Origin of the sequence: Pseudomonas sp. dw_358, from assembly GCF_018449655.1 — a bacterium.
Lineage (GTDB): Bacteria > Pseudomonadota > Gammaproteobacteria > Pseudomonadales > Pseudomonadaceae > Aquipseudomonas.
Genome location: NZ_JAAVUX010000001.1, coordinates 682,680 through 738,478, shown reverse-complemented (window position 1 = coordinate 738,478; position 55,799 = coordinate 682,680). Strand labels below are relative to the sequence as shown.

Annotated in this window: 53 protein-coding genes (1 of these 53 only partly in view); 28 read left to right on the top strand and 25 right to left on the bottom strand. The window is 61.9% G+C overall.

The annotated features are described in order from the left end of the window. Nucleotides 1-20: 20 nt before the first annotated feature. From hisA to HB675_RS03355, 3 genes are all read left to right on the top strand, one after another. Complete coding sequence (gene hisA / locus HB675_RS03365; RefSeq protein WP_213875666.1) at nt 21-758, top strand: 1-(5-phosphoribosyl)-5-[(5-phosphoribosylamino)methylideneamino]imidazole-4-carboxamide isomerase; 738 nt, start codon at nt 21-23, stop codon at nt 756-758. A gap of 10 nt (nt 759-768) precedes the next feature. Next, complete coding sequence (gene hisF, locus HB675_RS03360; RefSeq protein WP_213875665.1) at nt 769-1,539, top strand: imidazole glycerol phosphate synthase subunit HisF; 771 nt, start codon at nt 769-771, stop codon at nt 1,537-1,539. A 106-nt stretch (nt 1,540-1,645) separates the two neighbouring features. Beyond that, nucleotides 1,646-2,407, top strand: a complete 762-nt coding sequence (locus tag HB675_RS03355; RefSeq protein WP_213875664.1) for an ABC transporter substrate-binding protein — start codon at nt 1,646-1,648, stop codon at nt 2,405-2,407. A 48-nt stretch (nt 2,408-2,455) separates the two neighbouring features. On the opposite strand, the gene HB675_RS03350 is transcribed toward HB675_RS03355, so the two are convergent. From HB675_RS03350 to gpmI, 4 genes are all read right to left on the bottom strand, one after another. Then, nucleotides 2,456-3,229, bottom strand: a complete 774-nt coding sequence (locus HB675_RS03350; protein ID WP_213875663.1) for a divergent polysaccharide deacetylase family protein — start codon at nt 3,227-3,229, stop codon at nt 2,456-2,458. 1 nt (nt 3,230) lies between these two features. Beyond that, a complete protein-coding gene (locus HB675_RS03345; protein ID WP_213875662.1) occupies nt 3,231-4,604 on the bottom strand; it encodes a S41 family peptidase in 1,374 nt (457 codons plus the stop codon). Between the two features lie 96 nt (nt 4,605-4,700). Beyond that, nucleotides 4,701-6,014, bottom strand: coding sequence for a murein hydrolase activator EnvC (locus HB675_RS03340; protein WP_213875661.1), 1,314 nt, complete (start codon nt 6,012-6,014; stop codon nt 4,701-4,703). Between the two features lie 121 nt (nt 6,015-6,135). After that, nucleotides 6,136-7,671, bottom strand: a complete 1,536-nt coding sequence (gpmI, locus tag HB675_RS03335) for a 2,3-bisphosphoglycerate-independent phosphoglycerate mutase (RefSeq protein WP_213875660.1) — start codon at nt 7,669-7,671, stop codon at nt 6,136-6,138. 229 nt (nt 7,672-7,900) lie between these two features. Between gpmI and HB675_RS03330 the strand changes: the two genes are divergently transcribed. From HB675_RS03330 to secB, 3 genes are read left to right on the top strand one after another with little or no spacing between them, the layout of a single operon-like run. Next, complete coding sequence (locus HB675_RS03330) at nt 7,901-8,314, top strand: rhodanese-like domain-containing protein (protein WP_213875659.1); 414 nt, start codon at nt 7,901-7,903, stop codon at nt 8,312-8,314. Nucleotide 8,315: 1 nt separating this feature from the next. Continuing rightward, on the top strand, nt 8,316-8,570 hold the full coding sequence (gene grxC / locus HB675_RS03325) for a glutaredoxin 3 (RefSeq protein WP_213875658.1): 255 nt from the start codon (nt 8,316-8,318) through the stop codon (nt 8,568-8,570). A gap of 35 nt (nt 8,571-8,605) precedes the next feature. Continuing rightward, nucleotides 8,606-9,085 carry a protein-export chaperone SecB gene (gene secB, locus HB675_RS03320; protein WP_213875657.1) on the top strand — a complete coding sequence of 160 codons (480 nt, stop codon included), beginning with the start codon at nt 8,606-8,608 and terminating at the stop codon, nt 9,083-9,085. Nucleotides 9,086-9,191: 106 nt separating this feature from the next. Here secB and HB675_RS03315 read toward each other — a convergent pair whose 3' ends face one another. Beyond that, nucleotides 9,192-9,647: a tRNA (cytidine(34)-2'-O)-methyltransferase gene (locus HB675_RS03315; RefSeq protein ID WP_213875656.1), complete on the bottom strand. Its 456-nt coding sequence runs from the start codon at nt 9,645-9,647 to the stop codon at nt 9,192-9,194. Here HB675_RS03315 and HB675_RS03310 point away from each other — a divergent pair. After that, nucleotides 9,646-10,086, top strand: coding sequence for a hypothetical protein (locus HB675_RS03310; RefSeq protein ID WP_213875655.1), 441 nt, complete (start codon nt 9,646-9,648; stop codon nt 10,084-10,086). The two genes, HB675_RS03315 and HB675_RS03310, sit on opposite strands and share 2 nt — an antisense overlap. Before the next feature lie 671 nt (nt 10,087-10,757). Here the strand turns inward: HB675_RS03310 and ntrC are convergent. The 5 genes from ntrC to glnA all read right to left on the bottom strand — a co-directional run bounded on the left by ntrC (nt 10,758) and on the right by glnA (nt 16,271). After that, nucleotides 10,758-12,194, bottom strand: coding sequence for a nitrogen regulation protein NR(I) (gene ntrC / locus HB675_RS03305; protein ID WP_213875654.1), 1,437 nt, complete (start codon nt 12,192-12,194; stop codon nt 10,758-10,760). Continuing rightward, on the bottom strand, nt 12,191-13,276 hold the full coding sequence (gene glnL / locus HB675_RS03300; RefSeq protein WP_213875653.1) for a nitrogen regulation protein NR(II): 1,086 nt from the start codon (nt 13,274-13,276) through the stop codon (nt 12,191-12,193). The genes ntrC and glnL overlap by 4 nt, the downstream gene beginning before the upstream one ends. 254 nt (nt 13,277-13,530) lie before the next feature. After that, on the bottom strand, nt 13,531-14,139 hold the full coding sequence (locus HB675_RS03295) for a DUF4124 domain-containing protein (RefSeq protein ID WP_345945744.1): 609 nt from the start codon (nt 14,137-14,139) through the stop codon (nt 13,531-13,533). Further along, a complete protein-coding gene (locus tag HB675_RS03290; RefSeq protein ID WP_213875652.1) occupies nt 14,136-14,696 on the bottom strand; it encodes a DUF4124 domain-containing protein in 561 nt (186 codons plus the stop codon). Before HB675_RS03290 ends, HB675_RS03295 begins: the two co-directional genes overlap by 4 nt. Nucleotides 14,697-14,864: 168 nt before the next feature. Further along, nucleotides 14,865-16,271 (bottom strand): glutamate--ammonia ligase, encoded by a 1,407-nt coding sequence (gene glnA / locus HB675_RS03285; RefSeq protein WP_213875651.1) that lies wholly within the window; start codon nt 16,269-16,271, stop codon nt 14,865-14,867. Between the two features lie 340 nt (nt 16,272-16,611). Here glnA and thiI point away from each other — a divergent pair, with 340 nt between their 5' ends. Continuing rightward, the gene (gene thiI / locus HB675_RS03280; protein ID WP_213875650.1) at nt 16,612-18,066 is read left to right on the top strand and encodes a tRNA uracil 4-sulfurtransferase ThiI; all 1,455 of its coding nucleotides are present in this window, start codon (nt 16,612-16,614) and stop codon (nt 18,064-18,066) included. Between the two features lie 142 nt (nt 18,067-18,208). Continuing rightward, nucleotides 18,209-20,029, top strand: coding sequence for a translational GTPase TypA (typA, locus tag HB675_RS03275; protein WP_213875649.1), 1,821 nt, complete (start codon nt 18,209-18,211; stop codon nt 20,027-20,029). 200 nt (nt 20,030-20,229) lie between these two features. Here the strand turns inward: typA and HB675_RS03270 are convergent, their stop codons facing one another. After that, nucleotides 20,230-20,640, bottom strand: a complete 411-nt coding sequence (locus HB675_RS03270; RefSeq protein WP_213875648.1) for a YkgJ family cysteine cluster protein — start codon at nt 20,638-20,640, stop codon at nt 20,230-20,232. Nucleotides 20,641-20,873: 233 nt separating this feature from the next. Between HB675_RS03270 and HB675_RS03265 the strand changes: the two genes are divergently transcribed. The 4 genes from HB675_RS03265 (at nt 20,874) to HB675_RS03250 (ending at nt 26,743) form a co-directional block, all read left to right on the top strand. Next, nucleotides 20,874-23,321: a glycogen/starch/alpha-glucan phosphorylase gene (locus HB675_RS03265; protein ID WP_213875647.1), complete on the top strand. Its 2,448-nt coding sequence runs from the start codon at nt 20,874-20,876 to the stop codon at nt 23,319-23,321. Nucleotides 23,322-23,414: 93 nt separating this feature from the next. Then, a complete protein-coding gene (locus tag HB675_RS03260; protein WP_213875646.1) occupies nt 23,415-24,788 on the top strand; it encodes a DUF3999 family protein in 1,374 nt (457 codons plus the stop codon). A gap of 172 nt (nt 24,789-24,960) precedes the next feature. Beyond that, the gene (locus HB675_RS03255; RefSeq protein WP_213875645.1) at nt 24,961-25,968 is read left to right on the top strand and encodes a class 1 fructose-bisphosphatase; all 1,008 of its coding nucleotides are present in this window, start codon (nt 24,961-24,963) and stop codon (nt 25,966-25,968) included. Between the two features lie 193 nt (nt 25,969-26,161). Continuing rightward, a complete protein-coding gene (locus HB675_RS03250) occupies nt 26,162-26,743 on the top strand; it encodes a lipocalin family protein (protein WP_213875644.1) in 582 nt (193 codons plus the stop codon). Nucleotides 26,744-26,855: 112 nt separating this feature from the next. On the opposite strand, the gene HB675_RS03245 is transcribed toward HB675_RS03250, so the two are convergent. Further along, on the bottom strand, nt 26,856-28,217 hold the full coding sequence (locus tag HB675_RS03245) for a formimidoylglutamate deiminase (protein WP_213875643.1): 1,362 nt from the start codon (nt 28,215-28,217) through the stop codon (nt 26,856-26,858). Between the two features lie 156 nt (nt 28,218-28,373). Here HB675_RS03245 and hutC point away from each other — a divergent pair, with 156 nt between their 5' ends. The 12 genes from hutC (at nt 28,374) to mdoH (ending at nt 42,992) form a co-directional block, all read left to right on the top strand. After that, on the top strand, nt 28,374-29,084 hold the full coding sequence (hutC, locus tag HB675_RS03240; protein ID WP_213875708.1) for a histidine utilization repressor: 711 nt from the start codon (nt 28,374-28,376) through the stop codon (nt 29,082-29,084). Next, entirely contained in the window at nt 29,081-29,662 is a 582-nt protein-coding gene (locus tag HB675_RS03235) for a HutD family protein (RefSeq protein ID WP_213875642.1), read from the top strand. The genes hutC and HB675_RS03235 overlap by 4 nt, the downstream gene beginning before the upstream one ends. A gap of 188 nt (nt 29,663-29,850) precedes the next feature. Then, nucleotides 29,851-31,515 (top strand): urocanate hydratase, encoded by a 1,665-nt coding sequence (hutU, locus tag HB675_RS03230; protein ID WP_213875641.1) that lies wholly within the window; start codon nt 29,851-29,853, stop codon nt 31,513-31,515. A 119-nt stretch (nt 31,516-31,634) separates the two neighbouring features. Further along, the gene (locus HB675_RS03225; RefSeq protein ID WP_213875640.1) at nt 31,635-32,489 is read left to right on the top strand and encodes a proline/glycine betaine ABC transporter permease; all 855 of its coding nucleotides are present in this window, start codon (nt 31,635-31,637) and stop codon (nt 32,487-32,489) included. After that, nucleotides 32,486-33,301, top strand: coding sequence for a glycine betaine/L-proline ABC transporter ATP-binding protein (locus tag HB675_RS03220; RefSeq protein ID WP_213875639.1), 816 nt, complete (start codon nt 32,486-32,488; stop codon nt 33,299-33,301). Before HB675_RS03225 ends, HB675_RS03220 begins: the two co-directional genes overlap by 4 nt. A gap of 22 nt (nt 33,302-33,323) precedes the next feature. Then, nucleotides 33,324-34,847, top strand: coding sequence for a histidine ammonia-lyase (hutH, locus tag HB675_RS03215; RefSeq protein WP_213875638.1), 1,524 nt, complete (start codon nt 33,324-33,326; stop codon nt 34,845-34,847). 17 nt (nt 34,848-34,864) lie between these two features. Beyond that, complete coding sequence (gene hutI, locus HB675_RS03210) at nt 34,865-36,067, top strand: imidazolonepropionase (protein ID WP_213875637.1); 1,203 nt, start codon at nt 34,865-34,867, stop codon at nt 36,065-36,067. Nucleotides 36,068-36,080: 13 nt separating this feature from the next. Then, nucleotides 36,081-36,881 carry an N-formylglutamate deformylase gene (hutG, locus tag HB675_RS03205; RefSeq protein ID WP_213875636.1) on the top strand — a complete coding sequence of 267 codons (801 nt, stop codon included), beginning with the start codon at nt 36,081-36,083 and terminating at the stop codon, nt 36,879-36,881. Nucleotides 36,882-37,001: 120 nt separating this feature from the next. After that, nucleotides 37,002-37,973 (top strand): prolyl aminopeptidase, encoded by a 972-nt coding sequence (gene pip / locus HB675_RS03200; RefSeq protein ID WP_213875635.1) that lies wholly within the window; start codon nt 37,002-37,004, stop codon nt 37,971-37,973. After that, entirely contained in the window at nt 37,970-38,407 is a 438-nt protein-coding gene (gene dtd / locus HB675_RS03195) for a D-aminoacyl-tRNA deacylase (RefSeq protein WP_213875634.1), read from the top strand. The genes pip and dtd overlap by 4 nt, the downstream gene beginning before the upstream one ends. Nucleotides 38,408-38,674: 267 nt before the next feature. Further along, nucleotides 38,675-40,405 carry a glucan biosynthesis protein gene (locus tag HB675_RS03190; RefSeq protein WP_213875633.1) on the top strand — a complete coding sequence of 577 codons (1,731 nt, stop codon included), beginning with the start codon at nt 38,675-38,677 and terminating at the stop codon, nt 40,403-40,405. After that, the gene (gene mdoH, locus HB675_RS03185; protein ID WP_213875632.1) at nt 40,398-42,992 is read left to right on the top strand and encodes a glucans biosynthesis glucosyltransferase MdoH; all 2,595 of its coding nucleotides are present in this window, start codon (nt 40,398-40,400) and stop codon (nt 42,990-42,992) included. Before HB675_RS03190 ends, mdoH begins: the two co-directional genes overlap by 8 nt. 53 nt (nt 42,993-43,045) lie before the next feature. Here the strand turns inward: mdoH and HB675_RS03180 are convergent, their stop codons facing one another. From HB675_RS03180 to ubiE, 10 genes are all read right to left on the bottom strand, one after another. Next, nucleotides 43,046-44,575 carry a methyl-accepting chemotaxis protein gene (locus HB675_RS03180; RefSeq protein ID WP_213875631.1) on the bottom strand — a complete coding sequence of 510 codons (1,530 nt, stop codon included), beginning with the start codon at nt 44,573-44,575 and terminating at the stop codon, nt 43,046-43,048. Between the two features lie 80 nt (nt 44,576-44,655). Further along, the gene (locus tag HB675_RS03175) at nt 44,656-45,366 is read right to left on the bottom strand and encodes a 16S rRNA (uracil(1498)-N(3))-methyltransferase (protein ID WP_213875630.1); all 711 of its coding nucleotides are present in this window, start codon (nt 45,364-45,366) and stop codon (nt 44,656-44,658) included. Beyond that, the gene (tatC, locus tag HB675_RS03170) at nt 45,363-46,151 is read right to left on the bottom strand and encodes a twin-arginine translocase subunit TatC (RefSeq protein WP_213875629.1); all 789 of its coding nucleotides are present in this window, start codon (nt 46,149-46,151) and stop codon (nt 45,363-45,365) included. Before tatC ends, HB675_RS03175 begins: the two co-directional genes overlap by 4 nt. Next, nucleotides 46,148-46,609, bottom strand: coding sequence for a Sec-independent protein translocase protein TatB (gene tatB, locus HB675_RS03165; protein WP_213875628.1), 462 nt, complete (start codon nt 46,607-46,609; stop codon nt 46,148-46,150). Before tatB ends, tatC begins: the two co-directional genes overlap by 4 nt. 3 nt (nt 46,610-46,612) lie before the next feature. Next, nucleotides 46,613-46,888: a twin-arginine translocase TatA/TatE family subunit gene (locus HB675_RS03160; protein WP_213875627.1), complete on the bottom strand. Its 276-nt coding sequence runs from the start codon at nt 46,886-46,888 to the stop codon at nt 46,613-46,615. Between the two features lie 25 nt (nt 46,889-46,913). Then, nucleotides 46,914-47,249 (bottom strand): phosphoribosyl-ATP diphosphatase, encoded by a 336-nt coding sequence (locus HB675_RS03155; RefSeq protein ID WP_213875626.1) that lies wholly within the window; start codon nt 47,247-47,249, stop codon nt 46,914-46,916. Beyond that, entirely contained in the window at nt 47,242-47,643 is a 402-nt protein-coding gene (gene hisI / locus HB675_RS03150) for a phosphoribosyl-AMP cyclohydrolase (RefSeq protein ID WP_213875625.1), read from the bottom strand. The genes HB675_RS03155 and hisI overlap by 8 nt, the downstream gene beginning before the upstream one ends. Nucleotides 47,644-47,694: 51 nt before the next feature. After that, on the bottom strand, nt 47,695-49,302 hold the full coding sequence (gene ubiB / locus HB675_RS03145) for a ubiquinone biosynthesis regulatory protein kinase UbiB (protein ID WP_213875624.1): 1,608 nt from the start codon (nt 49,300-49,302) through the stop codon (nt 47,695-47,697). After that, complete coding sequence (locus HB675_RS03140; RefSeq protein WP_213875623.1) at nt 49,299-49,922, bottom strand: SCP2 sterol-binding domain-containing protein; 624 nt, start codon at nt 49,920-49,922, stop codon at nt 49,299-49,301. Before HB675_RS03140 ends, ubiB begins: the two co-directional genes overlap by 4 nt. Further along, the gene (gene ubiE / locus HB675_RS03135; protein ID WP_213875622.1) at nt 49,922-50,692 is read right to left on the bottom strand and encodes a bifunctional demethylmenaquinone methyltransferase/2-methoxy-6-polyprenyl-1,4-benzoquinol methylase UbiE; all 771 of its coding nucleotides are present in this window, start codon (nt 50,690-50,692) and stop codon (nt 49,922-49,924) included. The genes HB675_RS03140 and ubiE overlap by 1 nt, the downstream gene beginning before the upstream one ends. A gap of 130 nt (nt 50,693-50,822) precedes the next feature. Between ubiE and HB675_RS03130 the strand changes: the two genes are divergently transcribed. Further along, nucleotides 50,823-51,098: a polyhydroxyalkanoic acid system family protein gene (locus HB675_RS03130; protein WP_213875621.1), complete on the top strand. Its 276-nt coding sequence runs from the start codon at nt 50,823-50,825 to the stop codon at nt 51,096-51,098. A gap of 46 nt (nt 51,099-51,144) precedes the next feature. Here HB675_RS03130 and cptA read toward each other — a convergent pair whose 3' ends face one another. Further along, nucleotides 51,145-52,848 carry a phosphoethanolamine transferase CptA gene (gene cptA / locus HB675_RS03125; RefSeq protein WP_213875620.1) on the bottom strand — a complete coding sequence of 568 codons (1,704 nt, stop codon included), beginning with the start codon at nt 52,846-52,848 and terminating at the stop codon, nt 51,145-51,147. Between the two features lie 225 nt (nt 52,849-53,073). On the opposite strand from cptA, the gene HB675_RS03120 reads away from it, so the two are divergent. Together HB675_RS03120 and HB675_RS03115 are read left to right on the top strand one after the other, a co-directional pair. Further along, the gene (locus tag HB675_RS03120; RefSeq protein ID WP_213875619.1) at nt 53,074-53,487 is read left to right on the top strand and encodes a phasin family protein; all 414 of its coding nucleotides are present in this window, start codon (nt 53,074-53,076) and stop codon (nt 53,485-53,487) included. A gap of 10 nt (nt 53,488-53,497) precedes the next feature. Further along, nucleotides 53,498-54,211, top strand: coding sequence for a phasin family protein (locus HB675_RS03115; protein ID WP_213875618.1), 714 nt, complete (start codon nt 53,498-53,500; stop codon nt 54,209-54,211). A 57-nt stretch (nt 54,212-54,268) separates the two neighbouring features. Here the strand turns inward: HB675_RS03115 and HB675_RS03110 are convergent, their stop codons facing one another. Both HB675_RS03110 and phaC read right to left on the bottom strand, forming a co-directional pair. Continuing rightward, on the bottom strand, nt 54,269-54,877 hold the full coding sequence (locus HB675_RS03110; RefSeq protein WP_213875617.1) for a TetR/AcrR family transcriptional regulator: 609 nt from the start codon (nt 54,875-54,877) through the stop codon (nt 54,269-54,271). 13 nt (nt 54,878-54,890) lie between these two features. Beyond that, a protein-coding gene (gene phaC / locus HB675_RS03105) for a class II poly(R)-hydroxyalkanoic acid synthase (protein WP_213875616.1) crosses the window boundary here: on the bottom strand, nt 54,891-55,799 show its 3' portion. Its footprint extends 774 nt past the window's final position; the window shows 909 of its 1,683 coding nt (coding positions 775-1,683); its start codon lies off the right edge, out of view — the gene reads right to left on this strand; the stop codon is at nt 54,891-54,893.

Sequence of the window (55,799 nt, the reverse complement as noted above, 5' to 3'; positions counted from 1 at the left end):
GAATTCGACAGGTTTCAACGATGCTGATTATCCCCGCTATCGATCTCAAGGACGGCGCTTGCGTGCGTCTGCGCCAAGGCCGTATGGAAGACTCGACGGTGTTTTCCGATGACCCAGTGAGCATGGCCGCCAAGTGGGTGGATGGCGGTTGCCGGCGCCTGCACCTGGTCGACCTCAACGGTGCGTTCGAAGGCCAGCCGGTCAACGGTGAAGTGGTCACCGCCATCGCCAAACGCTATCCGCACCTGCCGATCCAGATCGGCGGCGGGATTCGCTCGCTGGAAACCATCGAGCACTACGTCAAGGCGGGCGTCAGCTACGTCATCATCGGCACCAAGGCGGTCAAACAGCCTGAATTTGTCGCCGAAGCCTGCCGCGCCTTTCCGGGCAAGGTCATTGTCGGCCTCGACGCCAAGGACGGTTTCGTCGCCACCGACGGCTGGGCCGAAGTCAGCTCGGTGCAGGTCATTGACCTCGCCAAGCGCTTCGAGGCCGATGGCGTCAGTGCCATCGTCTACACCGACATCGCCAAGGACGGCATGATGCAGGGCTGCAACGTGCCTTTCACCGCCGCTCTGGCTGCGGCCACGCGCATTCCGGTGATCGCCTCCGGCGGCATCCACAATCTGGGCGACATCAAGGCCCTGCTCGATGCCAAGGCCCCGGGCATCATCGGCGCAATCACCGGCCGAGCTATCTATGAAGGCACCCTGGACGTCGCCGAAGCTCAGGCTTTATGCGACGCTTACAAAGGCTGAGGAACCGAGCATGGCGCTGGCTAAACGCATCATCCCTTGCCTGGACGTGGACAACGGCCGTGTGGTCAAGGGCGTAAAGTTCGAGAACATCCGCGACGCCGGCGACCCGGTAGAAATTGCCCGGCGTTACGACGAGCAGGGTGCCGACGAAATCACCTTTCTCGACATTACCGCCAGCGTCGATGGCCGTGACACCACGTTGCACACCGTCGAGCGCATGGCCAGCCAAGTGTTCATCCCGCTGACCGTAGGCGGCGGCGTGCGCACCGTGCAGGACATCCGCAACCTGCTCAACGCCGGCGCCGACAAGGTCTCGATCAACACGGCCGCAGTGTTCAACCCCGAGTTTGTCGGCGAGGCCGCTGCCCGTTTCGGCTCCCAATGCATCGTCGTGGCCATCGATGCGAAGAAGGTGTCCGGGCCGGGCGAGACGCCGCGCTGGGAGATTTTCACCCACGGCGGGCGCAAGCCTACCGGGCTGGACGCCGTGCAGTGGGCGATGAAGATGGAAGGCCTGGGCGCTGGTGAGATCCTGCTCACCAGCATGGACCAGGACGGCATGAAGAACGGCTTCGACCTGGGTGTGACCCGCGCCATCAGCGATGCTCTGGGTATCCCGGTGATTGCGTCGGGTGGTGTCGGTAACTTGCAGCATCTGGCCGACGGCGTGCTGCAGGGTGGCGCCAGCGCGGTGCTGGCGGCGAGTATTTTCCATTTTGGCGATTACACGGTCCCTGAAGCCAAGGCGTTCATGGCGCATCAGGGGATCGTGGTGCGTTAAAGACGTTTGTCCGTCAAGATGATGGCATAGTGCCTTGATGTTTTGCTGGACTCTGGCCAGCAGCCTGTGCAAGCTTGGTTCCATGACTGTTATGGAGGCGAAGCCCATGTTGAAGCGCTTGTTGTTGGCCAGTATGGCAAGCTTGTGCCTGAGCATCGCCGGTGGCACCCAGGCTGCCGAGGTGCCTGCCGATTATTCGATGGTGCTGCTTACCGAAAACTTCCCGCCCTACAACATGGCGGCGGGGGGCAAGAACTTCGCTCAGGAAGAAAATATCAGTGGCATCGCTGCCGATATCGTACGCGAAATGTTCAAGCGCGCCGGCATTGCCTACAACATGACCCTGCGCTTCCCCTGGGATCGTATCTACAAGCTGGCTCTGCAAAACCCCAACTGCGGTGTGTTCGTCACGGCGCGCAATGCCGAGCGTGAAAGCGCGTTCAAATGGGTCGGGCCTATCGGGCCGGATGACTGGATCATGCTGGCGCGGGACGACAGCAAGCTGACTCTGGACAATCTGGAACAGGCGCGGCACAAGAAGATCGGCGCCTACAAGGGCGACGTCATTGCCGTGACCTTGGCCGCCAAGGGTTTCGAACCGGTGGTTGCCCTGCGCGACCAGGACAACGCAAAGAAGCTGCAAAGCGGCGAGATTGACCTGTGGGCCACCGGCGACCCGTCAGGGCGTTACCTGGCCAGGCTCGAAGGCGTAGGGCACCTCAAGACTGTGCTGCGGTTCAACAGTGATCAGCTGTACCTGGCCATCAACAAGGACACCCCGGACGAGGTGGTTACCCGCTTGCAGAAGGCACTGGATGCCATGCGTGCGGATGGATTTGTGGATCAGGTGATGGCGAAGTATTTGTAATCGCGCCGCCGCCCCCAGAGCGCGTGGGTGCAGATGATTGAGCTGGCCTCAAGGGCTGGCCGGGTATTCTCCATCCTTCCCATGGGCCGCCGTCGCCCGATTGCCGCGCTCGGCGATCATCTGCTGAATCGATATCCAGTCGACGCCTTGGGCTTTGAGCCCCGGCAATTGCTTCTCCAGCAGGTCCAGCGTCACCGGATAGGGATGCCCAATTACCACCACCGAGCCATGTTTGCGAGCGATGCTAATGGCCGTTTGCAGCTGTTTGGCCACCGCTTCCGGCGTGCGCACGTCATCGAGAAACACATCCCGCGAAACACTGGGCACGCCCGCTGCCTGGGCTTTGGCCGCGCCGACCGTTTTCGGGCTGGTGCGGCTGTCGACAAAGAACAGATCGTGGGCTTGCAAGGACGCCATCAACCAACCCATGGCGTCAGGCCGGGAGGTCATGCGGCTGCCTTCATGGTTGTTCAGACCGACGGCGTAGGGTACCGCCTTGATCGCGGCCTCCAGGCGGGCCTGCAACTCGGCCTGGGGCAGGTCCGGGTGCCAGGCGAACGGACCGGTGGCGGGGTCCATGGGCATATGGATGATCACCGTCTTGCCGGCCTTGTTGGCTTCGCCGGCGAACTCGGCGGCGTGGGGCGTATCCGGCATCACCGCGAGCGTGACCGGCCCCGGCAAGTCCAGGGCGCGGCGATCCCGAGGCAAGTTCTGCCCCAGGTCGTCGATGATCAGGGTGAAATAAGCCGACCCTGACGGCGCCGCGTGTGCGGTCGTCGTCAGGCCCATCAACAACAGCGCAAGCAGTAGCGCGCGCATGTCAGTTGCCGCGCGTCACGCTCAGGCCTTTGAGCAAGGACAGTGCCTGGCTCAACTGGAAGTCGTCGTCCTGAGGACGCGCCTTTTTGCTGCCCGCTGCCGGCGCCGAGCCGGTCGGACGGTCGGCGCCGCCGTTGCCGTTGCCCAGGTGGCCCTGCAAGTCGGCTTCCTTGAAGTTGTCCGAATCCACGTCCGATGTCAGCTTGCCCTGGCGGACTTCCACGTCCGGCACGATGCCCTGGGCCTGAATGGAACGGCCGTTGGGCGTGTAGTACAGCGCAGTCGTGATTTTCAGCGCGCGGTCGCCGTTCAGCGGCAGCACGGTTTGCACCGAACCCTTGCCGAAGCTGTCAGTGCCCATCAGCACGCCGCGCTTGTGGTCCTGCAAGGCGCCCGCGACGATTTCCGACGCCGAGGCGCTGCCGCCGTTGATCAACACCACCAAGGGCACGTTTTCGCTTTCGTCGTGCCCGGTAGCGGAGAAGCGCAGCTCGGAGTTGGCCATGCGCCCTTTGGTGTACACGATCAGGCCGCTGCTGATGAAGTGGTCCACCACTTCCACCGCTGCCTGCAACACGCCACCGGGGTTGTTGCGCAGGTCGAGGATCAAGCCGTTGAGCTTCTTGCCGTTATCTTTGCGCAGCTTGGCCAAGGCCTTGGAAACTTCCTCGCCGGTCTTGACCTGGAACTGGGTGATGCGAATGTAGCCATAGCCGTTTTCCAGCAGCTGGGCTTTCACGCTCTTGACCTGGATGACGGCGCGAGCCACGGTCACGTCGAACGGCGCACCGCCATCGCGGACCAGGGTCAGGGTGATCTTCTCGCCGATCTTGCCGCGCATGCGGTCGACGGCCTCGGTCATGGTCTGGCCTCGGGTCGGCTGGCCGTTGATCTTGACGATCAGGTCGCCGGCCTGGATGCCTGCCTTGGAGGCTGGCGTGTCGTCGATGGGCGAGACCACTTTGATGGTGCCATCTTCCACCCCGACTTCGATGCCCAGGCCGCCGAATTCGCCGCTGGTGCTTTCCTGCAACTCCTGGAAATCTTCAGGACCCAGGTAGGCCGAGTGCGGGTCGAGGTTGCTGAGCATGCCCTTGATGGCATTTTCCAGCAGGGTCTTGTCGTCTACCGGCTCGACGTAGGCCGCCTTGATCCGGTCCATCACCTCGGCGAAGGTGCGCAGCTCTTCCAAGGGCAGCGGCGCCTTGTCGGCCGGCGCGGCGGCAGGCGCAGGGGTATTGACGACCGCACCAGGCGAAGCCGGGCTGGCCGCAGGTGCGGTGGGCGCGACAGGGTCGGCCGCAAAGGCCAGTGGAGCGCCGATGATCACGGCGATAGTCAGGGCCAGCGAGGTGAGGCGTGACAGATGCGGCATTAACAAACTCCTAATCCTGTGTTCTACCGTTCCGTGCGCAAGCCTGGAGCCGGAGCATGTCGGCGTCATCACGACGCCATTGTTCTGGTTTGCGTGTCAGCCGTGGCACCACTGAGCAGGGTCGGTGGGTTTGCCTTGCTGACGAATCGCGAAATACAGCGCCGGGGTTTCCTGCCCGCCGCTGGTGCCGACTGTCGAAATGGTTTCGCCGGCCTTGACCACATCCCCCGCGCTCTTGAGCAGCGTCTGATTGTGTCCATAAAGACTGAGGTAGCCATTGCCATGGTCGAGAATGACCAGAAGTCCGGCGCCGCGCAACCAGTCGGCAAATACCACGCGTCCACCATGGATGGCGTGTACCGCGCTGCCGGCCGATGCGCCGATCATCACGCCATCCCACTTGGTGCGTTCGTCGTCACCACGGGTTTCGCCGAAACGCGCCAACAATCGACCATCGACAGGCCATGGAAGTTTTCCCCGGGCTTCGGAGAATGCACCGCCGAAGGTCTCGCCGCTGCTGGAAACTACCGCGCCAAGGGGCGATTTTGGACGTTTCGGCGCGGGCATGTCGTCATCAGGCTTGCTGGCGTCGGCCTTGGCCTGGGCGCGTGCCTGGGCGTCGCGGTCGCGTTGCTTTTGCGCTTCCTGCTCGGCCAGCAGGGCTTTCTGACGGGCCTCTTCGGCTTCGCGGGCCTGGCGGGCGAGGGTTTCCTCGATGGTCTTGAGGACCTTGGCCAAGTCAGCCTGGTCTTGCTGGCGCGCCTGCAGCTTCTGGTCGCGCTCCTTGTATTGATCGTTGAGCTTGGCCAGGGCGGCCTGACGGTCCTTGCGCACCTGGTCAAGCTGGGCGCGCTGGTCGTCGAGGTTGCCTTGCTGCACCAGCAGCTGGGCTTGTTGCAACTGGCTTTGGCGCTCGACTTCGGCCAACTGGCTCAGGGTCTGATTGAAATTCTTCAACTGCGTCAGGCGCGCCTGGCTCAGGTAATCGTAATAAGTGAGGGTGCGCGCAAACTTCTCCGGGTTCTGCTGGTTGAGCAGCAGTTTCAGATATTCCTGGCGACCACTCTGGTAGGCCGCACGCGCCTGAATGGCAATCAGACGCTGCTGTTCGACGCGAGCGCTCTGGAGCCTGGTTTTTTCGCCATTGAGCCGCTCCAGCTCGCTTTCAGTCTTTTTTAGTTCTTTTTGCAGGGCCTCCACCTGCTTCTCCAGCTTGCCCATTTCGGTTTCTGTTGTGCGCAGATCTTTCTGCACGCCGGATTTTTGTTCTTGCAGCTGACTCATGGTCTTTTGCAGATCGGCGATGTCCTTGCGCGTAGCGTCCAGCTGTTGCTGGGTTTGCGCTCGATCATCGGCAAAGGCCGTGCTCAGCAGGCAGAACGAGGTCAGGAATATCAGGACGCGAAGCATGAGGGTGATGTGCACCAGAGGAAAGTACGAGCCTAGGGAGACCCTAGTATGCCCGCCACGCGTGGCAAAAAAAACGCCTTGGAGCCCTTGGGCTGCAAGGCGTCGGGTGAAAAACCGGTGATCAGCCCTCGACGAGGATCGAGTGGCCGGTCATCTCTTGCGGCTTCTCCATGCCCAGCAGGTACAGCATGGTGGGCGCCACGTCGGCCAGCACGCCGCCCTCGCGGACTTTGAGCGGGCGTTTGCCGACATAGACGAAGGGTACTGGCTCGGTGGTGTGAGCGGTGTGCGCCTGGCCGGTTTCCTTGTCTTCCATTTTCTCGACGTTGCCGTGGTCGGCGGTGATCAGCGCTTCGCCGCCGACCTTGTCGAGGGCTTCGACGATACGGCCGACGCATTGGTCCAGGCACTGGACGGCCTTGACCGCCGCATCGAAGATGCCGCTGTGGCCGACCATGTCGCCGTTGGCGTAGTTGACCACGATCACGTCGAAACGCTGGTGCTCGATGGCATCGACGATCTTGTCGGTGACTTCCGGCGCGCTCATTTCCGGCTGCAGGTCATAGGTGGCGACCTTGGGCGACGGGATCAGAATGCGTTCTTCGCCTTTGAACGGTTCTTCGCGGCCGCCGGAGAAGAAGAAGGTCACGTGGGCGTATTTTTCGGTTTCGGCGATACGCAGCTGAGTCTTGCCGTTGTTGGCCAGGTATTCGCCCAGCACGTTGTGCAGACTGCCGGCGGCAAATGCGGCGGGTGCCGGAATGTTGGCCGAATACTGAGTCAGGCCGACGTAGCCGGCCAGCTTGGGTTGGCGCTTGCGTTCGAATTCCTTGAAGCCGTCTTCGACGAAGGGCCGGGTGATTTCCCGGGCGCGGTCGGCGCGGAAGTTCATGAACACCACGGCGTCGCCGTCTTCGACCTTGACCGATTCGCCGATGGCGGTGGCTTTGACGAATTCGTCGTTCTCGTCCCGTGCGTAGGCCGCGTCGAGGCCTTCCACGGCGCTGGCGCTATGAAACAAGGCCTCGCCATCGACGATCAGGTTGTAGGCGGCGGCCACGCGGTCCCAGCGGTTATCGCGGTCCATGGCGAAATAGCGGCCGATCAGGCTGGCGGTGCGGCCCTTGCCCAGGCGGGCGAAGGTAGCGTCCATCAGTTCGAGGGAAGCCTTGGCGCTGCGCGGTGGCGTGTCGCGGCCATCGAGGAAGGCGTGCAGGTAAATCTTCTCTGCGCCTTGTTTGGCGGCCAGTTCAGCCATGGCCACCAGGTGGTCCTGGTGGCTGTGCACGCCACCGTCGGACAGCAGACCCATGATATGCACGGCCTTGCCGGCGCTGACCGCCTTGTCGACGGCGGCGCAGAGGGTCGGGTTGCTGAAAAAGTCGCCGTCGCGGATGGACTTGGTGACGCGAGTGAAATCCTGATACACCACGCGCCCGGCACCGAGGTTCATGTGGCCGACCTCGGAGTTGCCCATCTGCCCGTCCGGCAGGCCGACGTCCATGCCGGAGCCGGAAATCAGCCCGTTGGGCTGGTTGGCCAGCAGGCGGTCGAACACCGGCATCTTCGCCGAGTAGACGGCGTTGTATTCATGGCTATCGCTGTGGCCGAAACCGTCCAGGATAATCAGTACCAAAGGTTTAGGCGTGGTAGTCATGGATCCCACTCGTTGTTGTTCAAGGTAGAGGTGCATTTTAGGGCATTGGCACCGGTTGCAAGCAACCGACTTTGCGTCTGGAAGGAAGGCCAGGGCCCGGAAAACGGATTTCACTGCACAGACATTAGCAACTGGGGCACAGTTCCATCATGACGACTGCCCGACGGGCTTTGGCGGCCCTTGGCGGCTGTGTATACTGGCCCACATTTTTAAGCTCTGGAACCCGCTGATGCTTGCTCACTTCATCGAATTTGCCACAAATCACTATCTGCTCGTCGGTGTTTTCGCCGTGTTGCTGGTTCTGTTGCTGGTCCTGGAAATGGGCAAGGGCGGCCGCAGCCTGAGCACCCGCGAGCTGACCGCACTGGTCAATGCAGACCAGGGCGTGGTGATCGATATCCGGGCCAAGAAAGACTATTCCAGCGGGCACATCGTCGGTGCACTGAACATCCCCCAGGAAAAAGTCGCCGAGCGCATGGGCGAGCTGGAAAAGCACAAGGCCAAGACGCTGATCATCGTCGACAGTATCGGCCAGCATTCGGGGACTACGTGCGCTGCGCTGATCAAGGCCGGCTTCAATGCCGCTAAATTGTCAGGCGGTGTTTCCACCTGGCGCTCTGACAACCTGCCATTGGTAAAGTGACATGTCCCACGTCGTCGTGTATTCCAGCGATTGGTGCCCTTACTGCATACGCGCCAAGTCGCTGTTGGAGAGCAAGAACGTCGCCTTCGAAGAGATTCGCGTCGACGGCAAGCCGCAGCTGCGCGCCGAAATGTCCAGCAAGGCAGGCCGTACTTCAGTGCCGCAGATCTGGATCGGCGAGACCCATGTCGGCGGCTGCGATGATTTGTTTGCCCTGGAGCGCGCCGGCAAGCTCGACGCGCTACTCAAGGCCTGAACCCTATTTCTACGTCCCGTCATCAAGGATCTGCAATGACCGAGCAAGTCGCAAACGGCGCCACCGATAACGAACCGCAATTCTCCCTGCAGCGTATCTACGTGCGCGACGTCTCGTTCGAGGCGCCGAAAAGCCCGGCGATCTTCCGTCAGCAATGGGAGCCCAGCGTTGCCCTGGACCTGAACACCCGCCAGAAGCCGCTGGAATCGGACTTCTTCGAAGTCGTGCTGACCTTGTCCGTAACCGTCAAGAACGGTGAAGAAGTGGCCTTCATTGCCGAAGTGCAGCAGGCCGGTATCTTCCTGATCAAGAACCTCGACGAGGGGGCCATGAGCCACACCCTCGGCGCGTTCTGCCCGAACATCCTGTTCCCGTACGCCCGCGAAGCCCTGGACAGCCTGGTGACCCGTGGCTCGTTCCCGGCCCTGATGCTGGCCCCTGTGAACTTCGATGCCCTGTATGCGCAAGAGCTGCAGCGCATGCAGGAAGCGGGCGAGGCTCCGACCGTCCAGTAACGGTCTGGTCGCTCGAAAAAAACGCCCTACGGGGCGTTTTTTGTTTGTCGAGCCGCTGCTGACATTGCCGAACCGGTCGGTCCTGCAGGATGGATGCTGCCTGCCTTCAGGCAAACCCCAACTGCCGCCACCCTTCATACACCGCCACCGCCACGGTATTGGACAGGTTCAGGCTCCGGCAGCCTTCGCGCATGGGCAGGCGCAGCTTGTGGTCACCGTCCAGCGCATCCAGCACTTCGGCGGGCAGACCGCGGCTTTCAGGGCCGAAGAGGAAGGCATCGCCTTTCTCGAAGCTGGCGTCGTGAAACGGCCGCGAGCCCTTGGTGGTGAAGGCGAACAGGCGCGGCTGGCCGAGGCTTTCCAGGCAGCTGGCGAGGTCGGTATGGCGTTGCAGGGTGGCGTACTCATGGTAGTCGAGGCCGGCGCGGCGCAGGCGTTTGTCGTCCAGCTCGAAGCCGATTGGCTCGATCAGGTGCAAATGGCACCCGCTGTTGGCGCACAGCCTGATAATGTTGCCGGTATTAGGTGGTATTTCTGGTTGAAAAAGGATGACGTGAAACATGCACGGCTCCGAACTTAAGGGCGGCAAGCATTCTACTCCCGATCCGAAGGAACGTTCGCAACTCTGGCCCCGTGTATTGGGCTCCATCGCGCTATTCGCCTTGATGGTCGGCATGATGATTGGCCGCCTCACCGCGCCCACGCCGGCCGAGCTTGAAGAAGTGCAGGCCCAGCCCGACAGGCTGGTGCTGTGGTTCAACCATGAGACCCAGCTGCACGGCGAGCACGTGGACGGTGCCGTGGCCATGGTTTTTGCAGCCCAGGGTACAGCGCAGAAGGGTCAATTGCTGGTCAACGGCAAGTTTGCCAACTGGGAAGTGGCTCACAGCGATCGAGGGTTGTTCTTGAACCTGGTGGCGGCGCGGCCATTGCATGGGGAGTGGAGTGGAGCGAAGGAAGATGGCCGCTGGCGTCTGGAGATCCTTCTCCGTGAGCAATAAAAGAGGGAATCCCCGGCCTGCCTGTACCAAGGTCCCCAAAAAGGGTGGGAGTGGGTGGCGATGGATGCCACACGTCCCGGTGTAAAGAAGGGAATCCCCGGCCTGCCTGTACCAAGGTCCCCAAAAGGGCAGGAGTGTGTGGCGATGGTTGCCACACGTCCTGTTGTAAAGAAGGGAATCCCCGGCCTGCCTGTACCAAGGTCCCCAAAAGGGCGGGAGTGTGTGGCGATGGTTGCCACGCGTCCCGGTGTAAAAGAGGGAATCCCCGGCCTGCCTGTACCAAGGTCCCCAAAACTGGGGAGTGATCACTCACTCGTAATTTACTTATTGCAGGGGTCGTGCCAGTTTTCAGTTTTAATGTCTCAATGCTCTGCAGGCCTTGATCTGCGGGGCTCGGAGCGTATGAAGAATTTTCAATCGAGGGTTTTTGGTTCGCGCTGCGCCCAGGCTGCACGCCTTGCGGCGGTGCATCGAATCGGTTCAGTGCACAAAAGCGGAGATTTTTTGAACTCTTTGGTGAGTTTGCGTGAGCCTTTGGCTGAACCTTTAGGACCGAGCTTGCTCAGGAAGAGTGCGTCGCCTGCTTCCCGAGCAAGCTCGGTTTTATAAGTTCAGCGGCCCATAAAAAAGCCCGCGACCAGGTCGCGGGCTTTTTTAAACGGTGCAGGAAATCAAGCGTCGTCGCTGTCGTCCTCGTCCCCGCCGTCGATCTTCATCCCCAGCTCCTTGATCTTGCGCGTCAAGGTGTTGCGGCCCCAGCCCAGCAGCACCGCAGCATCACGGCGACGGCCTGCGGTGTGCTTGAGGGCAGTCTCGATCATGATCCGTTCGAAGCTCGGCACGGCGCTGTCCAGCAAGCTGGACTGGCCACGCGCCAAGGCCTGATCCGCCCATTGGCGCAGAGCCTGTTCCCAGTTGGTGACCGGGGCCGAGTCCTGCGGCAGGCTCAGTAGCTCCGGCGGAAGGTCACTGATGTGCACCTCACGGCCCGAGGCCATGACGGTGATCCAGCGGCAGGTATTTTCCAGCTGGCGCACGTTGCCGGGCCACGGCAGGTTCTTCAGGTATTCCTCGGTTTCGCTTTTCAGCAGCTTGGGCTCGACGGCCAGCTCCTGGGCCGCGCGGCTGAGAAAATGCCGGGCGAGGGTCGGGATGTCCTCGCGGCGGTCGGACATGCGCGGGATATGGATACGGATCACGTTGAGACGGTGGAACAAGTCTTCACGGAATTTGCCGGCATGCACCAGGGTTTCGAGGTTCTGGTGGGTCGCGGCGATGATTCGTACATCAACCTTCACCGGGGTATGCCCGCCTACGCGGTAGAACTCGCCATCGGCCAACACCCGCAACAGACGGGTCTGGGTATCCGCCGGCATGTCACCGATTTCATCGAGGAACAAGGTGCCACCATCGGCCTGCTCGAAACGCCCGCGGCGCAGGTTGGCTGCACCGGTGAACGCGCCCTTTTCGTGGCCGAACAGTTCGGACTCCATCAAATCCTTGGGGATCGCCGCCATGTTCAGCGCAATGAACGGCGAAGCCGCCCGTGGGCTGTGGCGGTGCAGCGCATGGGCCACCAGTTCTTTACCGGTACCCGACTCGCCGTTGATCAATACGGTGATGTTGGAGTGGCTGAGACGGCCGATGGCGCGAAACACTTCCTGCATCGCCGGCGCTTCGCCGATGATTTCCGGGGTGCGGGTCAACGCCGGCACTTCGTGCAGGCCCTGCTGTTCCTGGGCGTGCTGGTTGGCGCGCTTGACCAGGGACACTGCTTCGTCGACGTCGAACGGCTTTGGCAGGTATTCGAATGCACCGCCCTGATACGACGCCACGGCGCTGTCCAGGTCCGAATGCGCGGTCATGATGATGACCGGCAGACGAGGATGCTGTTCGCGAATGCGTGCCAGCAGATCCAGGCCGCTGGCGCCCGGCATGCGGATATCGGAAATAATCACGTCAGGCTGCTGGCGGGCAAGGCGGCTCATGACCCCGTCGGCGCTGTCGAAACTTTGCGTGGTCATGCCTTCCTGTTGCAGGGCCTTCTCCAGCACCCAACGGATGGAACGGTCGTCATCGACGATCCAGACAGTTTCACTACGACTCATGACGAAGCGGCTCCTTGTTCCAGCGGCAGGAAGATCGAGAATGTGGTGTGGCCAGGATGGCTTTCACACTCGATCAGCCCCTGGTGCTGACTGATTATGTTCTGGGTGATTGCCAGGCCAAGGCCGGTGCCATCCGGGCGCCCGCTGACCATGGGGTAAAAAATGGTTTCCTGCAGTTCGGCCGGAATACCCGGCCCGTTGTCGATGATTTCGATTTTGCTGACCAGCCGGTGCCGCGTGTGGCCGATGGTGAACTGGCGCATCGCTCGGGTGCGCAGGCTGATGCGGCCCAGCCGCAGTTCGTTCTGGCCACTGATGGCCTGCATGGCATTACGCACAATGTTGAGCACGGCCTGAATCATTTGTTCCCGGTCGATCAACACGTCCGGGATGCTTGGGTCGTAGTCGCGCACCAAAGTGATGCAGCCTTGGCTTTCCGCCTCGACCAGGCTGCACACCCGTTCCAGCACTTCATGGATGTTGGTCATTGCCAGGGACGGCAGCTTGTTGGAGCCGAGCATCCGGTCTACCAGGTTACGCAGGCGGTCGGCTTCTTCGATGATGACGTTGGTGTAGTCCTTGAGGCTTTCTTCGGGCAGTTCGCGGGCAAGCAGTTGTGCTGCGCCACGGATGCCGCCCAGCGGGTTCTTGATCTCGTGGGCCAGGCCGCGCACCAGCATCTTGGTGGTTTCCTGCTTGGACAGTTGCGCTTCTTCCTTGGTGATGCGCAGCAGTCGATCGCGTGGGTGAACCTCCAGCAACAACAGGGTTTCACCGTGGCTGAGGATCGGGGTGACCGCGTAATCGACGGTGAGGGTCTGGCCGGTGAGGGCGGTGAGCATGGCTTCGCGCTTGGTGAACGGGTGCGCTTGTTCCACGGCCTGGCGCAGGGAGTTGAGGGCTTCGACCGACTCGGTGAACAACTCGCTGATGAACTGGCCATGGCTGCGCTGGCCACTGATGGCCAGCAGCATCTCCGCTGCGGGGTTCATGTACTCAAGCCGCAGTTCGGAGTTGAGCAAAATGGTGGCAGTGGTCAGGTTGTCGAGTAACAGTCGGTGCAGTGCATCACTGATGGTCATTAGATGTCGTTGACCTCTTTTGGCACATTGCAGCCTCGGTAAGGTCCGAGTCGCGCGCGTCGATAATTCGCTGATGCACTTAAACTGCAAAAACTAAACCAAAGCTCCGAAAAGAAGCGCGAATTGTCCGGCGAGGCGCAATGACGGCCCATTTCCCGAGCGGCTTTGCCCTGCGATGGGCAAATGCGGGTGAAGATGGGCAAGCATGGCGCGACCGCCACGCGTTTATGCACCAAACAGGGGCGCTTGACCAGTCAATCGTCGGCCGGCTTGGCCGACAGCGGACATTCCGGGCGCACACCATAGTCGGCGGTCTGGCAGGGGTGGACGCGACGCTTCTGCGACAGCGAGATGCGCTGCATGAAGAACGGCTGGTTGGGGGTGCGCTCGATGACGTGGCCGCGGTCGTCGATGATCTCCGCAGAAAGCTGGTGGGCGCCACGGTCTATGTTCTGCAGCGGGAACACGGGGCTGGGGCTGGGGTCGCCCGCCGGGTTGTCATCGATGAGCACGCGGTAATAGTTGCCAGGGTACAAGGCTGGGTCGCTGGCCAAGGTCACGATCATCGCGCCATCTTCCTGCTGCACGCTGGTATCAGGCAGTGGCGTGAGAATCCGCAGCATCTGATATTGCTGTTGCACGGGCGGCGGGGGCGCCGATGGGGCAACGCGGTGCACGGGTTTGGGCGTGGATTCCACACTGTTGGTCGGCGTCACGTCGATGCGCCTGGCCCCCGGTCGCGCCTGATCGGTGAATACGGTGTTGCCGTCGGCGTCCTTGTAGGTGTAGACCGTGGCGGCCAGGGTGCAATGAAACGGCATCAGGCAAAGCAGGCACAGCACAAACCGTTCGGCTGCCCTCACTGATGAACTCGCTGTACCGTGAAGTCGACATCGCCGCTTTGCTGGATGATCTGATCGCCGTCGACCACCTGCACCGCCAGCGAGTGGTCACCACGATCGAGGTTGGTCAACTGCAGGCCCTTGACCTGGTTGGTCGGGTTGCCGTAGATCTCGCCGTCCAGCACCAGGCGGACCAGACGAGTGCCGCTCAAGGCCGGCGACACATCGACGCCCACGGTAAACGAGCCGTTGTTGGCGCGCAGGGCTTCAGCGGTAGGCAGGTCGGTCAGCGCCAGGCGCTGGTAGGGCAGCGCCTTGGTGCCAGGCGCGACAGGTGTGCTGGGGCCGCTGACGGGGTTCTTGCCTGCCGCTGCCGGGGCGCTTGGGGTGGGTGCGGCGCCATCGCTGGGCGGCGTCTGCACGTTGGGCAGGGGTTGCAGGTCGATCGGTTCGGCCTTGGTACCGTTTGGCGGCTGGCTGCTGAAGGCCGTGTGGCCGTCGGCATCGATGTATTTATAGATCTGCGCCGATGCCGGCAAAGCAAAAGACAAGGCGAATAAGAGCAGCAGTGGGCGCATGGACGGCTTACCTGGATCGTGTGAAATGGAGGCACCTGCAGGGGTGGCGACCGACTTGCACAGCATAGAACACATCGCCCGCCCAGGCTCGCGCAACCTGTTGCGAGGCTGTATCGAGCGCCCAAAAAAAAGACCTCCCGAGGGAGGCCTTCTTTCAATCAAGCGGGATCAGACGCTGTAGTACAGGTCGTATTCCAGAGGGTGTACGAAGGTACGTACCTTGATTTCTTCTTCGCTTTTCAGCTCGATGTAGGCATCGATGAAGTCGTCACTGAAAACGCCGCCTTTGGTCAGAAACGCACGACCTTTGTCCAGCTCTTCCAGGGCTTCTTTCAGGCTGCCGCACACTTGTGGGATCTCTGCAGCCTCTTCAGGCGGCAGGTCGTACAAGTTTTTGTCGGCCGCATCGCCAGGGTGGATCTTGTTCTGAATGCCGTCCAGGCCAGCCATCAGCAGCGCTGCGAAAGCCAGGTACGGGTTGGCAGCCGGATCCGGGAAGCGTGCTTCGATACGACGGCCTTTAGGGCTGGAGACGTAAGGAATACGGATCGAGGCGGAACGGTTGCGAGCCGAGTAGGCCAGCATCACTGGCGCTTCGAAACCTGGGACCAGACGCTTGTAGGAGTTGGTGGCCGGGTTGGTGAAGCCGTTCAGTGCCTTGCCGTGCTTGATGATGCCGCCGATGAAGTAAAGAGCGGTATCGGACAGACCGGCATAGCCTTCGCCAGCGAAGGTGTTCTTGCCATCTTTGGAGATGGACATGTGAACGTGCATACCCGAACCGTTATCGCCATACAGAGGCTTGGGCATGAAGGTAGCGGTACGGCCATAAGCATCGGCAACGTTGTGTACGCAGTACTTCAGGGTCTGAACTTCGTCGGCTTTCTTGACCAGGGTGTTGAAACGCACACCGATTTCGTTCTGGCCAGCGGTGGCCACTTCGTGGTGGTGAACTTCGACGAATTGGCCCATTTCTTCCAGTGCGTTGCACATGGCAGTACGGATTTCGTGGTCGTGGTCAACCGGTGGCAGCGGGAAGTAGCCGCCTTTAATGCCTGGGCGGTGGCCTTTGTTGCCGCCGTCGACGTCGCCGTCGGTCATCCAGGCCGCTTGTTCGGAGTAGATCTTGAACATGGAGCCGGAAATGTCGGACTTGAACTTGACTTCGTCGAAAATGAAGAATTCTGGCTCTGGGCCGACGAAAACGGTGTCACCGATGCCAGTGCTCTTCAGATATTCTTCGGCGCGGTGAGCGATGGCGCGCGGGTCGCGGTCATAGCCTTGCATGGTCGACGGTTCGATGACGTCGCAGACCAGGATCAGGGTGGGCTCTTCGGTGAACGGGTCCAGTACAGCGGTCTCGTCGTCCGGCAGCAGGATCATGTCGGAGGCTTCAATGCCTTTCCAGCCAGCAATGGAGGAGCCGTCGAACATCTTGCCGACTTCAAAGAAATCGTCGTCCAGTGCGTCGCGCGCTGGCATGGTGACGTGCTGCTGCTTGCCTTTGGTGTCAGTGAAGCGCAGATCAATCCACTTTACGTCATGATCTTTGATGAGTTGAACCGACTTCGACATAGTGTCCTCCGGGTGGATGGGGGCCTTGTTATGGAGAGCCCCGTAATGAGTGATGCCGGGCGCGATAGTCGTCCAAGGCAACCTGCCTCACAAGGGAGCAATTTGCATGCCAGTGCCCCGAGATGGGTTTTTTGCCTGAAACAGTCGCTTTCAGGGCCTTGCAGGGTCGTTTTTGATTTTTGCCGGCACTGTTTTGATGCGCGTATTTTCAGGTCCGCCCTGTTTTGGTGCTGCACAAACCCGGCTTACAATAATTGGTTAAACCTTGAGCAATTTCCGCTATAATCCGCCCCCCACTTTTTCAGCTGGCACCACGCGCGCGGTTTTCTGACCTAATTGTATGAAACTTATCGTAAAAGTCTTTCCAGAGATCACCATCAAGAGCCCGCCGGTGCGCAAGCGCTTTATCAAGCAGCTCGCCCGCAACATCCGCACGGTTGTCCGCGATCTGGATCCGCAGCTGGTGGTGAACGGTGTGTGGGACAATCTCGAGGTTCAGACCCGCGTTGACGATGCCAAGGTGCTCCGTGAAATCACCGAGCGCCTCGGCTGCATTCCCGGCATTACCCATTTTTTGCAAGTGGACGAATACCCGCTGGGGGAGATGGATGACATCCTCGCCCGTTGCGAAGAGCACTTCGGCGCACAACTGAGTGGCAAGATGTTCGCGGTGCGCTGCAAGCGGGCCGGGCGTCATACCTTCAGTTCGATGGATGTCGAGCGTCATGTCGGCAGTCAGCTGCGCCAGCGCTGCGGGGCGGCCGGTATCGACCTCAAGCAGCCGCAGGTCGAAGTGCGCATGGAAATTCGCGACCAGCGCCTCTTCATCATCCACAGTCAGCACCCCGGCATGGGCGGCTACCCGCTCGGCGCGCTGGAGCAGACCCTGGTACTGATGTCCGGCGGCTTCGACTCCACGGTTGCCGCCTATCAGATGATGCGGCGCGGCCTCATGACCCACTTCTGTTTCTTCAACCTCGGTGGCCGGGCCCATGAACTGGGCGTCATGGAGGTTGCGCACTACCTCTGGAAGAAGTACGGCAGCTCCCAGCGCGTGCTGTTTATCAGCGTGCCGTTCGAGGAAGTCGTCGGAGAAATCCTGGGTAAAGTCGACAACAGTCACATGGGCGTCATACTCAAGCGTATGATGTTGCGCGCGGCAACCGTTATGGCCGACCGCCTGCAGATCGACGCGCTGGTCACCGGTGAAGCGATTTCCCAAGTGTCCAGCCAGACCCTGCCGAACCTTTCGGTGATCGATTCTGCCACCGAGAAGCTTGTACTGCGCCCGCTGCTGGCCAGTCACAAGCAGGACATCATCGACCAGGCCACGGAAATCGGCACGGCCGATTTCGCCCGGCACATGCCCGAATACTGTGGCGTGATCTCGGTCAACCCCACGACCAACGCCAAGTTGCCGCGGGTGAAGTACGAAGAGCAGCAGTTCGACATGGCCGTGCTGGAGCGCGCCCTGACGAACGCCCGGCTGGTGTCGATCGACGAAGTGATCAACGAGCTGGGTCGCGATATCGAAATCGAGGAAGTCGCCCAGGTGCTGGCCGGCCAGGTGGTTGTCGATATCCGTCATCCCCATGCGCAGGAAGACGAGCCGCTCGAGCTCGAAGGCATTGAAGTCAAGGCACTGCCTTTTTATGCCCTGAACAGCCGTTTCAAGGAACTGGATGAGACTCGCCAGTACCTGTTGTATTGCGACAAAGGCGTGATGAGTCGCCTGCATGCCCATCATTTGCTCAGTGAGGGGTATGCCAATGTGCGCGTTTATAGACCGAGCTAAGAGCCCGGGGCTGTTTGCCTGTGGCCTGCGTCACCGGCCCCCCGACGCTGCCGTCGACCCTGTCGTACGGCACTGCCGGCCTTAATTGATAATCGCTGCCACAACCTGTCAGCACACCGAATCCTCTGATCGAGATACACAAGTGATCGAAAATCTACGCAACATCGCCATCATTGCTCACGTTGACCATGGCAAAACTACCCTGGTCGACAAGCTGCTGCGTCAATCCGGCACCCTGGAGCGCAACGAGCTCAACGACGAGCGCGTGATGGACTCCAACGACCAGGAAAAAGAGCGCGGCATTACCATTCTGGCCAAGAACACCGCCATCAACTGGAACGGCTACCACATCAACATCGTGGATACCCCGGGCCACGCCGACTTCGGCGGTGAAGTAGAGCGCGTGATGTCGATGGTCGACTCCGTGCTGCTGCTGGTCGATGCCCAGGACGGCCCTATGCCGCAAACCCGTTTCGTGACCAAGAAGGCTTTCGAAGCCGGCCTGCGTCCGATCGTGGTGATCAACAAGGTCGACCGTCCAGGCGCGCGTCCGGACTGGGTTCTGGACCAGATCTTCGACCTGTTCGACAACCTCGGTGCCACCGAAGAACAGCTGGACTTCAAAGTCGTCTACGCCTCGGCCCTGAACGGCATTGCCGGTCTGGAACACACCGACATGGCTGAAGACATGACCCCGCTGTACCAGTCGATCGTCGACAACGTACCGGCCCCCAAGGTCGACCGTGACGGCGCTTTCCAGATGCAGATCTCGGCACTGGACTACAACAGCTTCCTGGGCGTCATCGGCGTTGGCCGTATCGCCCGTGGTCGCGTCAAGCCGAACACCCCGGTTGTGGCGATCGGCGCCGACGGCAAGCGCCGTAACGGCCGTATCCTGAAATTGATGGGTCACCACGGTCTGCACCGCATCGACGTTGAAGAAGCGGCTGCCGGCGACATCGTCTGCATCAGCGGCATGGACTCGCTGTTCATCTCCGACACCCTGTGCGACCCGCTGAACGTGGAAGCCATGGTGCCGTTGACCGTTGACGAGCCGACCGTATCCATGACCTTCCAGGTCAACGATTCGCCATTCTGCGGTAAAGAAGGCAAGTTCGTGACTTCCCGTAACATCAAGGAACGTCTGGACAAAGAGCTGTTGTACAACGTGGCACTGCGCGTTGAAGAAGGCGACTCGGCTGACAAGTTCAAGGTCTCCGGCCGTGGCGAGCTGCACCTCTCGGTACTGATCGAAACCATGCGTCGCGAAGGCTTCGAGATGGGCGTTGGTCGTCCTGAAGTGATCATCCGTGTGGTTGACGGCGTGAAGCAGGAACCCTTTGAAAACGTCACCATCGACCTGCCAGAAGAATCCCAAGGCGCCATCATGGAGCAAATGGGTCTGCGCAAAGGCGATCTGACCAACATGGTTCCGGATGGCAAGGGTCGCGTTCGCCTGGAATACAACATTCCTGCGCGCGGTCTGATCGGCTTCCGTAACGAGTTCCTGACCCTGACCTCCGGTGCAGGCATCCTGACCTCGATCTTCGACCGCTACGACACCATGAAGTCGGGCGACGTATCGGGCCGTCAGAACGGCGTTCTGGTTTCGGTTGAAACCGGCAAGGCGCTGACCTACTCCCTGGAAACCCTGCAGGCGCGCGGCAAGCTGTTCGTCGAACACGGTCAGGAAATCTACAACGGTCAGATCGTGGGCTTGAACAGCCGTGACAACGACCTGGGCATCAACCCTACCAAGGGCAAGAAGCTCGATAACATGCGTGCTTCGGGCAAAGACGAAACCATCGCTCTGGTTCCGCCGGTTCGTTTCACCCTGGAACAGGCTCTGGAATTCATCCAGGACGACGAGCTGTGCGAAGTCACTCCCAAATCCATCCGTCTTCGCAAGAAGATCCTGGACGAAAGCGAGCGTACCCGCGCTGCCAAGAAAGCCAAGAACTGATCATCAGGTTCTAGCTGAATGAAAAAGCCCCCGCGCCGCAAGGCTCGGGGGCTTTTTTGTGTCTTGGCATTTGATGAAATATGCACACCCGGCGTAGGAGCAGACCTTGGTCGCGAAGGCCGTCATGCGTTCTGTCTGACGGACCGCGTCGTTTGCATCGCGACCAAGGTCGGCTCCTGCGCCGTGGGGTGCCAGACGTCCTACCGTGGCGCCGCAGCCTTCGGCTTGTACGCGCAATACCCCGGCCGCGGACCAATCTTCGGGTGGTTGCGGCAGGTGTCGGGACGCAGCTCGTAGATCGTGCACAGGCGGCTCTTGCGGTCCAGGTACAGGCAGTCGTTGTTGCTCATGCGCTGCAGGGTAAAAATGCCGGTCTTCTGATTGAAGCGTTCAACGATGCCGTCTTTTTGCAGGCGCTTGGCGATGTTCTTCGGCGGGTCGCCCATCTCGAACTCGTCGACCACGCCAATCCGGATCAGGTCCTTGATCTTTACTTCCACCGGCAGGGTGCAGCAGCTCGACACACACGAGCCGCACATCGGTGCGCTATATTTTTGCCAGGTGTCGAGGCGGTCAAGCTCGGCGGCGGCGATCAGGGTGGGTCTCATCATGGTCAGTATCAATCAGGTCGGTGAACGGGTCAGCGGGCGCGCGATGATACCGGGGTTGGTGAATTTGTGAACAACCATTTGCCGGAAGTACAGGTTTTGCCCCTGTCGAGACACAAAAGGTCGAACCCAGACCTCCACCTCCTGTCAGACCGTCTAGGCTCTGATTATTCGTTTCGTTGTTGGTTGTTCAAGACCGCTTTCCTAAACCGTAACTCTCCCCCGAGGACGTCTGAATGTCTCAGGAACCGCTTGTCCGTGACGCCGAGGTGGCCGAATTCCGTGCCGCTGTACTCGCCAAACTTACATATGCGGTGGGCAAAGACCCCGACCATGCCTTTGATCACGACTGGTTCGAAGCCATCGCACTGGCCGCTCGCGACCATATGGTCGAACACTGGATGGACCACACCCGGCAGATCTACCGCAAAGGCCAGAAACGGGTCTACTACCTTTCCCTCGAATTCCTCATTGGCCGCCTGCTCTACGACAGCCTGAGCAACCTGGGCCTGCTGGACGTAGCGCGTGAGGCGCTCACCGACCTCGGCGTGGATCTGGAGCGTATCCGCCTGCTGGAGCCCGATGCGGCGCTGGGCAACGGCGGCCTGGGCCGGCTGGCCGCGTGCTTCATGGAAAGCATGTCGACCTTGGGCGTTGCTGCCCATGGCTACGGTATTCGTTACGAGCACGGGCTGTTCCGCCAGGCCATCGTCGATGGCTGGCAGCAGGAGCAGACAGAGAACTGGCTGGATTTCGGCAACCCTTGGGAGTTCGAGCGTCCGGAAGTGATCTACCCCATCAGCTTTGGCGGCCATGTCGAAACGGTCAATACCGCCAACGAACAGAAGCAGGTCTGGTGGCCCGCCGAAACCGTGCGAGCGGTGGCCTATGACACCCCTGTGGTCGGCTGGCGTGGCTCCAGCGTCAACACCCTGCGGCTGTGGCGTGCCCGTGCGCTGGAAGAGCTGCACCTGGAACGTTTCAACGCCGGAGACCACTTGGGTGCCGTGGCCGAAGTGGCCCGCGCCGAAAGTATCTCCCGCGTACTCTACCCGGCGGACAGCACCGAGGCGGGGCAAGAGTTGCGCCTGCGTCAGGAATACTTCTTTGTGTCGGCCTCGCTGCAGGACTTGCTGCGCCGCCACCTGAACATGAACGACACCCTGCTCAACCTGGCCGACAAGGCCGCCATCCAGCTCAACGATACCCACCCGTCCATTGCCGTGCCGGAACTGATGCGCCTGTTGGTGGACACCCATGGCATCGTCTGGGACACCGCGTGGCAGATTACGGTGGGCACCTTGTCGTACACCAACCACACCCTGCTGCCCGAAGCGTTGGAAACCTGGCCGGTGGGCTTGATGGAGCGCATGTTGCCGCGGCACATGCAGATCATCTACCTGATCAATGCTTACCACATCGATTCGCTGCGGGCCCAGGGCAAGGATGACTTCGACCTGCTGCGCGCCGTGTCGCTGATCGAAGAAGACAACGGCCGCCGCGTGCGCATGGGCAACCTGGCGTTCCTCGGGTCTCACAGCATCAACGGCGTGTCCGGGCTGCACACGCAACTGATGCGCAAGACCGTGTTCAAGGAGCTGCACAAGCTCTACCCGGACCGCATCAACAACAAGACCAACGGCATCACCTTCCGCCGCTGGCTGTACCAGGCCAACCCGCCGCTGACTGCAATGCTGATAGAGGCCTTGGGCGAGGACGTGCTGGACAATCCGGAAGGGCGCCTCAAGGACCTGGAACCCTTTGCCGAGAAGCCGGAATTCCGCAAAGCCTTCGCGGCGCAGCGTCTGCACAGCAAAAAAGCCCTGGCGAAGATCATCCATGACCGCCTGGGCATCGTCGTCAGCCCTGAAGCCTTGTTCGACGTGCAGGTCAAGCGTATCCACGAGTACAAGCGCCAGCTGCTCAACCTGTTCCACACCGTGGCGCTGTACCAGGCCATTCGTGCCGAGCCGGGCACCAACTGGGTGCCCCGCGTGAAGATCTTCTCCGGCAAGGCGGCGGCCAGCTATCACCAGGCCAAACTGATCATCAAACTGGCCAACGACATTGCCCGCACCGTGAACAACGACCCCACCGTACGCGGCTTGCTCAAGGTGGTGTTCCTGCCCAACTACAACGTCAGCCTGGCCGAAAGCATCATCCCGGCGGCGGACTTGTCGGAGCAGATCTCCACGGCCGGTTATGAAGCGTCGGGGACCAGCAACATGAAGTTCGGCCTCAATGGCGCCCTGACCATCGGTACCCTGGATGGCGCCAACGTGGAAATGCGTGATTACGTCGGTGAAGAAAACATGTTCATCTTCGGCCTTACTTCGCAAGAAGTGGAGGAGCGCAAGCGTACCGATGAGTTCAACGCCCATGCCGAGGTGGCCGGTTCTCATCGCCTCAACGATGTCCTTCAGGCCATACGCGGCGGGACCTTTTCCTCGGATGATCCCTCGCGCTACACCGGTCTTGTGGACGGCCTGGTAGGTTACGACCGTTTCCATCTGTGCGCCGACTTCGATGCTTATTGGGATGCCCAGCGCAAGGTCGACGCGCTCTGGCATGACAGCGATAAATGGTGGCGTGCCTCGGTGCTCAACACCGCGCGCATGGGGTGGTTCTCCTCGGACCGCACGATTCGCGAGTACGCCGAAGAAATCTGGAAAGCTCTGGAATAGCGTCAAGCATTGGCGTGATTCCGTGCTGGCAGATCGATATACTTGGCGCAGACTTTCAAGGATATCGGTCATGCCAGAGAGGAGTGTGGTCAGGTGATCAGGTCCAGTGGCTGGCTAGTGGGCGCTTTGGCGTTGTGTACCGTGCTGTCGGCGCTGGCCGCCGAGCAGCAGCCGGGTGATTTTGCCCGGCAATGGCCACTGGCACTGAGCGGTGCGGGTCCGTGGTACCGGCTGCAACTTCCGGTGACGGCCGAGTTTTCCGCGCACCAGCCCGATTTGGGCGATCTGCGCGTATTGAACGCTGCCGGCGCGGCGCAGGCCTACAGCCTGCACCGCACCAGCGTACCGCCTGCGGCCAAGGATGCCGAGACTGACGTCAAGTTCTTCCCTCTTTATGATGCAGCCGACGGCACCCGACGGGTGCCGGACGTGCGCGTGCAATTGGCTGCCAATGGCAGCGTGATCGATGTACAGCCTGCCGAAGAACTGGAGGCGGGGGAGGAGGCCCTGCGCGGCTGGCTGCTGGACACCAGCGCGATCAAGGCGCCGCTGATCAATCTCAATTTCGACTGGACCAGCGAACGCGAAGGCTTCCAGCGTTTCACCCTCGAAGCCAGCGATGACCTGCAGCACTGGCAGAGCTGGGGTGAGGGCCAGGTCGGGCGCTTCTCCTTTGCCGACGAGCGCATCGAGCAGCACGATGTCGACCTGGCCGGCAAACCGGCGCGCTATCTGCGTTTGCTATGGCCGCAGTCGGCGCCGATTCTCAGCTCGGTGCAGATCACCAGTGACCTGTCCAAGGCGCCGGCAGAATCTCTGAGTTGGTCCGATCCTTTAAGCGGTCGCAGCGACAAGCCCAACGAATACATCTGGCAGCTGCCGGTGCCGCTGGCGGTGGAGCGGGTCAAGTTCATCGTTCAGCAACCCAACACCTTGGCGCCGGTGGCCGTTTACGGTCGCAGCGATGCCAATGGCAGCTGGCAACCGTTGCAGAACGGGCTGCTGTATCGGCTGTCGCAGAGCGGTCAGGACTTCGTCCAGGACCAGATGGCCATGCCGGGCCAGGTGGTGCGCCAGATTCTTCTCCAGGTCGATGACCGTGGTGGCGGCCTGGGCAGCACCGTGCCGCGCCTCCAAGTGGCGGCGCGACCGGCGCAGGTAGTGTTCAAGGCCGAGGGCGATGGCCCGTTCACCCTGGCCGTGGGCAGCGCCACGGTGCGCAGTGCCGCCGTCCCCGTGGCCAACGGCTTGGCCGTGACGGGCGAGGCCCAGATAGTGGTCGCCCCGGCACCCAGGCCGGTGAGCAAGCCGGCGGCGCCTGCTGCCAAGGCGCCTGCACCGGCGCCGGCCAGCCTGGCGCCGGATTGGACCCACCTGGCATTGTGGCTTGGGCTGCTGCTGGCGGCGGTGGTGCTCGCGGTACTGGCCTGGGGCCTGGGCCGACCACGTTCGGCACGGCCGCGTTGATACCCGTGCACGAAATTTGCAGCTACGCTGGCAAAGCGGTACCTGAACTCTTGCGGGGTCGACCCGGTCTGATCGCTGCCGGCGGTGAGCTTGTCCTGCCGCTCGTCAGCTTTACGCCCGGTCTGTAGACTGCGCGCAGGTTTCCCTCTCCCTCTTGTCTCTGGAGTCGTCCATGTCCCGCGTTACCCTGAGTCGCTATTTGATCGAGCAGACCCGCAGCAACAACACGCCTGCCGATCTGCGCTTCCTTATCGAGGTGGTGGCGCGCGCTTGCAAAGAGATCAGCCACGCCGTGTCCAAAGGCGCCCTGGGAGGTGTTCTGGGCAGCATGGGCACCGAAAACGTGCAGGGCGAAGTGCAGAAGAAGCTGGACGTCATGTCCAACGACATCCTGCTGGAAGCCAACGAATGGGGCGGCACGCTGGCCGGCATGGCGTCCGAAGAAATGGACAACGCCTACCAGATCCCGGGCAAGTACCCCAAGGGTGCCTACCTGCTGGTGTTCGACCCCTTGGACGGTTCGTCCAACATCGACATCAACGCACCGGTCGGGACCATCTTCTCGGTGCTGCGTTGCCCGCAGGAGTACCTGACCCAGAACGAGCCGCTCAACGAGAAGGCTTTTCTGCAGCCAGGTACCGAGCAGGTCGCCGCCGGTTACGCGATCTACGGCCCGCAGACCATGCTGGTGCTGACCTTGGGTGACGGCGTCAAGGGCTTTACCCTGGACCGCGAAATGGGCAGCTTCGCCTTGACCCACGAAGACATCACCATTCCGCAAAGTACCCAGGAATTTGCTGTCAACATGTCCAACCAGCGGCACTGGGAAGAGCCGGTCAAGCGCTACGTCGACGAGTTGATGGCCGGCAAGGAAGGCCCGCTGAAGAAGGACTACAACATGCGCTGGGTGGCGGCGATGGTCGGTGACGTGCACCGCATCCTGACCCGTGGCGGCCTGTTCATGTACCCGCGCGACGCTCGCGACCCGTCCAAGCCCGGCAAGCTGCGCCTGATGTATGAAGCCAACCCGATGTCGTTCCTTGTGGAACAGGCCGGCGGCATGTCCACCGATGGTCATCAGCGGATTCTCGACATTCAGCCTGATGGCCTGCACCAGCGGGTGGCGGTGTTTTTGGGCTCCAAGGAAGAAGTCGAACGTGTGACCGGTTATCACAACTGATCAAAAGCTGACAGTACGATCGGCGTAGCCGAGTGTGCTCGCGATAAGGGCGCTGCGGTCTGTCCGTCATGACGGGGCGCGGCGGCCGCGACCAAGGTTGGCTACGGCTTTTCGCGTCAACCCCGGTTGAACCCCCTCCCGCTTTGCTCTTCTAAGCTGCATTCCCTCTGTTCCCTGCCAAGGACCGATGCTTATGCGTAAATCCACGATTGCCCTGCTGACCCTCGCGGCAGGTGGCCTGTTGCTGGCCGCTTGTACCAGCCGCAACGGCAGCGATCTGGCGCCGCCGAACACAGTGGGCCAGGTCGACCTCAAGCGCTATCAGGGCACTTGGTACGAGTTGGCGCGCCTGCCGATGTTCTTCCAGCGCAACTGTGCGCAATCCGAGGCGCACTACGGGCTCAAGGCGGACGGCAACGTGGCGGTCCTCAATCGCTGCCGGACCGCCGAAGGCCGCTGGGAGCAGGCCACTGCCACGGCTTCGCCGCAAGTGCCGGGCAAGACCGACAAACTGTGGGTGGTGTTCGACAACTGGTTTTCCAGGCTGCTGCCGGGCGTGGCCAAGGGTGATTACTGGGTGCTGTACGTGGACGGTGGCTACAATGTCGCGGTCGTGGGTGACCAGCAGCGCAAGTACCTGTGGCTCCTGTCGCGCACGCCAGAAGTTACCAGCCAGGTGCGCGAAGAGCTGCTGGCCAAGGCCCGGCAGCAGGGGTATGACACCAGCCGCTTGATCTGGCGTGTGAAGGACAGTGAGATAAAAGTCCTTCGGTAACATAGATAGGCCGGTTCGGGCCTCATCGCGGGCAAGCCGCTCCCACAGGTTGTACTCCAGCCCTGAGATCACGCTGTGGAAGCAGGGCTTGCCCGCGATGAGGCCAGTCGCCTTAATCGAGCATTTCCCGCAGGACCTTGGCAAAAGCCACCGCGCTGTTGTCCTGATCGGCGTGCCGCCCTTGCCGTACCACCCACTTGCCATTGACCATTACATCGCGCACTTGCCGATCGCCACCGGCGAACAGCCAGCGGTTGAGAATCCCGTCGCCACTGGCCGTGGCCAGGTACGGATCGCTGCCATCGAGCACCAGCCAGTCAGCGCGCAAGCCCACCGCCAGTTGCCCCACAGCCTGCCCCAAGGCCTGGGCGCCGCCCGCCAGTGCCGCATCGTACAGCGTGCGTCCGACCATTGGCTGGTCGGCGCCATACAGCCGGTTGCGGCGCTGATCACGCAGGCGTTGGCCGTATTCCAGCCAGCGCAATTCCTCGACCACGCTCAAGGACACATGGCTGTCCGAGCCGATGCCCATGCGGCCGCCCTGAGCAAGATAGTCCACGGCCGGGAAAATACCGTCGCCCAGATTCGCCTCGGTGGTCAGACACAAGCCTGCCACCGCGCCGCTGCCGGCCATCAGGCTGACCTCCTCAGGGTTGGCGTGGGTGGCATGGACCAGGCACCAGCGGGCATCCACGGCCGTGTTTTCATACAGCCATTGAATGGGGCGCCGCTGGCTCCAGTTCAGGCAGTCGTCGACTTCCTTCTGCTGTTCGGCAATGTGGATGTGCACCGGCGCGCTGGCATCTCCGGCCGCCAGCACGTCTTCGATCTGCATCGGGGTAACCGCCCGCAGCGAGTGAAAGCACAGCCCCAGACGCTGCGCTGGTTGCGCCGCGAGGAGCGGTGCCAGGCGGGCCTGTAGATCGAGGTACTGCTCGGTGCTGTTGATGAAGCGGCGCTGACCGTCATTTGGCGCCTGGCCGCCAAAGCCCGAGTGGCTGTACAGCACCGGCAGCAAGGTCAGGCCGATGCCGGCTCGGGCGGCGGCCTGGCTGATGCGCCCGGACAGTTCGGCGGGGTCGGCATAGGCCTGGCCTGCCGGATCGTGATGCACGTAATGAAACTCGGCCACCGAGGTATAACCGGCCTTGAGCATTTCGATGTACAGCTGGCAGGCGATCACCTCCACCTGATCGGGGCTGATCCTGCCCACGAGCCGGTACATCAGGTCACGCCAGGTCCAGAAGCTGTCATCGGGGTTGCCCGCGACCTCGGCCAGCCCGGCCATGGCCCGCTGGAACGCATGGGAGTGCAGGTTGGGCATGCCCGCCAGTAGTGGACCCGCGAGGCGCTCGGCATCGGCGGCAGCGGCGCCGACCTGCACGTGGCTGATGATCCCGTCGAGCACTTCCAGGCGGACATTTTCAGCCCAGCCGCCAGGCAGCAGGGCGCGTTCTGCAAAAAAGGCAGCCATGAACGGCACCTCGTAGAGGAAATTTGTATATACATATACAGACGTTTGCCTGCTCGGTAAACTCCGGCAAGCTATGGTTTTATTCATCTGCCTTCAGATCAAGAACAGGGAATTCCCGTGCCGACTCCGCCTGCTGTTACCTCGCTGGTCGCTCAGATGGGCGAAAGCCCGGCGCCCTTGTATGCGCGCGTCAAACTGATGATTGCCCAGCAGATCCAGAACGGTGTCTGGCCGCCTCATCACCGCGTGCCCTCGGAAAGCGAACTGGTGACCCAGCTGGGTTTCAGCCGCATGACCATCAACCGAGCCCTGCGCGAACTGACCGCCGAAGGGCTGTTGGTGCGCATGCAAGGTGTGGGCACTTTTGTCGCCGAGCCGAAAACCCAGTCGGCCTTGTTCGAAGTGCACAACATCGCCGATGAAATCGCCGCGCGCGGGCATCGCCACAGCTGCCAGGTGATCCTGCTGACCGAAGAGGCTGCAGGCTCCGAGCGCGCTCTGGCACTGGATATGCGCGAAGGGCAGCGGGTCTTTCACTCGGTGATCGTGCACTACGAAAACGATATTGCCGTGCAGATCGAAGACCGTTTCGTCAATGCGCTGGTCGCGCCGGACTACCTCAAGCAGGATTTCAGCCAGAAAACCCCCTACGCTTACCTTTCTCAGGTAGCGCCGCTGACCGAGGGTGAGCACGTGGTCGAGGCCATCCTGGCCGATCCCGAAGAATGCGCGCTGTTACAGATAGCGTCTGGCGAGCCGTGCCTGTTGATCCGTCGTCGCACCTGGTCGGGTCGCCAGCCGGTCACCGCCGCGCGCTTGATTCACCCGGGTTCCCGTCATCGTCTGGAAGGACGTTTCAGCAAATGAGCCGACTGAAGATTCTACGTGCGGCCCAGTACCCGCGCATGCCTTGGAAGAACGGTGGTGGCAGCACCGAGGAAATCAGTCGCGACGCGGGCCATGGCCTGGACGGTTTTGGCTGGCGGGTGTCGATTGCCGACATTGCCGAATCCGGAGGGTTCTCGACCTTCAATGGTTACAAGCGGGTGATCACGGTGTTGCAAGGCGATGGCATGAACCTGACCATCGACGGCAAGATCAGCCGTGACCTGCTGCCATTCGATCCGTTGGCGTTCAGCGGCGATGCCACGGTCGATTGCACCTTGCTCGGCGCGACCATCCGCGACTTCAACCTCATCTATGCGCCGCAGCGCTATCAGGTCCGTCTGCAATGGCTGGACGGCATTGTGCCGAGCACCTTGTTTACCTCGGCGCAGACGGTGCTGGTGTTCAGCGCCTGCGATGATCTACAGATACGAATCGCGGGCTATCCAGCAGAGTCCTTGGGGATCTATGACAGCTTGCAGATCGACGATCAACAAGGCTTGCTGAAGGTCAATCTGGCGGGGCGGTGTTGTGTGATCGAGTTGAACTCGAAAGTCTAGAAACCGCACCAAATTGTTACCCGTTGCCCCGACGAGGGGCAAAAGCGGTCATCGGTAACACCGCTACACTTGTGCTCCACCCTTTGATCCAAAGCCCTCCAAGCCGATCCGACAACTTGGCCTCCAGCTTGCATATGCTTGTACATACAAGTAAATATGTGTGCGTACGAATCTCCAGGAGTCAGCCCATGTCCAGCAAATTCAGAGATGTCGAAATCCGTGCCACCCGTGGCACTCAGCTCACCGCCAAAAGCTGGCTGACCGAAGCGCCGCTGCGGATGCTGATGAACAATCTCGATCCCGAAGTGGCGGAAAACCCCAAGGAACTGGTGGTCTACGGTGGTATCGGCCGTGCGGCGCGTAACTGGGAATGCTACGACAAGATTGTCGAAAGCCTGACCCACCTCAATGACGACGAGACCTTGCTGGTTCAGTCTGGCAAGCCGGTCGGCGTGTTCAAGACCCACACCAATGCGCCCCGAGTATTGATCGCCAACTCCAACCTGGTGCCCCATTGGGCCACGTGGGAACACTTCAACGAACTCGATGCCAAAGGCCTGGCCATGTACGGCCAGATGACTGCCGGCAGCTGGATCTACATCGGCAGCCAGGGCATCGTCCAGGGCACCTACGAAACCTTCGTCGAAGCCGGTCGCCAACACTATGACGGCAGCCTCAAGGGCAAGTGGGTGCTGACCGCCGGCCTGGGCGGCATGGGCGGCGCGCAACCCTTGGCCGCGACCTTGGCCGGTGCCTGCTCGCTGAACATCGAGTGCCAGCAGAGCCGCATCGACTTTCGCCTCGCCAGCCGTTATGTCGACGAACAGGCCAGCGACCTCGACGACGCCCTGGCGCGCATTGCCAAGTACACCGCCGCCGGCGAGGCCATCTCCGTGGCTCTGCTGGGCAACGCGGCTGAAATCCTTCCGGAACTGGTCAAACGCGGCGTACGACCGGACATGGTCACCGACCAGACCAGCGCCCACGACCCGCTCAATGGCTACCTGCCCGCCGGCTGGAGCTGGGACGATTACCGCGCCCGCGCGCTGACCGAGCCTGCTTTTGTAGTCAAGGCAGCCAAGCAGTCCATGGCGGTCCACGTGCAGGCCATGCTCGACTTCCAGAAACAGGGCATTCCGACCTTCGACTACGGCAACAACATCCGGCAGATGGCCAAGGAAGAGGGCGTCAGCAACGCGTTCGATTTCCCTGGTTTTGTCCCGGCCTACATCCGTCCGCTGTTCTGCCGTGGTGTCGGGCCATTCCGCTGGGCTGCGCTGTCGGGTAACCCCGAGGACATCTACAAGACCGACGCCAAGGTCAAGGAGTTGATCCCGGACGATGCCCACCTGCACAACTGGCTGGACATGGCCCGCGAGCGTATCAACTTCCAGGGCCTGCCGGCGCGTATCTGCTGGGTCGGCCTGGGCCAGCGCGCCAAGCTGGGCCTGGCGTTCAACGAAATGGTGCGCAGCGGCGAGCTGTCGGCACCGGTGGTGATCGGCCGCGATCACCTGGACTCCGGCTCGGTCGCCAGCCCCAACCGCGAGACCGAGTCGATGCGCGATGGCTCCGACGCCGTGTCCGACTGGCCCTTGCTCAATGCCTTGCTCAATACCGCCAGCGGCGCGACCTGGGTGTCCTTGCACCATGGCGGCGGCGTGGGCATGGGCTTCTCCCAGCATTCGGGGATGGTCATCGTCTGCGACGGCACCGACGAGGCGGCGGAGCGCATTGCCCGCGTGCTGCACAACGATCCGGCCACCGGGGTGATGCGTCATGCCGATGCGGGGTATCAGATAGCGATCGATTGTGCGAAAGAGCAGGGCTTGAATCTGCCGATGGTTCGCTGAAAACACTCGGAGCCGCGCAGGACCGAGCTTGTTCGGGAAAAATGTATCGCCGGCTTCCCGAGCAAGCTCGGTCCTGCAAGGTAGGCTGTGTGTTACGACAGTGAACCCGAGAGCCGCCTATGTTCCCCGACAGCCTGACGTTTTCCGTGGCCACCCCCATCAACGATGAGGTGGACGCGCTGGTGACCCGCTACGGCGATCTGTTTCGGCAGATCTCCGACAGCATGCTGTGGTTGATTGTGAAATTGGAGGGCTTGCTGCGCATGACGCCCTGGTGGCTGTTGCTGATCGTGGTAGCGCTGATTGCCTGGCACGCCACGCGCAAGCTCACCAGTACTGCGCTTATTGTCGGCCTGCTGTTTCTGGTCGGCGCGGTGGGCCTGTGGGACAAGCTCATGCAGACCCTGGCACTGATGCTGGTGTCGACTCTGATCGCCGTGTTGATCGGCATTCCGCTTGGCATGCTGGCCGCCCGCAGCAATCGCCTGCGTGCGGTACTGATGCCACTGCTCGACATCATGCAGACCCTGCCCAGCTTCGTTTACCTGATCCCGATGTTGATGCTGTTCGGCCTGGGCAAGGTGCCGGCCATCTTTGCCACGGTCATCTACGCGGTGCCACCGTTGATTCGCCTGACCGACCTGGGCATTCGCCAGGTCGACCGGGAGGTCATGGAGGCCATCAACGCCTTCGGCGCCAACCGCTGGCAGCAGCTGTTTGGCGTGCAATTGCCGCTGGCGCTGCCGAGTATCATGGCGGGGATCAACCAGACCACCATGATGGCGCTGTCGATGGTGGTGATCGCCTCGATGATCGGCGCACGGGGGCTGGGGGAGGATGTGCTGATCGGCATCCAGACCTTGAACGTCGGTCGCGGCCTGGAGGCCGGGTTGGCCATCGTCATTCTGGCCATCGTCATCGATCGCATTACCCAGGCGTACGGGCGTCCGCGTCGGCCGGGGGTGCAGCCATGAGCCTGATCGAAGTGCACAACGTCTCGAAGATTTTCGGCCCTCATCCGCAGCAGGCCTTGCAGTTGTTGCAGCAGGGCCAGAGCAAGGACCAGGTGCTGGCGGCCAGCGGCTGCGTGGTGGGCGTCGACAACCTGTCCCTGAGCATCGAGGCCGGGGAAATTTTCGTCATCATGGGCCTGTCCGGTTCTGGAAAATCGACCCTGGTACGGCATTTCAATCGCCTGATCGATCCGGACAGCGGGCAGATCCTGGTGGACGGCGAGGACATTCTCGGCCTGTCCATGGACGCCTTGCGCGAATTCCGGCGGCACCGGATCAGCATGGTGTTTCAGAGCTTCGGCTTGTTGCCCCATCGCACTGTGCTGGAAAACGTTGCCTACGGGCTCAAGGTGCGCGGCGAAAACAAGCAGATATGTCGGGAGCGGGCGCGGCATTGGGTCGAGCAGGTGGGCCTCAAGGGCTACGAGCAGGCGTGGCCCGAGCAACTGTCCGGTGGCATGCGCCAGCGGGTCGGCCTGGCCAGGGCGCTGGCGGCCGACACCGACATCATTCTCATGGACGAAGCCTTCAGCGCCCTCGACCCGTTGATCCGCGCAGAAATGCAGGACCAGCTGCTCGCACTGCAAGCCTCGCTGCACAAGACCATCGTGTTCATCACCCACGACCTCGACGAGGCCGTGCGCCTGGGTAACCGCATTGCGATCATGAAAGACGGCCGCCTGATCCAGGTCGGGACGCCGAAACAAATCATTCATCAACCCGCCGACGACTACGTTGATCGGTTCGTGCAGCGACGGGTGGCCACGCTGTAATGGCCCCATGAGGAAGGCAGACATGGTGTTTGTGCAGAAAGTCGTGATCGGCGACGCGTTGTTGCGCTGGCAGGATGTAGTGGCCGTGGCGCGCCACGGCGCGGTACTGGAGTTGTCCGAGGCGGCGTGGGCGCGGATCGATAACGCCCAGGCCATCGTGCAGCGCATCGTCGCCAGCGGCGAGCGAGCCTATGGCGTCAACACCGGGCTCGGCGCACTGTGCAACGTTTCGCTGCAGGACGAGCAGCTCAGCCAGCTGTCGCGCAACACCTTGCTCAGCCACGCCTGCGGTGTGGGCAAACCGCTCACCGATGAACAGGCCCGGGCGATCATCTGCGCGGCCGTGGTCAACTTCAGTCAAGGCCGTTCGGGCCTGCACCGGCGTGTCGTCGAAGGCTTGCTGGCCTTTCTCAACCTGGGAGTTACCCCGCAGGTGCCGTCCCAGGGCTCCGTGGGTTACCTGACCCACATGGCCCACATCGGCGTCGGCCTGCTGGGCGTGGGCATGGTCAGCTACCGCGGGCAGGTGGTGCCCGCCAGCCAGGCCCTCGCCGAGGCGCATCTGGAGCCGGTGCAAGTGGGGGCCAAGGACGGGCTGTGCCTGGTCAACGGCACGCCGTGCATGACCGGGCTGAGCTGCCTGGCTCTGGACGACGCCCAGCGCCTGAGCCAATGGGCCGATGTGATCGGCGCCATGAGTTTCGAAGCCCTGCGCGGGCAGATCGATGCCTTCGACCCGCAGATCATCGCGCTCAAGCCCCATCCGGGTATGCAGGTGGTGGGCGAAAACCTGCGTGCCTTGCTGGCGGGCAGTGAAGTGATCGACAGCAGCCGGGGCATCCGTACCCAGGATGCACTGAGCATTCGTTCCATTCCCCAGGTCCACGGCGCGGCACGCGATCAATTGGCCCATGCCGCACGGCAGATCGAGACCGAACTCAACTCGGCCACTGACAACCCGCTGCTGCTGGGCACGCCTGAGGATTATCGGGTGGTGTCCCAGGCCAACCCCCATGGTCAATCCGTGGCGTTTGCCGCCGACCTGCTGGCGATTGCAGTGGCCGAGATCGGGGCGATTGCCGAGCGCCGCCTCGACCGCCTGATCAACCCGCAGGTCAGTGGCCTGCCGGCGTTTCTGGTGAGCCAGCCTGGGGTCAATTCCGGGATGATGATCGTGCAATACGTAGCCGCTTCCCTTTGTGCGGAGAATCGCCAGTTGGCCCAACCGGCGGTGGTAGACAACTACGTCACCTCAGGCTTGCAGGAAGACCACTTGAGCATGGGCACCAACGCTTCACTCAAGCTGCACCGGGCCCTGGAGAACTGCACGCAGATCCTCGCCATCGAGTATCTGCTGGCGGCCCAGGCCTTCGAATTTCTCAAGGCGCAGGGCTTTGGCGTGGGCACCACGGCGGCGTGGCAGTTGATACGTCTGCACATCCCGCCCTACGACCAGGACCGCTGGCTGGCGCCGGACATTGCCACCAGTGCGGCGATCCTCAAGGATCCGGCGTTGTTGAGCCGGACTTTCCCACATTTGTTGTGACCTGACAGGAGATTTACATGAAAACCCTATGGCACAACTGCCAGATCGCAACCATGGCAGGCGGCCGTTACTCGATCATCGAGAACGCCGCCATCCTCACCGACGCTCACCTGATCGAGTGGATCGGCCCGGCCAGCGAAGCCCCGGAGGCTGACGCCAGTGCCGTCGACCTCGGCGGCACCTGGGTCACGCCAGGGCTGATCGATTGCCACACTCACACCGTGTTCGGCGGCAACCGCAGTGGCGAATTCGAGCAGCGTCTGCAAGGGGTCAGCTACGCGCAAATTGCTGCCGCCGGTGGTGGCATTGCCAGCACGGTCCGCGCCACCCGCGCGGCCACGGGCGATGAACTGTTCATCAGCGCGCGGCGCCGTCTGGTCAGCCTGCTGCGTGACGGCGTCACCACAGTGGAAATGAAGTCTGGTTACGGCCTGGACCTGGCCAACGAGCGCAAGCTGCTGCAAGTGATCCGGCGTCTGGGCGAGGCGTTGCCCGTCACGGTGCGGGCCACCTGCCTGGCCGCGCATGCGTTGCCGCCCGAGTACGAGGGCCGGGCCGACGCCTACATCGAGCACATCTGCGCAGAAATGCTGCCGGTGCTGGCCCGGGAGGGGCTGGTGGACGCCGTGGACGCTTTCTGCGAATACCTGGCGTTTTCCCCCGCTCAAGTCGAGCGCGTGTTCAAGGTGGCGCAGGGCCTGGGGCTGCCGGTCAAACTGCATGCCGAACAGTTGTCGTCGCTGCACGGTTCGACCCTGGCGGCACGCTATCAGGCGCTGTCTGCAGACCATCTGGAGTTCATGACCGAAGACGACGCGATCGCCATGGCAGCGGCCGGGACCGTGGCAGTGCTGCTCCCGGGCGCCTTCTATTTCCTGCGCGAGACGCAGCTGCCGCCCATGGAGGCGCTGCGCAAGCACGGTGTGCAGATCGCTATCGCCAGCGACCTGAACCCGGGCACCTCGCCGGCCTTGTCGCTGCGCTTGATGATGAACATGGCCTGTACACTTTTTCGCATGACGCCCGAAGAGTCCTTGGCCGGCGTCACCTTGCACGCGGCCACGGCGCTGGGCATGCAGGCGACCCACGGTTCGCTGGAAGCCGGCAAGCACGCCGACTTTGTCGCCTGGGAGATCGACCGGCCAGCCGACCTGGCGTACTGGCTGGGCGGCGAATTGAACAAGCGCGTCGTGCGCCACGGCGCCCTCGTCAGTCTTTGAAAGGAGAGTCTTGATGGATAACGTTCTGAGCTTTACCCAAGGTCGGATTCCCCTGTTGATCAGCGTCCCCCATGCGGGCCTGGAGCTGACCCCTGCGGTGGAAGCCGGTCTGGTGGAGGAAGCGCTGGGGCTGCCGGATACCGACTGGCATATTCCGTTGCTGTACGCCTTTGCCCAGTCCATGGGGGCCAGCGTGCTGGTGGGCCACTACTCGCGCTTTGTCATCGACCTCAACCGGCCTTCCGACGACAAGCCGCTCTATGCCGGCGCGACTACCGGACTGTACCCTTCGACGCTGTTTGATGGCGTACCGCTGTTCAAGGCAGGCCTGGAGCCCTCGACGGCCGAGCGCGCGGGTTATCTTGAACGGGTCTGGACACCCTACCACCACGCGTTGAACGCTGAACTCGAACGCCTGCGTGCCGAGCATGGCTATGCCCTGTTGTGGGATGCCCACTCCATCCGCTCGGTGGTGCCGCACCTGTTCGAGGGGCAGTTGCCGGACTTCAACCTGGGTACCTTCAACGGCGCCAGCTGCGACCCGCAAGTGGCGTCGCGGCTGGAGGCGGTGTGCACGGCTGCCGAAGGCTACAGCCATGTGCTCAACGGCCGGTTCAAGGGTGGCCACATCACCCGCCACTATGGCAACCCGGCGCGGGACATCCATGCCGTGCAGCTGGAGTTGGCGCAGTGCCGGTACATGGAAGAGGTCGAACCGTTTCCCTATCGGGAAGATCTGGCGACGCCGACTCAGGCGGTGATCCAGCAGATGCTCGACACATTCGTCGCCTGGGGGAAAGAGCGCTACGCCTGAGGGGGCTTGTGCCCTGCGCTGCCTTTCCACAAAGGTTATGTGGGGAATGCGCCAAAAGCGCTTTCGGGTTTATGATGGCTCAAGCCAAGATTCAGAACCCTTCCCCTTACGGAGCGCGTGATGCAGACCTTGTACCCGCAGATCAAACCCTACGCCCGGCACGATCTGGCCGTAGAAGCGCCGCATGTGTTGTACGTCGACGAAAGCGGATCGCCTGAAGGGCTGCCTGTGGTGTTCATCCATGGCGGGCCGGGGTCGGGTTGCGATGCGCAGAGCCGCCGTTACTTCGACCCCAATCTGTACCGGATCATCACCTTTGACCAGCGCGGTTGCGGGCGCTCCACGCCTCACGCCAGCGTGGAAAACAACACCACCTGGCATCTGGTGGCGGACCTTGAGCGCATTCGCGAGCACTTGGGCATCGAAAAATGGGTGCTATTTGGCGGCTCCTGGGGTTCGACCCTGTCCTTGGCCTATGCCCAGACCCATCCAGAACGGGTTCATGGTCTGATCTTGCGCGGCATTTTCCTGGCGCGCCCTCAAGAAATCGAATGGTTCTACCAGTCCGGTGCCAGCCGTCTGTTCCCGGACTACTGGCAGGACTACCTGGCGCCGATCCCGGCCGATGAGCGTGACGACTTGCTCAGCGCTTTCCACAAGCGCCTGACCGGCCCTGATCAGATTGCCCAGATGCACGCTGCCAAGGCCTGGTCCACCTGGGAAGGCCGCACCGCCACCCTGCGTCCCAACCCGCTGGTGGTGGACCGCTTCAGCGAGCCTCAGCGAGCCTTGTCCATCGCCCGTATCGAGTGCCATTACTTCGTCAACAGCGCTTTCCTCGAACCCGACCAGCTGATTCGCGACATGCCGCGCATCGCCCATCTGCCGGCGGTCATCGTCCATGGTCGCTACGATGTCATCTGCCCGCTGGACAACGCCTGGGAATTGCACCAGAACTGGCCCAACAGCGAGCTGCAAGTGATCCGCGATGCCGGTCACGCCGCCTCCGAGCCGGGCATCACCGACGCGTTGGTCCGCGCTGCCGATCAGATGGCCCGGCGCCTGCTCGACTTGCCGCTGGAGGAGGCGTGAGGGGGCTGCTGCAACGTGTGAGCAGTGCCCGAGTGGACGTCGAAGGTGAACACGTCGGTGCCATTGGCTCCGGTCTGCTGGTGCTGGTGGCGGTCGAGCCGCAGGACACCCGCGAGCATGCCGACAAGCTGTTGCACCGCTTGCTCAACTACCGGGTATTCGGCGATGCAGCCGGCAAAATGAACCTGTCGCTCAAGGACGTGGCGGGCGGTTTGCTGCTGGTCTCGCAGTTCACGCTGGCGGCCGATACCCGTAGTGGCCTGCGGCCAAGCTTCACCACGGCGGCGCCGCCAGCGCTGGGCGCAGAATTATTTGACTACCTGATCGATCAGGCCCGCTTGTTGCACGCAGTGGTGGCCACTGGCCGTTTCGGCGCCAACATGCAGGTGAGCCTGGTCAACGATGGCCCGGTTACCTTTCTGCTGGATGTCTGAATGTGACTAAAAACAGGAAGTTGCAGGTGAAACAGCGGCTTTGTAGCATAAATACTTCACTGTCAATGGTGCGTTGTTACTCAGCCTGCTAGATAATCGCGCGCTAGGTAAATCAGCGTCTGTTGATCCACATTTGTTCCAGTCTCAGGCTGGTCGGACGACGTCGGGGGAATCATTGCCTCCTTTCGGAGTCCGAACAATGCTCGCCAACCCGGCAAACGATAGCTGGCCGTTGGTTTTTTGATCTGTTTTCGGCGAGGGTTGCTCGTGATTGTTAGCTCCAGAAATGCACCAGGGAAGAACGCCAGACGCTTGCGTAGCGCAGTGTTGGCGAGTACAGCACTGTTCTGTCTGTTCGGCGCCAGCCAACTGTGGGCGTTCGACCTGGACGACGTCGCCGCGCGCGCCAAGGCGCTCGCCGGCCAGAAGTACGAAGCGCCCAAGAGCAATCTGCCCAAGGAATTCCGCGACATGAAGTTCGCGGACTACCAGAAGATCCAGTTCCGCAACGACAAGGCCGAATGGGCGGACGACAAGACCCCGTTCAAGCTGTCCTTCTATCACCAGGGCATGCATTTCGACACACCGGTGAAGATCAACGAAGTGACCGCCGACACGGTGCAGGAGATCAAGTACGATCCCTCTCGCTTTGATTTCGGCGACTTGCAATTCGACCCGAAAGCGACGGAAAACCTGGGCTATGCCGGTTTCCGCGTCCTGTACCCGATCAACAAGGGTGACAAGCAGGACGAAATCATGACCCTTCTGGGCGCCAGCTATTTCCGTGTGATCGGCAAGGATCAAGTCTACGGCCTGTCGGCCCGGGGCCTGGCCATCGACACCGCGCTGCCGTCGGGGGAAGAGTTCCCGCGTTTCACCGAGTTCTGGGTCGAACGCCCTGGCCCGGACGACAAGCAACTGGTGATCTACGCCCTGCTGGATTCGCCGCGTTCCACCGGCGCCTACAAGATGATCCTGCGCCCTGGCAGCGATGCCGTGGTGGATGTCAGCTCCAAGGTGTTCCTGCGTGACCATGTCAGCCGCCTGGGTATCGCGCCGCTGACCAGCATGTTCCTGTTTGGCTCCAACCAGCCGTCCAAGGTGCTCAACTACCGTCACGAGCTGCATGACTCTACCGGTCTGTCGATTCACGCCGGCAATGACGAATGGATCTGGCGTCCGCTGAACAATCCGAAACACCTTGCGGTCAGCAGCTTCACCGTCGAAAACCCGAAAGGTTTCGGTCTGCTTCAGCGCGGTCGCGACTTCGAACGTTACGAAGATCTCGACGACCGTTACGACAAGCGTCCAAGCGCGTGGGTCGAGCCGAAGGGTGACTGGGGCAAGGGCACCGTCGATCTGGTCGAAATCCCTACCACCGACGAAACCAACGACAACATCGTGGCGTTCTGGAACCCGGAAAAAATGCCGGAGCCGGGCGAAGCCCTGGAGCACAACTACCGCCTCCACTTCACCATGAACGAAGAAGCCCTGCACGATCCGGCCAGCGGCTGGGTCAAGCAGACACTGCGCTCCACCGGTGACGTGAAGCAGTCCAACCTGGTTCGCCAGCCGGACGGCACCGTGGCGTTCCTGATCGACTTCGAAGGCCCCGCTCTGGCCAAACTGGCGCCAGACACTGTGGTCAACAGCCAGGTGAGCACCGGTGACAACGCCGATCTGGTGGAAAACAGCCTGCGCTACAACCCGGAGACCAAAGGCTGGCGTCTGACCCTGCGGTTGAAGGTCAAGGACCCGAAACAGGCGGTGGAAATGCGTGCCGCACTGGTCCGTGATGTGACCAAGCCGGCCGAGCCTGCCGAGCCCGCCAAGGAAGTCAAAGAGGCCAAGGCCGAAGCGCCGAAGGTCAAACACGAAAAGTCTGAAGCACCTGCCAAGGCAGCGGAGCCGGTACCGGCTGTCGCGCCAGCCGAACCGGTCACGACGCAGCAAGTCTTGACTGAAACCTGGAGCTATCAGTTGCCCGCCGATGAGTGATCTTCACATGCAGCCTCCCGCGTCGTCCGAGTCGCTGGACGAGTACCTGGCCCACCTGCCGCTCAGCAACGAGCAGCGGGCCGAGCTGGCCACTTGCACTTCTTTTGCGGAGCTGCACGAGCGGCTTTCTGCGCAGCCTGCCAACGCTTCGGCGGCGGCCGGCCAGGCGTCGGTGGCTCGCCGCCTGACCCTGTCCAGCGCCGAGGAGCTGCACGAAGCCGAAATGCTCACCGTGGACGCCAGCGGCCGTGTGCGGCTGAAGACGACCCCGCCGATCAACCGGACCAAAGTCGTCCCCGAGCCCTGGCACACCAACATGCTGGTGCGCGGCTGGCGGCGGATGGCCGGCAAGGCGCAGACCCCCGAGCCTGTGAGCGACAAACGTGACCTGCCCAAGGCGCGCTGGCGCTGGGTCGGTTCGATGCGTCGTTATATTCTGCTGGTGTTGATGCTCGGCCAGACCATCGTGGCCGGCTGGTACATGAAAGGCATCATGCCGTACCAGGGTTGGGGTATGGTCGATCTCGACGAAGTCGTTCGCCAGCCGATCCTGCAGACGGCCACCCAGGTGCTTCCCTACTTTCTGCAGACCAGTATCCTGATCCTGTTCGGTATTCTGTTCTGCTGGGTCTCGGCCGGTTTCTGGACCGCCCTGATGGGCTTTCTGGAGTTGCTCACGGGCCACGATAAATACCGTATCTCCGGCGCCAGCGCCGGTAATGAACCGATCGAAGCCGGTGCCCGCACCGCGTTGGTCATGCCGATCTGCAACGAAGACGTGCCGCGGGTATTTGCAGGCCTCAGGGCGACGTTCGAGTCGGTCAAGGCAACTGGCAACCTGGACCGCTTCGACTTCTTCGTGCTCAGCGATACCTATGACCCGGATATCGCCGTGGCCGAGCAGCAGTCATGGTTGGACGTGTGCAAAGAGGCTGCGGGCTTCGGGCACATCTTCTACCGTCGCCGTCGTCGCCGCGTGAAGCGCAAGAGCGGCAACCTGGATGACTTTTGCCGTCGCTGGGGCAGCGATTACCGTTACATGGTAGTTCTGGATGCCGACAGCGTGATGAGCGGCGAATGCTTGAGCAGCCTGGTGCGCTTGATGGAAGCGACCCCGGACGCCGGCATCATCCAGACCGCACCGCGGGCGTCGGGCATGGACACCCTGTACGCACGCATGCAGCAGTTTGCCACGCGGGTATATGGCCCGCTTTTCACCGCCGGCCTGCACTTCTGGCAGTTGGGTGAATCGCACTATTGGGGCCATAACGCGATCATTCGCATGAAACCCTTCATCGAGCACTGTGCCTTGGCGCCCTTGCCGGGCAAAGGTGCATTCGCGGGTACGATCCTTTCCCACGACTTTGTCGAAGCTGCGCTCATGCGCCGTGCCGGCTGGGGGGTGTGGATTGCCTACGACTTGCCGGGTTCCTACGAGGAGCTGCCGCCCAACTTGCTGGACGAGCTCAAGCGCGACCGGCGCTGGTGCCACGGCAACCTGATGAACTTTCGCCTGTTTCTGGTCAAGGGCATGCACCCGGTGCACCGAGCGGTGTTCCTCACCGGTGTGATGAGCTATCTCTCGGCGCCGTTGTGGTTCTTCTTCCTGGTGCTGTCGACGGCGTTGCTGGCGGTCAATACGCTGATGGAGCCGACCTACTTCCTCGAACCCCGGCAGCTGTACCCGTTATGGCCACAGTGGCACCCTGACAAGGCCGTGGCGCTCTTTTCCACCACCATCGTGCTGTTGTTCCTGCCCAAGCTGCTGAGCATCATCCTGATCTGGTTCAAGGGCGCGAAAGGATACGGTGGCCGGATCAAGGTCACGCTGTCGATGCTGATGGAAATGCTGTTTTCCATGCTCCTGGCGCCGGTACGCATGCTGTTCCACACCGTGTTCGTACTGGCGGCGTTTCTTGGCTGGGCCGCGACCTGGAACTCGCCACAGCGTGACGACGATTCCACGCCCTGGATCGAAGGCGTGAAACGCCATGGTTCGCAGACGCTGCTTGGCGTGGGCTGGGCCGCACTGGTGATCTGGCTCAACCCGAGCTTCCTGTGGTGGCTGACGCCGATCGTGGGTTCGCTGATACTGTCGATCCCGGTGTCGGTGATCTCCAGCCGGACCAACCTCGGGCTGGCGGCACGTGACGAAAAGCTGTTCCTGATTCCCGAGGAGTACGATACGCCGCAAGAGCTGGTCTCCACCGACCAGTACACCCACGAAAACCGCTGGCACGCGCTCAAGGACGGGTTCGTCCGCGCCGTGGTCGATCCGCAGCAGAACGCCCTGGCCTACAGCATGGGCACCTCGCGCCACGGTGAAGCCATACCGGTGGAAAACATGCGTGAAGTGCGAGTGGCAAAGGCCCTGGAAAATGGCCCGGAAAAACTCGACAACAACGCGCGCATGAACCTGCTCAGCGATCCGGTGGCGCTGTCGCGCCTGCACGATCAGGTCTGGAGCAGCCAGAACCCGTCATGGCTGGCGGCCTGGCGTGACTCGGTGAAAGCCGATCCCCATGCTCCGTTGCTGCCCCTGCAACCGGTGGTGGCGGGTGTGGCGGCGCCGTTGCAGAACGCCTGATTCACCTTGCCCTGCGGGACCGAACAAGCTCGGTCCCGCAGGGCAAGCAGGCTTCAAACTCTGAAACGCCCCACCAGCCCCTGCAAATGCACCCCCAGCCGCGCCAGTTCTGCACTGGAGGCTGCCGTTTCTTCGCTGGCTGCCGACGTCTGATCGGAAATATCCCGCACATTGATCACGCTACGGTTGATCTCGTCCGCCGTGGCGCTTTGCTGTTCGGCGGCTGCGGCGATCTGTTGATTCATGGTCTGGATCGACGACACGGTGCGGGTGATGTCTTCAAGCGCCGTGCCGGCCTGGCGGGTCAGGGCCACGGAACTGTCGGTCAGCGACCGGCTGCTGTCCATGGTCGCGGACACTTGCAGCGTGCCTTTTTGCAATGAGCCGATCAGCTCCTCAATCTCTTCCGTGGACTTCTGAGTGCGCTGGGCCAGGCTGCGGACTTCATCTGCGACCACGGCAAACCCGCGCCCGGCCTCGCCTGCCCGGGCGGCTTCAATGGCGGCGTTGAGGGCCAGCAGGTTGGTCTGCTGAGCCACCGACTTGATCACGTCGATGACGCTGCCAATCTTGTCGCTCTCTTGCTTGAGCAGACCCATGGCATCGGTGGAATGCTCAACCTGAGTGGCCAGGCGCTCGATCTGGACGATGGCTTCGGTGACCTTGCGATCACCGTCGCGGGCCTGCCGGTCGGCCGTAGAGGCGGCCTCGGAGGCCTCCTCCGCATTGCGCGCCACTTCTTGTACCGTGGCCGCCATTTCGTGCATGGCGGTGGCCACTTGATCGGTCTCGCTTTTCTGTGCGTTGACGCCGGCGCTGGTCTGTTCGGTGACGGCCGACAGCTGTTCGGCGGCGCTGGCGATCTGGGTCACGCCGTCGCGAATGCCGCTCACCAGCTCGCGCAGGCCCAGGGTCATGCGCTGGATGCTTTGTTGCAGCCGGCCCAGCTCGTCGCGACGGTTGACGGCCAGATCCTGGCTCAGATCGCCAGCCGCCACGCGCTCGACCACATGAATGGTTTCGCGCAGTGGCAGGACGATCTGACGGGTAATCAGCCAGCCCGCCACAATGCCCAACAGCAGGGCAATCGTGGCGGTGCCGGCAATGGTGGCTTTGGCGGTTTGGGCGTCGGCGTCGCGGCGGCGGTTCTGGGCGTCGGTGACGGTTCGGCTCAGGTCCAGCAGCTGGCCACCCAGTTGGCTCATGCGTGCGAGGTCGCGTGCGGCGAAAGCCGTGCGGTATTCAGCGACGGCAGCCAAGGCATGATCGAGGTTGCGGATATCTTCCGGGACCGCCATGCGTCCACGGGCGTCCTCGACCTCATGCTGCAGGGCATCGAGGGCCTGGCGGACCTTGTCGGCGTCCTCGCTTTTGCCGCTGGCCTGATAGTCCAGGCGGTTGATGCGCAGATCCCGGGCGCCATCCGCGATGAGCGACACCGAAACGATCTTGTCGCTGCGTTCAAGCAGGCTGCTCAAGCCCCGCCAGGCGACCAGCGTGATCAGCAGCGTCATCACCAGCACCATGCCGAAGCCGATGCCCAGTTTGCGATTGACGCTGATATTTCCTAAAAGCCCACCCATTTCATTGCTCCCTGCTGCTTCCATAGTTTGAAGTGGTGCGCCTATGGATCGGCCGCCCGCTTCGAAACTAGAGCTTAGACTCAGAAAAGCCGGGAGAGCAGGGCAGTGACGGCGGTTTCTACCCGCAGGATCCGCTCGCCCAGTTGCACCGGTTGCAGTCCGGCGCGTGCGAGCATTTCCACTTCATAGGGAATCCAGCCACCCTCTGGTCCGATGGCCAGAGTCACGGGCTGTTGCACCGGGCCTCGCGGGCAGGGCGGATAGTCACCAGGGTGGCCAAGCAGGCCGAGGGTGCCGGCCGTGATGGCCGGCAGGCGGTCCTCGGCAAACGGCTTGAGGCGCTTTTCGATGATGACCTCGGGCAGCACGCTGTCCCGGGCCTGTTCGAGGCCGAGGATGAGGTTTTCCCGGATCGCTTCCGGCAGCAGGAAGGGGGTTTGCCAGAAACTCTTCTCGACCCGGTAGCTGTTGACCAGAATCAAGCGCGGCACACCCATGGTGGCGATGGTCTGGAACACCCGCCGCAGCATTTTCGGGCGGGGCAAGGCCAGCACCAGGGTCAGCGGGAGCTTGTCCGGCGCGGGATGCGCCAGCTGCACCCTCAGTTCGGCTTCGCGAGGTTCCAGCCGCAGCACCTCGGCGCTGCCCAGCAGACCGCCCATGCGGCCGACCCGCAGGGTGTCGCCAACGGCGACCCCCTGGACTTCCTGCATGTGCTTGAGGCGGCGATCATTGAGCAGCACCCGGTCAGGCGCGACGAAGTCGGCCTCTTCCAGCAACAGCAGGTTCATGGTCGGGTGGCGGGCGGCTGGTCTTTTTTCTCGCGTGCGGCGGCTTCTTCTTCAGTGCGTTTGCGAATCATCGCGCCGGCCAGTACGCCAATTTCGAACAGCAGCCACATCGGCACCGCCAGCAGCGTCTGGGAAAAAATATCCGGCGGAGTCAGGAGCATGCCCACGACGAAGCAGCCAATGACCACGTAAGGGCGGATCTTGCGCAGGTACTTCACGTCCACCACGCCGATCCACACCAGCAAGACCACTGCCACCGGGATCTCGAACGCCACGCCGAAGGCGAAGAACAGCGTCATGACGAAATCCAGGTAACTGGCGATGTCGGTGGCCATGGTCACGCCTTCCGGCGTGGCATGGGCGAAGAACTTGAACACCAGCGGAAACACCACGAAATAGGCAAACGCCATGCCGAGGTAGAACAGCAGGATGCTGGACACCAGCAGCGGCACGGCAATGCGTTTCTCGTGCTTGTACAGGCCCGGTGCAATAAAGCCCCAGACCTGGTGCAGGATCACCGGAATCGCCAGGAACAGCGAGACCATCATGGTCAGCTTGAACGGCGTCAGGAACGGCGAGGCGACGTCGGTGGCGATCATGGTCGCGCCCGGCGGCAGGTACTCGCGCAACGGCGCCGAAACGATGGTGTAGATCTGCTGGGCGAAAGAGAACAGGCCGGCAAAGACCAGGAAAACGACTACCACGCAACGCAGCAGGCGGGTTCGCAGTTCAGTGAGGTGCGAAACCAGCGGCATGGGCTGGTCTTGTTCCGGGATATCGCTCATGGGGCTCGTGGTGGCTGTACTGGATCATTGGCGGAAGGTGCAGGGGTAACCGGCGTGATGTGTGGCGTTGCTACAGGCTCGGGCTCGTGGGCCTGGGCGTGCTCGGGCGCGGCCGTCGGTGCGGCGACCGGTTCGACCGTGGCCACGGGCGCCAGCGGAGCGGCAGCTGCAGGCTCGACCGGTTCTGCGGGCAGCATCGACGGCGGCGTGTATTGCGGATTGAGGATCTTGCGAGCCTCCTGCTCCAGCGATTGCAAGTGCTCGTTGTGCAACTGCCGGCGGATTTCGTCGGCACCAATTTCGCGCTCGACCTCTGCCTTGATCGCATTGAAGCTGCGTTTCAAACGCCCCACCCACAGACCGGCGGTCCGCGCGGCGCCCGGCAGACGCTCGGGACCCAGGACGACCAGGGCGACGAGGCCGACGAGCAGTAATTCGCTGAAATTGATCCCGAACATTTATCAGTCTTTCCTGACAGGTTCTTCGACTTTGTGATGCTGGCCGTCGAAAGTCTGCGGTTCGTGGGCAGGGCGTGGCTCGGTGATGGGCGAGGTGGCCTGCGGATGGACGGGTTGGACCGGTGCTTCGGCCGGTTTCTCGTCGTCGTTCATGGCTTTGCGAAAGCCTTTGATCGATTCGCCGACGTCGGTGCCAAGGTTTTTCAGCTTCTTGGTGCCGAAAATCAGGACAACGACAACGAGAATGACGATCCAATGTTTCCAGTCAAAAATACCCATGGTGCAACTCCTTACTTGAAACTGCTTATTCAGATGGCTGACGGGCAGCCTTTTCGGCATGGCCGGAAAGGCCAAAGCGGCGGTCGAGTTCGTCCAGCACAGCCTGAGGGTGTTGGCCCAATGCCGCCAGCATCACCATGCTATGAAACCACAGGTCGGCGGTTTCGTAGATGACATCGCTGCAATCTCCGCTGTTGGCGGCGTCTTTGGCGGCAATAATAGTCTCTACCGACTCTTCGCCGACCTTTTCCAGAATCTTGTTCAAGCCTTTGTGGTACAGGCTGGCGACATAGGAAGAGTCGGCGGCGGCACCCTTGCGTTCTTCCAGCACCTGGGCCAGACGGGTCAAGGTGTCACTCATGGCTGTGCCCTGTTTGATAGATAGCGTGGGGGTCCTTGAGCACCGGGTCGACGGTTTTCCACTGGCCGTTATCGTACACCCGATAAAAGCAGCTCTGGCGCCCGGTGTGACAGGCGATGTCGCCCACTTGTTCGACCTGCATCACCACCACGTCGGCGTCGCAGTCCAGGCGCAGTTCGTGCAGATGCTGCACGTGGCCGGACTCCTCGCCCTTGCGCCATAGGCGGTTGCGCGAGCGCGACCAGTAGATGGCGCGGTTCTCGGTCGCCGTGAGGGCCAGTGCCTCGCGGTTCATCCAGGCCATCATCAGGATGCGCCCGGTCTTGTGGTCCTGGGCGATGGCCGGTATCAGGCCGTCGCTGTCCCATTTGATCTCGTCCAGCCAGTCTTTCATCTTCGACTCCGACTACAGAACGACTAGTGTGCCAGTCTCGTCAAGCACTGGCTATTGGCGCACGACCAGATAAACCCCGGCGGCGAGCATCAACCACGCCGGCCAGGCCTCCAGAGCGTCCAGCGCCGGGGCATGAACCGCCAGCACAGCGCCGCCGGCCAGCAGCCCGCAGCCCAGCAGGCGCAGCACCTGGCCGTCACGGGAGTGGTACCAGGCCGGTGCCCGTTCGCGTTTCGGTTCCTGGGACAGCCGCTCCAGCAGGTCGCGGGTCATGCCGGCGACGTGAGGAATCTGTTCGATCTGGCTTTGCAGGTTATGCAGCAGCGATTTGGGGCTGATCCGTTCACGCATCCAGCGCTCGAGGAACGGCTGCGCGGTGCTCCACAAGTCCAGCTCGGGATAGAGCTGGCGGCCCAGGCCCTCGATGTTCAGCAGGGTCTTCTGCAAAAGCACCAGCTGCGGCTGCACTTCCATGTTGAAGCGCCGAGCCGTCTGGAACAGGCGCATCAGCACCTGGCCGAAGGAGATGTCCTTCAGCGGCTTCTCGAAGATCGGTTCGCAGACCGTGCGGATGGCCGCTTCGAACTCGTTGAGCTTGGTCTCTGGTGGCACCCAGCCCGAATCGATGTGCAACTGCGCCACCCGGCGGTAGTCGCGCTTGAAGAAGGCAAACAGGTTGCGCGCCAGATAGTCCTGATCCTGCGGGGTGAGGCTGCCGACGATGCCGCAGTCGATGGCGATGTATTTCGGGCTCCACGGTGAAACGGTGCTGACAAAAATGTTGCCGGGGTGCATGTCGGCATGGAAGAAACTGTCGCGAAAGACCTGGGTGAAGAAGATTTCCACACCGCGCTCGGCGAGCAGCTTCATGTCGGTGCGCTGGTCGGCCAAGGTGGCCAGGTCGGTCACCTGAACACCATAGATACGCTCCATGACCAGCACCTTGGGCCGGCACCAGTTCCAGTAGATCTGGGGCACGTAGAGCAGGTCCGAGTCTTCGAAGTTGCGCCGCAGCTGGCTGGAGTTGGCCGCTTCACGCAGCAGGTCGAGTTCGTCGTAAATGGTTTTCTCGTAGTCGAGCACCACGTCCACCGGATGCAGCAGCCGGGCGTCGGCGGACAGGCGCTCGGCCTGGCGGGCCAGCATGAACAGCCACGCCAGGTCCTGGCTGATGATCGGGCGCAGGCCGGGGCGGATGACCTTGACCACCACTTCTTCGCCGCTCTTCAGTTTCGCGGCGTGGACTTGGGCCACGGACGCCGAGGCGAGCGGTTCTACGTCGAATCGGCTGAACACGTCGGTGATCTTCGCACCCAGCTGCTCCTCGATGAGTTTCATCGCCAGCTGCGGATCGAAGGGCGGCACCCGGTCCTGCAACAGCATCAATTCGTCGGCAACGTCCTCGGGCAGCAGGTCGCGCCGAGTAGAGAGAATCTGCCCGAACTTGATGAAGATCGGCCCCAGGTCCTGCAATGCCAGGCGCAGTCGCGCGCCACGGCTCAGCTCTTTGGCGCTGCGCGGCAGCCAGCGCCAGGGCATGGCGAAACGCAGCACCATCAGCCACCAGGGCAGCGGAAGGGCAAACATCAAGTCATCGAGACGGTAGCGGATCACGACGCGCAGGATGCGCAACAAACGGCGGACGGCAAGCAGCTTCATGCATTATCGCTGGAGTGATGGGAGCGCTGGAGGCGCTCGAAGCGGGCCTCCAGACGTTCCAGGTCGATTTTGAGCCGGTCCAGTTCAGCAAAGCGGGCCTGGGCTTCGTGTTCGCCAACCAGTGTACGGGTTTCTTCGGCGAGGTAATCGGCCAGGTTGCGGCTGACGTTGTTCGCCCCCTGCCGGGCCCAGCCGGCGCGGCTGCGCAGGTGGCCACCGAGCAGGCTGGTGGCCACAGGGCCGAGCCAGCGCTGCACTTCGTATTCCCAGTCCAGTTCGAGGTCCTGAAGCACGGCCACCAGGTCCTGCAGTACGTGGCTGTTGCCGCTCAAGTCGACCTGAGGGCTGTGCAGCACGGCGGTCTTGTCCTTGCTCAGGGCCAGGCGTAACAGACTGGAGGCAGGGGCGCGCAGCACGCAGTCAGGTTCGGCGGCCCAGTGGGTGGCCAGGGTCAAGCCTTCGGCGCCTGGCAGGATGTACAGCTTGAACGTCGGCTGAAGGCAGTCGACTTCAATGACCTTGCCGTGCAGGTGGGCCAGGCGCGGCAAGGCCGTGCTGTCCAGCCGCAAGACACGGTTGAGCCCGTGCTCGACGCTGGCGATCAGGCCGTGAAGGAGCATCAGGGCTTGATACCACGATGCAGGGCGACGATGCCGCTGGTCATGTTGTGATAAGTGACACGGTCGAAGCCGGCCTGCACCATCATCGCCTTGAGGGTCTCTTGATCAGGGTGCATGCGGATCGATTCGGCCAGGTAGCGATAGCTCTCCGAATCATTGGTGATCAGCTTGCCGGCCAGGGGCATGAAGGCGAACGAGTAGGCGTCGTAGACCTTGGACATGACCCTGTTGGTGGGCTTGGAGAACTCCAGCACCAGCAAGCGGCCGCCTGGCTTGAGCACCCGCAGCATCGAGGCGATGGCGTCTTCCTTGTGGGTGACGTTGCGCAGGCCAAAGGCGATGGTCACGCAGTCGAAGTGGTTGTCCGGGAAGGGCAGCTTTTCGGCGTCGGCCTGGACGAACTCGATGTTGCCCGCCACGCCCTTGTCCAGCAGGCGATCACGGCCGACCTTGAGCATCGAGGCGTTGATGTCGGCGAGTACGACCTGGCCGGTCGGGCCGACCAATTGGGAAAACTTGCGAGCCAGGTCGCCCGTGCCGCCTGCGATGTCCAGCACACGGTTGCCGACGCGCACGCCGGACAGTTCGATGGTGAAGCGCTTCCACAGCCGGTGCATGCCGCCCGAGAGGACGTCGTTCATGAGGTCGTACTTGGCCGCTACCGAGTGAAACACTTCGGCGACCTTTTCCGCTTTCTGGCTTTCAGCCACGGTCTTGTAGCCGAAGTGAGTGGTGGGTTCGGTGTCGCTGGCCTTGCGCTGATCGTTCATATCGCTAGTCACCGGGAAAAAAATCACCGGCCATTCTAATCGGCGTGGACGGCTTTGTCTTGGCAAGCTCTGCGGCGAGAGCGATCCAAGCTAAGATAGACGCCGTTTATTTAGAATTCGGAGTGGTTGGATGACCCAGATCAGCGTCGAGCGCAAACACAGTCTTGGCCTGGAGGCTGCCCGGCGCAAGGCCGAGCCTTTGGTCGAGCGCCTGGCGCGCGAGTACGACCTCAAGACTGACTGGCAGGGTGATACGGTTCAGATCAAGCGCAGCGGGGCCCACGGCAGCATCGTGATTGGCGATGACAGCATTCGGGTGGACCTGAAGTTGGGGATGATGCTGTCGATCATGGGTGGGAGCATCAGGAGCGAGATCGAGAAAGCCCTGGACAAGGCGCTCGGCTGAGTAGCGGGGTGGCTTGATGAGATCTCAAGCCACCCTCACCGCCTGCTTACTTGGGCAATTGATCAAAATCACTCAGCGTCTTGGGATTGTAAGGGTCGCCGATCCAGCGGGTGCGTGGCACGAAGTACGGGCTGATGATGCTCTTGGACACGTCATGTTCGTCGAAGGTCAGCCCGGCCATGTCCGACCAGCTGTGGATCAGGCTTGACGTGCTGTACGGCCGGTTCAGGTAGCTGGCGAAATTCCAGTCGTGGCTTGCACGCCATTTTGGCGAGGCCCAGGCAATGAACGGAATCGTGTACATCGGCGCCGTCGGCCGGCCTTCGTTGCGGCCCAGGGTGGTGTGGTCACCGGAGTTGTAGACGTCTTCACCGTGGTCGGACAGGTACAGCAGGAAGCCGTTAGGGTCTGTGGCGGAGAATTGCTTGATGATGCTCGACACCACGAAGTCGTTGTACAGCACGGCATTGTCGTAGCTGTTGTAGGTGGCCAACTGATCGGCATTCAGACCCGGCGGCGTGCCGTCGGTGCCTTTGAACTTGGCGTACTCCTCGGGGTAGCGGTAGTCATAGTTGACGTGGGTGCCCAGCAGGTGGATCACGATCAGCTTGCGTGGTGCGGGGTCCGCCAGCACTTTGCCGAACGGCTCCAGCACATCGCCATCGTATTGCGCGGCGTTCTGGTTGCGGTTGTTGTTCAGGTAGACCTGCTCGTCGGCCTGCTGGGAGAAGGTGGTGAGCATGGTATTGCGCTTGGTCAGGGTCTGCTGGTTGGTGATCCACCAGGTCTTGTAGCCCGCCTGCTTCATCACATCGACGATGGACGGCGTCTTCAGGAACAGATCCGGATGCTTTTCGTCGGCGAAGGTCAGCACCTGTTGCAGCGACTCGATGGTATACGGACGCGGGCTGACCACGTTGGTGAACACGCTGAGCTGGTCGCGCATCTGGCCCAGTAGCGGGTTGGTATTGCGCGGGTAGCCGTACAGGCTCATGTGCCCACGGTTGGTCGACTCGCCGATGATCAGCACCAGGGTCGCTGGCAGCCCGGCGGTGCTGTCCTTGAGGTTGGTCAGCGGCGGCACCTTGGCGCTCACCTTGAGCATTTCCTGCATGCCGTCCAGTTGCTGGCGATAGCTCTGGTAGCCGATCAGCAGCTGCCATGGCACGGCAGGCTCGATATGGTCTTCGAACTTCTGCAGGCCGTCGTCAAAGGTGCCGGTGCGTTGCACTTGCTTGTACAGCGGCCATGCCACCAGGCTGATCAGCAAGATGACACTCACTGCTGTGGCTTTGCTGGCTGACAGGTACACCGGACGTACGCGTGTCCACAGCAGCACCGCGCCGAGGGTATAGAACAGAAACGCGGGCACCATCCACCAGTGGAAATACTGGCTGAGGTATTCCCCGGCTTCGGCATTGTTGGACTCGAAGATGACGAAGATCACGCTCTGGGAGAACTCCTGCTGGTAGATCAGGAAGTAACCAAAGCTGAGCAGCGAGCAGAGAAACAGGACCGTCCCCAGGATACCGGCGATCAAGCGCGTGCGAGCGGGGAACAACAGCACGGGAATCAGCCACAGCATGCTGAGCAGGAAGGCTTCGCGAAAGCCTTCGAAGCCGGAGGTGCCAGAGATCTGGATCAGGCTCTGGGTGACCCCGGAGAAATACCAGAAAAACACGAACAGCCAGATCAGGCCTTTCCAGTCAAAACGACGCTGGGGCGGGGCTGCAGGAGTAGATGTTGTCATGGGGCATCCAAAAACAGCCTGCCTCAGGCACCGGAAGTGCTGAGCACCAAGCTTGGGGCTGAAAAACGGTGTAGCACCGTAGTCCGACGAATGTGATTTTTTCGTCAAAAAAATGAACAAAATCCGTCCTGAGCAGCTGTTCAGCACGCTTGTGCGCTTTAGGGTGAGCTTTCTAATTTTCCGACCTAGTCTGGTGGACACCGAATGATCCCCACGAGGTGCACCATGGCAACGTTGGTATTGAAAAAGACCGTCCACACCGAGGCACAGGAAGTACGCTCCTACGCGCGCAAGATCTGGCTGGCAGGTCTGGGCGCCTACGCCAAGGCGGGCAAGGAAGGCTTGAGCTATGTCCGCGAGCTGATCAAGGTAGGCGAGGGCGCCGAGCGCCGGGGCAAGCGTCTGATCGACAAGGAAGTAGGCGCTGCCAACGCCGAGATCGCCTCGGCCAAGGCGGGCCTCAAATCGGTGAAGGGCAAGGCCGAGGCCGAGCTGGAGCAAGTCGAGAGTGCGTTCGATCGACGTGTCGCAGCCGGCCTCAATCGCATCGGCATTCCCTCGCGCCATGACGTCGAATTGCTCTCTGCTAAGCTCGATGAGCTGAAGGCTTTGGTCGAGCGCGCCGCGCGTACTAAATAAGGAGAGCAGGATGGCTGGCAAGAAAAAAGTGGAAAAGGAAGGCAGCTCCTGGGTGGGCGGCATCGAAAAATATTCTCGGCAGATCTGGCTGGCAGGCCTTGGGGCTTACTCCAAGATCAGCGCTGATGGCACCAAGCTGTTCGAGAACCTGGTCAAGGACGGCGAAAAAGCCGAAAAGCAGGTCAAGACTGAAGTTGACACCCAGGTCGACACGGTCAAGGCCTCGACCAAGTCCCGGGTGGGCGATGTGAAGGATCGCGCACTCGGCAAATGGGGCGAACTGGAAGAGGCGTTCGACAAACGCTTGAATAGCGCCATCTCACGTCTGGGCGTACCGAGCCGCAACGAGGTGGTGGCCTTGCACCACAAGGTCGACCTGCTGACACGGGAGATCGAGAAGCTGACCGGCACCACTGCCAAGCCCGTAACGAAAGCGGCGCCACGAGTGGCGGCCAAGCCAGCGCCGGCGAAGACCGCGACCAAGGCTGTGGCGTCCAAGGCCGCCACGGCCAAGACCGCAGTCAAAGCGGCTGCCAAACCTGTCGCCAAGGCAGTGGCCAAGGCACCTGCGACGGCCAAAACCTCGGCCGCCAAGTCCACGGCCGCGAAAAAGCCGGCCGCCCCGCGCAAGCGCGCGAGCCCTGCCACCAGCGCCGCCAACTCGGCCACGCCTCATCCGGCACCCGCTCCAGCGGCCACTCCCGAGGCCAGTCCAGCCTCGTGACGGCGTAACGGTCATCGCGGGCCGCCGTAGCGGTTGCCCGCGCTGAGGCCCGTTGCCTTACAGGTAACTCAAGGCCAGATCCTGCGCCGCCTCACGCGCGGGCTCACGCAAATGCGGCGCCACCAGCATCAGCACCTGATATACCACCACCCCCGAATCCGCCTTACGGTTGATCACGCGCTGATAATCCAGCGCGAACAGCAGCGTCAGGGTCACCTGCTCCACCAACTGCCCCAGCGCCCGTGTATCGCTGAGCAGCTGGTTGTGCGCGGCCAATCCCGCCAACAGTGCAGCCAGCGCGCGCTTCAGCGCATTGAGCAACTCACGAAGGCCGCGCCCCAGTTTGGGCAGGCGCCTTGCAAGGTTGGCCAGGTCTTGGAACAGGAAGCGATACTGCGCCATGCGCTCCACGATCAGATGAATGAACAGACCGTAATCTTCTGCCGCCAACGGCGCGTCGTCCGGTGGATCGAGCAGGGGCGTGAGCTCGTCGTCGAGGCGCTCGAACAACGCCAGGATCAGCGGATCCTTGCCATGAAAGTGGTAGTACAAATTGCCCGGGCTGATGCCCATTTCGTTGGCAATCTCCAGGGTCGAGACGTTCGGCTCGCCCTTGTGATTGAACAGGATCAAGGCGCAGTCGAGGATGCGCTCACGTGTCTTCATCCGGCCGAAAGCCTCAGCGCACCAGCACGTAAGTGCCGGGCGCCGCTTCCTGGGGTGGATGCTCGGCGTTGCCCAGGGTCTTCGTGGTGGGTTGCTGGGCCCCGGAGCGCTGGGTGATCCACTCCAGCCAATGTGGCCACCAGCTGCCATCCACCGGCTTGGCGTCGTAGTACCAGGCGCGAGGGTCGCTGCTCAGTCGTGTGTTTTCGATGAAGTTGGCTTTGGCGTGGCCCGGCGGGTTGAGGATGCTCTGCACATGGCCGCTGCTGGAGAGCAGGAAGCGCCGGTCGCCGCCCAACAGCAAGGTCGAGCGATACACCGTGTCCCACGGCGTGATGTGGTCGTTGGCACCGGCGATGCTGAAGCTGTCGACGGTGATCTTGCTCAAGTCGATGGGCGTGCCGCACACCTCCAGGCCGCCAGGGCGCAGCAGCGGGTTGTGCTTGAAAAAGTCCAGCAGATCACCATGCAGCGCTGCAGGCAGGCGCGTGCTGTCGTTGTTCCAGAACAGAATATCGAACGCTGGCGGCTTCTTGCCCATCAGGTAATTGTTGACCCAATAGTTCCAGATCAGATCGTTGGGACGCATCCAGGCAAACACCCGCGCCATGTCGCGGCCGTCCAGCACGCCGTGCTGATAGGAACGGCGCTTGGCGGCCTCCAGCGCCTGCTCGTCGATGAACAGGGTGGCCGGGCTGTCGATCTGGCTGTCCAGCAGGCTGACCATGTAGGTCGCGCTGTGCACCCGGCGCAGCTGGCGCTTGGCTTGCAAGTGGCCTTGCAGGGCGGCAATGGTCAGGCCGCCTGCGCACGCGCCGGCGATGTTCACCTCGCGGGCACCGGTGATGGCGCGGCAGGCGTTGAGCGCCTCTTCCAGCGCTGCGACGTAGGTGGACAGCCCCCATTCGCGGTGGCGGGCGTC

What these genes read in the sequence shown, in the direction of transcription:
- hisA (WP_213875666.1), top strand. Translation starts at nt 21, where the DNA reads ATGCTGATTATCCCCGCTATCGATCTCAAGGACGGCGCTTGCGTGCGT.
- hisF (WP_213875665.1), top strand. Translation starts at nt 769, where the DNA reads ATGGCGCTGGCTAAACGCATCATCCCTTGCCTGGACGTGGACAACGGC.
- HB675_RS03355 (WP_213875664.1), top strand. Translation starts at nt 1,646, where the DNA reads ATGTTGAAGCGCTTGTTGTTGGCCAGTATGGCAAGCTTGTGCCTGAGC.
- HB675_RS03350 (WP_213875663.1), bottom strand. Translation starts at nt 3,229, where the DNA reads ATGCGCGCGCTACTGCTTGCGCTGTTGTTGATGGGCCTGACGACGACC.
- HB675_RS03345 (WP_213875662.1), bottom strand. Translation starts at nt 4,604, where the DNA reads ATGCCGCATCTGTCACGCCTCACCTCGCTGGCCCTGACTATCGCCGTG.
- HB675_RS03340 (WP_213875661.1), bottom strand. Translation starts at nt 6,014, where the DNA reads ATGCTTCGCGTCCTGATATTCCTGACCTCGTTCTGCCTGCTGAGCACG.
- gpmI (WP_213875660.1), bottom strand. Translation starts at nt 7,671, where the DNA reads ATGACTACCACGCCTAAACCTTTGGTACTGATTATCCTGGACGGTTTC.
- HB675_RS03330 (WP_213875659.1), top strand. Translation starts at nt 7,901, where the DNA reads ATGCTTGCTCACTTCATCGAATTTGCCACAAATCACTATCTGCTCGTC.
- grxC (WP_213875658.1), top strand. Translation starts at nt 8,316, where the DNA reads ATGTCCCACGTCGTCGTGTATTCCAGCGATTGGTGCCCTTACTGCATA.
- secB (WP_213875657.1), top strand. Translation starts at nt 8,606, where the DNA reads ATGACCGAGCAAGTCGCAAACGGCGCCACCGATAACGAACCGCAATTC.
- HB675_RS03310 (WP_213875655.1), top strand. Translation starts at nt 9,646, where the DNA reads ATGCACGGCTCCGAACTTAAGGGCGGCAAGCATTCTACTCCCGATCCG.
- HB675_RS03315 (WP_213875656.1), bottom strand. Translation starts at nt 9,647, where the DNA reads ATGTTTCACGTCATCCTTTTTCAACCAGAAATACCACCTAATACCGGC.
- ntrC (WP_213875654.1), bottom strand. Translation starts at nt 12,194, where the DNA reads ATGAGTCGTAGTGAAACTGTCTGGATCGTCGATGACGACCGTTCCATC.
- glnL (WP_213875653.1), bottom strand. Translation starts at nt 13,276, where the DNA reads ATGACCATCAGTGATGCACTGCACCGACTGTTACTCGACAACCTGACC.
- HB675_RS03290 (WP_213875652.1), bottom strand. Translation starts at nt 14,696, where the DNA reads ATGCGCCCACTGCTGCTCTTATTCGCCTTGTCTTTTGCTTTGCCGGCA.
- glnA (WP_213875651.1), bottom strand. Translation starts at nt 16,271, where the DNA reads ATGTCGAAGTCGGTTCAACTCATCAAAGATCATGACGTAAAGTGGATT.
- thiI (WP_213875650.1), top strand. Translation starts at nt 16,612, where the DNA reads ATGAAACTTATCGTAAAAGTCTTTCCAGAGATCACCATCAAGAGCCCG.
- HB675_RS03270 (WP_213875648.1), bottom strand. Translation starts at nt 20,640, where the DNA reads ATGATGAGACCCACCCTGATCGCCGCCGCCGAGCTTGACCGCCTCGAC.
- HB675_RS03265 (WP_213875647.1), top strand. Translation starts at nt 20,874, where the DNA reads ATGTCTCAGGAACCGCTTGTCCGTGACGCCGAGGTGGCCGAATTCCGT.
- HB675_RS03255 (WP_213875645.1), top strand. Translation starts at nt 24,961, where the DNA reads ATGTCCCGCGTTACCCTGAGTCGCTATTTGATCGAGCAGACCCGCAGC.
- HB675_RS03250 (WP_213875644.1), top strand. Translation starts at nt 26,162, where the DNA reads ATGCGTAAATCCACGATTGCCCTGCTGACCCTCGCGGCAGGTGGCCTG.
- HB675_RS03245 (WP_213875643.1), bottom strand. Translation starts at nt 28,217, where the DNA reads ATGGCTGCCTTTTTTGCAGAACGCGCCCTGCTGCCTGGCGGCTGGGCT.
- hutC (WP_213875708.1), top strand. Translation starts at nt 28,374, where the DNA reads ATGGGCGAAAGCCCGGCGCCCTTGTATGCGCGCGTCAAACTGATGATT.
- HB675_RS03235 (WP_213875642.1), top strand. Translation starts at nt 29,081, where the DNA reads ATGAGCCGACTGAAGATTCTACGTGCGGCCCAGTACCCGCGCATGCCT.
- hutU (WP_213875641.1), top strand. Translation starts at nt 29,851, where the DNA reads ATGTCCAGCAAATTCAGAGATGTCGAAATCCGTGCCACCCGTGGCACT.
- HB675_RS03225 (WP_213875640.1), top strand. Translation starts at nt 31,635, where the DNA reads ATGTTCCCCGACAGCCTGACGTTTTCCGTGGCCACCCCCATCAACGAT.
- HB675_RS03220 (WP_213875639.1), top strand. Translation starts at nt 32,486, where the DNA reads ATGAGCCTGATCGAAGTGCACAACGTCTCGAAGATTTTCGGCCCTCAT.
- hutH (WP_213875638.1), top strand. Translation starts at nt 33,324, where the DNA reads ATGGTGTTTGTGCAGAAAGTCGTGATCGGCGACGCGTTGTTGCGCTGG.
- hutI (WP_213875637.1), top strand. Translation starts at nt 34,865, where the DNA reads ATGAAAACCCTATGGCACAACTGCCAGATCGCAACCATGGCAGGCGGC.
- hutG (WP_213875636.1), top strand. Translation starts at nt 36,081, where the DNA reads ATGGATAACGTTCTGAGCTTTACCCAAGGTCGGATTCCCCTGTTGATC.
- pip (WP_213875635.1), top strand. Translation starts at nt 37,002, where the DNA reads ATGCAGACCTTGTACCCGCAGATCAAACCCTACGCCCGGCACGATCTG.
- mdoH (WP_213875632.1), top strand. Translation starts at nt 40,398, where the DNA reads ATGAGTGATCTTCACATGCAGCCTCCCGCGTCGTCCGAGTCGCTGGAC.
- HB675_RS03180 (WP_213875631.1), bottom strand. Translation starts at nt 44,575, where the DNA reads ATGGGTGGGCTTTTAGGAAATATCAGCGTCAATCGCAAACTGGGCATC.
- HB675_RS03175 (WP_213875630.1), bottom strand. Translation starts at nt 45,366, where the DNA reads ATGAACCTGCTGTTGCTGGAAGAGGCCGACTTCGTCGCGCCTGACCGG.
- tatC (WP_213875629.1), bottom strand. Translation starts at nt 46,151, where the DNA reads ATGAGCGATATCCCGGAACAAGACCAGCCCATGCCGCTGGTTTCGCAC.
- tatB (WP_213875628.1), bottom strand. Translation starts at nt 46,609, where the DNA reads ATGTTCGGGATCAATTTCAGCGAATTACTGCTCGTCGGCCTCGTCGCC.
- HB675_RS03160 (WP_213875627.1), bottom strand. Translation starts at nt 46,888, where the DNA reads ATGGGTATTTTTGACTGGAAACATTGGATCGTCATTCTCGTTGTCGTT.
- HB675_RS03155 (WP_213875626.1), bottom strand. Translation starts at nt 47,249, where the DNA reads ATGAGTGACACCTTGACCCGTCTGGCCCAGGTGCTGGAAGAACGCAAG.
- hisI (WP_213875625.1), bottom strand. Translation starts at nt 47,643, where the DNA reads ATGAAAGACTGGCTGGACGAGATCAAATGGGACAGCGACGGCCTGATA.
- ubiB (WP_213875624.1), bottom strand. Translation starts at nt 49,302, where the DNA reads ATGAAGCTGCTTGCCGTCCGCCGTTTGTTGCGCATCCTGCGCGTCGTG.
- HB675_RS03140 (WP_213875623.1), bottom strand. Translation starts at nt 49,922, where the DNA reads ATGCTCCTTCACGGCCTGATCGCCAGCGTCGAGCACGGGCTCAACCGT.
- ubiE (WP_213875622.1), bottom strand. Translation starts at nt 50,692, where the DNA reads ATGAACGATCAGCGCAAGGCCAGCGACACCGAACCCACCACTCACTTC.
- HB675_RS03130 (WP_213875621.1), top strand. Translation starts at nt 50,823, where the DNA reads ATGACCCAGATCAGCGTCGAGCGCAAACACAGTCTTGGCCTGGAGGCT.
- cptA (WP_213875620.1), bottom strand. Translation starts at nt 52,848, where the DNA reads ATGACAACATCTACTCCTGCAGCCCCGCCCCAGCGTCGTTTTGACTGG.
- HB675_RS03120 (WP_213875619.1), top strand. Translation starts at nt 53,074, where the DNA reads ATGGCAACGTTGGTATTGAAAAAGACCGTCCACACCGAGGCACAGGAA.
- HB675_RS03115 (WP_213875618.1), top strand. Translation starts at nt 53,498, where the DNA reads ATGGCTGGCAAGAAAAAAGTGGAAAAGGAAGGCAGCTCCTGGGTGGGC.
- HB675_RS03110 (WP_213875617.1), bottom strand. Translation starts at nt 54,877, where the DNA reads ATGAAGACACGTGAGCGCATCCTCGACTGCGCCTTGATCCTGTTCAAT.